Consider the following 56,518-nt stretch of genomic DNA (forward strand, 5'->3'; position numbering starts at 1 on the left):
CCGCACGTCCGGCATCCTGAGCCTCTTCGCGGTGATCGCACTGGTTACCGGCGGCATCTACAACACCCTGGACGACGGCCGGATGCGGTTCCAGCAAGTTGACTGGAACCCGGCCAGCATCGAGGAAGCGCGCGGCGGCATCGACATCACCGCCGGACGGGGAACCGTGGACCTCACGGGACTCTCCCCAACCGCCCCCCTGACGTCCGACGTCGTGGTTCCGCTCGACATCACCGCCAGCAACGTGACCGTGGTGATCCCGCAGAACCTGCCCGTTGACATCAAGGCGGACATGACCATGGGCAACCTGAACGAAGGAAGCGGCCAGCGCGGCGGCACCACCACCCGCGAAAGCAGCTACAACACGGACCGGCCAGGCAACCACCTGGTGGTGCAGATCGACGGCACCTTCAGCAACGTCACGATCCAGGAAGGCAACTGACATGGACAACAGCAACATTCCGACGACGGCGGGCCAGGACACTGCCGGACCGGCACCGGCCAGGGTGGGAACGGTGGTGTGGGGCCTGATCGTCCTGGCACTGGCCGCGCTGATCATCGTGGCGCAGCTTGGCATCGTGACGCTCAACGGCACCTACGTCCTGATCGGCCTGATGATCGGCGCGGGGGTGGCCCTGGTGGTGGGCGGCCTGCTCTCAGCCCGGAAACGTGACAACGAACCAACTACAGGGAAGTCTTGAACCATGGATAAGTTCTTCAGCATTGTCAGGGGCTTCGGCCTGAAGCGCGGCCCCGAGCGGTGGCTTGGCGGGGTTTGTGGCGGCATCGCTGCCAAACTCAATGTGGACGTGGCATTCGTCCGTATCGCTTTCCTGCTCTTCGCCCTGCTTCCGGGCCCGGCCTTCGTCTTCTACGTCCTGGCGTGGGTCATCCTTCCGGACCAGCGCAACGAGATTCCGCTCCAGACGTTCCTGGACCGCCGGTCGCTGAACCGGCCCTGACCTCCAGGACCACGGCCCCTGCCCCCGAGAATGATCACGGGGCAGGGGCCTTTTTCGTGTCCCCGCGTCCGGAGCGGAGCCGACCCCCATGTAACCGGTTTGTGTCGTACCCCACACCCCCCACTACACTTCTAGGTGAGCTCAGCGTGGCGCTCTGCCTGTAAACCTTCTCCCCAGGATTTGAGCCGAACATGAAAATTGGAATCCTCACCAGCGGTGGCGACTGCCCCGGATTGAACGCCGTGATCCGAGGCGCAGTGCTCAAAGGCATTGCGGTCCACGGCCAGGAGTTCGTCGGATTCCGTGATGGCTGGCGGGGCGTGGTGGAAGGGGACATCATCGACATCCCCCGCACCATGGTCCGCGGCATCGCCAAACAGGGTGGCACCATTTTGGGCACCTCCCGCACCAACCCGTTCGAAAACGGCGGCGGTCCCGAGGCCATCAAGGCCCACATGGACCGGCTGGGCATCGACGCCATCATTGCCATCGGCGGGGAGGGAACCCTGGCCGCGGCCAAGCGCCTGACCGACGCCGGACTCAAGATCGTGGGCGTCCCCAAGACCGTGGACAACGACCTCGACGCCACCGACTACACCTTCGGTTTCGATACCGCCGTCCAGATCGCCACCGAGGCCATCGACCGGCTCCGCACTACGGGTGAATCCCACCACCGCTGCATGATCGCGGAAGTGATGGGCCGGCACGTGGGCTGGATTGCACTGCACGCCGGGATGGCTGCCGGGGCGCACGCCATCCTGATCCCGGAGCAGAAGGTCAGCATCGAGCAGATCACCGAATGGGTCAATGAAGCCCACGCCCGCGGCCGCGCGCCCTTGGTGGTGGTGGCTGAAGGGTTCGTTCCGGAGCACATGGAAAGCCCGCACTCCGAGCGCGGCCTGGACACGTTCGGCCGTCCCCGCCTGGGCGGCATCGCAGACCAGCTGGCGCCCGAACTCGAAGCCCGGACCGGCATCGAAACCCGTGCCACCATCCTGGGGCACATCCAGCGCGGCGGCGTCCCCTCGGCCTTTGACCGGGTCCTGGCCACCCGGCTGGGCATGGCCGCCATCGACTCCGTGGTCGAAGGCTACTGGGGCACCATGGTGGCCCTGAAGGGCACGGACATCCAGCATGTCGCCTTCGAGGAAGCCCTGGGCCAGCTCAAGACCGTCCCGCAAAACCGCTACGACGAAGCCGCGGTCCTGTTCGGCTAAGCCTGCAGGCCGCCCTAGGCTGGGACCATGACACTCGATCCCGGCTCAGCGGCCATCATCCAGTTGGCGTGGGCACGCCGGCTGGGCCTTGACGACGACGCGTTCGGTGACGCCCTGGCATCGGGTGAACGGATTGTCCGGGCCGATGAATCGGCCCGGACTGTCGAGTTTGTGCGGCTGTTCGGAAGTTCCGCCCTGGTGGGACCACGGAGCGTCATCGACGCCGCGGCGGAAATTCCCGACGAGGAAATGGCCCAGCACGTCACCCTCCTGAAACTGACCAGGCAGCAGGGCGGCCACGGACTCGGTGCCGCGGCCCTGTTCTTCGCCGACGACCTGCCCCTCCAGCAGCCCTCCGAGGAACTGACCGTCTCGCACGGTAATCCGGAGGCGATCGAGCTGGAGGGCAGGTGCCCGCCGGACGACGTCAACGAGGTGGGTCTTTCCGACCTCGAGAACCGCTACACGATCGTCCATGAAATCGATGGCAGGCGGGTCCCCCTTGCCTGCGGCGCTTATGGCGAGTGGGAAGGCCTGCTCGGCAACATGGGGGTCCTGGTGGATCCTGAGTGGCGACGGCAAGGTCTCGGAGCCCTGGCCGGATCCATCGCCGCCCACGAGGCACTGGCGGCCGGGCTGACGCTGCAATGGCGTGCAGACGTCAGCAACACCGGATGCCTTGCCCTCGCCCGGAAACTGGGGCTCTCAGTAAGCGGAATCCAGACCAGCGTCCACCTTCGGTGACTCCTGGCCCTGCCCTGGGCCTCCCCAGTTCTGGACCGGCTTCGGCTTGGCAAAGAACAGCGCAACGGCTGCCGCAACCAGCACCACTGCGGCCGGGAGGAGGATCGACTGGGCCATCGCCGTCGAAAACCCTGCGTGCAGGAACTCGGGAAGCGTACCGCCGCCCATGCCCATGCCCTCACCGGATGGGCCGCCCGGGCCTCGGGACGGGAGTTCGGCCGCCAGCCGCGACTGGATGAGGACGGCGATCGCAGCACTGCCCAGCACGGCACCGAACTGGCGGGTGGTGTTGTAAACGCCGGAGCCGGCACCGGCCTGGCGCGGCGGAAGGTTCCGGGTGGCAGTGGTGCTCAGCGGAGCCCAGATACCGGCGTTGGCAAAGCCCAGGACTGCGCTGGGAAGCAGGAACAGCAGGATGGGTGTGTCCGGCTGCATCAGCAGGCCGTTCCACACCAGTGCCACCGCCATGAGCGTCAACCCGGCGGCGGCAAGGTACTTGGGGTTGACCCGGTCGACGATCTTGCCCACCACGGGTGCCATGCCGCCTGAGATCAGCGCCATAGGAACCATCAGCAGTGCCGACTGGGTGGGCGTCAGACCACGGACCAACTGGTAGTAGAAGATCAGGGGCAGGCCGAAGGACGTCACGGTGAAGCCCACCATGGTAATGCCCAGATTGGCGAGGGAGAAGTTGCGGTCGCGGAACAGTCCAAGGGGAAGCAGCGGCTCGCCCTTGTTGAACCGCTGCCACGCCACGAAGGCCGCCAGGATGACAAGACCGGCGATGATGAGGCCCCACACACTGATCGGCCCGGTAATGGTGCCCCAGTTGTACGTCTCGCCCTCCTGGATGCCAAAGACCAGCAGGAAGAGCCCGACGGCGCTCAGCAGGACACCGGGGATATCGAACCGGTGCGGGTGCGTGCTCAGCGCAGGGACGTTGCGCATCGCCAGGATGAAACCGACGACGCCGATGGGCACGTTGATGAAGAAGATCCACTCCCAGCCCAGGCCGTCCACCAGGACACCGCCCAGGATGGGCCCCACCAGGGTGGCCATGCCGGCCGTGGCACCCCAAATGGCCATGGCGGACCCACGGCGGTCAGGCGGAAAGATGCGGGTGATGACGGCCATGGTCTGGGGCGTCATGACCGCGGCGCCGAGGCCCTGCAGCACGCGCGCCACGATGAGGGTCTCCACGTTTTGGGCCAGGCCGCACCAGAGCGAGGCCAGGGTGAACACCACCAGGCCGAGCAGGTACAGCCGCTTCGGCCCGAACCTGTCACCGAGGCGGCCCGTGATGAGCAGTGGAACGGCGTAGGCCAGCAGGTAGGCGCTGGTCACCCAGATCACCGAGTTAATGTCGGCATGGAGGCCCTCCATGATCCGGGGATTGGCCACCGAGACGATGGTGCTGTCGATCAGGATCATGAAGAACCCGATCACCAGGGACCACAGTGCCGGCCACGGCTTTTCTACGTTTTCCACTCTGTCATCCTTCTGGAGTTTTGTTTGGTGCCGGGCGGAAACCCGGAAAAGTCAGCCCAGCAGGTCCAGGATCTCCGAGCGGGCAAACATCTGCGCCGCTGCCCGTGCCGACGGCGCACCGGCGTCCGGATCCGCTCCGGCGCCCAGGAGAACCCGGGCCACGTCCGTGTAACCCTTGAACGCCGCTCCTGCGAGCGGGGTCTGTCCCCTGTCGTTGGCGGTGTTGGCTTCAGCACCGTGCTGCAGAAGCAGCTGCACGGTCCCGGCATGGCCGTGGTACGCCGCCAGCATGAGCAGCGAGTCACCGGCGGCGTTGGTCATGGTGGCGGGCACCCCGGCGTCCAGGTAGGCACCCAGTAGCTCGTCGCTGCCGTCACGGGCAGCCTGGAAGAGCGTGTGCGCCAAAGCCAGGGCGTCGTCGTCGTGCCCCTCCGTTGCCTCTGCCCCGGCGTGGTCGGGCGTGGTGTTCTCGGTCATCAGCGTGGCCCCCTCAGGAATCCGGTCTGGCGGCCCACGACCTGGCCGGCGTCGGGGGCGACGATGAGTTCCTGGGCGGCCGGATACGGCTCGTCGCCGTCCAGGACCGTCAGTATTTCATCCGGGGCCACGGAACGCTTGATGACTGCCAGGGCGACGGGGCCCATTTCGTAGTGCTGCGCCACCGATGTCACGGTCCCCACTTTCCGCTCCCCGGCCAAGACGGGACTGCCGGCAGCGGGCAGGGTGTGCTGCGAACCGTCCAACTGCAGGAACACCAGCCGGCGCGGCGGGTGGCCAAGGTTGTGGACGCGGGCGATGGTTTCCTGCCCCTTGTAGCAGCCTTTGGCCAGATGCACGGCGGTGCGCAGCAGGTCCAGCTCGTGCGGGATGGTCTTGTCGTCCGTCTCGGCCCCGATCCTGGGCCGCCACGCAGCGACCCGGAGGGCCTCGGCGGCGAGCACGCCGGCCAACGCGCGCCCGGCGACGGCGTCCTCAAGCCCGGCGGCGGGGATGAGGTACTCGAACCAAGGGCGCTCAAGCCCGGGATGGTTCTCCTCGGAGACGGTGGCGTAGGAGTATCCGCCGGCGGAGACGTGCGGCCACGGGTCCTGCCAGGCGAGGTGGCCGGACCATTCGGGGACGGCACGTGTGCTGCCCACAACGGCCCAGTCCCCCGAGACGTCGGCGATCTCCACCCGCAGCATGAACTTCATGCGGTTGAGGTACTCGGCAAGCGGGGCGGCTTCGGCTGCCTCCACGATCAGCCAGGTGCTTTCGCCGTCGTCGACCACCCGGGCGTCGAAATCGATGCGGCCCTGGACGCTGAGGAGCAGCAGTTCGCTGGACTCGGCCGGTTTCAGGGCTGCCACCTGCTGTGAGGACAGGGTATTGAGCCAGCTGAGCCGGTCCGGCCCGGTGACGGTGACCACGCCGCGGTGGGAAAGGTCGACGACGGCTGTTCCGGCGGCGAGTGCGCGCTGCTCGCGCAGCGGCTCGCCGTAGTGGGCGGCGACCCCGGCGTCAGGGCCGGCGGCCTCGACGGCCCCGGGGCGCGACAACAAAGGGCTGGGCGTAGTCATATGTAGTAGAAGTCCTTGGAGGTCAGCGGTATTCCGGGTTTTCGAAATCGAATCGTGTGCCGGCAGCCCATTCGCCCGGCAGGTTTCCGTACGCGGGATAACCCCCGGCGTCCTTCAGGGTCCGGGCCAGGTGCAGGAGGTTCCACGTCATGAACGTGGTGTTCCGGTTGGTGAAGTCTGTCTCCGGGCCGCCCGAGCCTTCATCCAGGTAACTGGGTCCGGGCCCCACCGGCCCGATCCATCCGGCGTCGGCCTGCGGGGGGATGCTGAAGCCGATGTGCTGCAGGCTGTACAGGACGTTCATGGCGCAGTGCTTAATGCCGTCTTCGTTTCCGGTGATCAGGCAGCCGCCGACTTTCGGGTAGAACGCCCATTGGCCCTTGCCGTTGAGCTCCCCGGAGTGGGCGTAGAGGCGTTCGATCAGCTTCTTGGTCTGGGAGGAGTTGTCCCCCAGCCAGATGGGTCCGGCCACCACAACAATGTCGGCTTCCTGGACCGCGGGGTAAAGCTCCGGCCACTCGTCGGTAGCCCAGCCGTACTGGGTCATGTCCGGGTAGACGCCGCTGGCGATGTCGTGGTCCACCGTGCGGATCACCGTGGTGCTGACGCCCTGCTTTTCCATGATCCGGCGGCTGATGCGGATCAGCCCATCGGTGTTGGAGGTCTGGGGCGACTTCTTCAGCGTGCCGTTGAAGAAGACAGCCTTGAGGTCGCTGTAACCGGCCGGCGTTCCTGCTGCTTCCCGGGTGCTTTCTTCCACGGTGCCGCTCCCCTTTTCGTGGGTCAGGAGACCCTCTTTATGGTCAGGAAACTCGTTGGTCAGGAAACCCTGTGCAGGAAGGCGGAAGCATGTGCCTCCAGACCCTTTCCTGCCTCACCGCCCGCGGCCACGTCCCACCGCCACAACAGGTTGCCGTCCACCAGACCGAAAATGCGGGTGGCCGCGCTGTAGTCCTTCGAGTGGCTGCCGCGCATCACCATGTCGGTGGTCAGCTGGATCTGGGGACCCTTGATCTGGCCGTAGTACAACTCCGAGATTCCGCCGGGGTGCGAGATGGACACGGAGATGTCGAAGCCGCCGTCCTTGTTGCGCAGTGCCTCTACCTCGTCGGCACTCTTCAGCACCGGCACGATGTCGGCCGGCACCAGGCCGGGACCGCCGTCGGCATCAAGCTGCTTGCGCTCCAGGGCCCAGAAACCTGTCTCGACGGTGAGCGGCCGCAGGCGCGTGCCTTCGTCGTCGGTCAACCAGCTTTCGGCACGGTACTGCAGATACGGCAGGCCGTTGTGGGTGAAGGAGACGTGCTGCAGGAAGTGTTCGGAATCCTCGTCGCCGCTGCCCAGCCGGCCCCGGCCCTCCCACTCACCGATGAGCCAGGAAAGGGGGACGAGTTCGGGGGTCAGGTCTGTAGGAATCTCAATGGGCATTGGTATTACCTCCAGATACGGCCGGTCCTGGAAAAGGGGTGGCTACTTCTGGCCCTTGAAGAGGCGGTAGACCACGAATCCGGCGAACCAGGCCATGGACAGGCTCGCAATGCCGAGCAGGACAAGGAAGAAGATTTCAAAAGCAAGTACGGACATGGTGCCATCCTAACCCGTTAGTAGATGAGTAGTTTGTCTATGAAGTACGCGAGGGATCCGACGGCCGAAACCGGGGCAAGGCCCATGCCCAGCGCGGCCGGGATGTTCAGCGGAGCGCCGCGGAGCGTTGCCAGCCGCCGGAAGCTGGCAAGGACCGCACCCACAACCACGCCGAAGACGGCGGTAAGCAGGACGGCGATGTCCGACAGGACCAGCCCGGCGAGCGGTCCGGCCAGTCCGGCAAGCACCACTCCCAGCGGGGCGACGATGCTGTCCGGCCAGCGGATAAGCCCTGCCAGCAGGGCCACTGCCGCGCTGATCGCCGCCACCAGCAGCATTTCCCGGACACCGTTGAACCGGGAGCCGGCAATCCAGCCCGCGCCGAGGCAGGACAACAGGACACCCGCGCAGCATCCAAGGGTGGACTCCAGCCGCTGCGCCTGCCCGGTGCCGCGGATCAGCTGCACCACGAAGACCGCCATCATTCCCAGGGCAACGAAGGCCGGTGTCCAGTCCAGGTATCCGGGGGCGGGCGCCAGGCCCGCCGCCACTGCGGCGCCTGCGCCCGGCAGGGCGATGACGGCGGCGAGGGTCTTCTTGGCGGGAATGCGCAGGAAGTGCGGCCAGCCGATGCCCACGGCCGCGGCGATCAGGATTCCCACCGCCACGAGTGCTTCCGGCGAGGCGTAGACCCCGGCGATGATCGCAATGAGGCCGGCTATCCCGACGACGCCAACGGTCCAGGAGCCAAGAGAACGGACGGGCGCCTGCAGTTCCGCCGTCATGCGGAGCCCGGCCTGTGCTTCGTCTGTGCACTCACTGCGCTGTTTTCCCATCCTGGCGATCGGCCGGAAGGCTGGTCAGCCCCCTCATGGCAGGGCAGGTCCGCCCTGGTCCAATCCTGCCTTATGTGAACTGGATATGTCGCAAAACGTGCTTGCCCACGTCGCGAATCTGTGGTCTGAAAGGGGCTGACGGGTATACTCAAGGTTCAGCTACGCTCCCTGCTGAGGTGGCTGGTAAGCGGCATGCTGACGGACCAAAACCTCCTGCAGGAAGCCAGTACCGGCCGGTGAGAATCCGGTTCAGTCGCCCAACGATGCGCGGACGGCCCTTGGAGGAACAATGTCGCACATCCTGTTACTGACCAACAGCACCGGTTCTTCGGTGGACATCCTGCCTGCCCTTGAGCTGCTGAACCACAGGGTCCATATCCTCCCCGCCGAGCCGACGGCCCTCCTCGAAACAGACCCCTGCGACATTGTCCTGCTGGACGCCCGCAAGGACCTGGTGGGCGCCCGCTCCCTCACCCAGCTCCTGAAAGCCACTGGCCTCAGCGCCCCGCTCGTGCTGATCCTCACTGAGGGCGGCATGGCAGCGGTGTCCTCCGCCTGGGCCGTTGACGACATCGTCCTCGATTCCGCCGGCCCCGCTGAGGTGGAGGCCCGCATCCGGCTGTCCGTCGCCCGGGCCGTGCCCGAGCAGGAAGACACCCCGAGCGAAATCCGCGCCGCCGGCGTCGTCATCGATGAGGCAAGCTACACGGCCCGGGTCAACGGGGCGCCCCTGAACCTGACATTCAAGGAGTTCGAACTCCTGAAGTACCTGGCGCAGCACCCGGGCCGCGTCTTCACCCGGCAGCAGCTGCTTACCGAGGTTTGGGGTTACGACTACTACGGCGGCACGCGCACCGTGGATGTCCACGTCCGGCGGCTGCGGGCCAAGCTCGGCGCAGACCACGAGAACCTGATCAGCACCGTCAGGAACGTGGGGTACCGCCTCACCCTGGTCCGGCAGCAGGAAGATGAACTCACCGAGGCCTGAGCCTGGACCGCCGCCGGCGTATAGCCTTGGCTCATGACTCCAGCGCATCCGCAGAAGTGGCCCGTCCATGTCGTCCGGGGCGGAGTTGACCAGCAACTGCTGAAAGACTGCCGCGACCTTTTGGCCGCGGCTGAGGAATCGGACGGCAATCCTTCCATTTCGGAGCAAACCCTGGTGACCATGCGCGCCGGAGATTCGGCGGAGCACACCCTGCTGACACTGGCCCTCTACGCGCCGGACGAGGACTCCGACCCGGTGACCGGCCAGGATCTGGCGGGCTTCGCCGTCGTGGTTGAAGAGCAGGACGGAACCGGCATCCTGGAAATCGCCGTCCATCCCTCCTACCGGAACCAGGGTGTGGCGGACCGGCTGGTGGGCGCGCTCAAGGAGGTCCGTGGCTTTGACGGGCTGAAGGCGTGGTCCCACGGCAACCACGAGGCCGCGGCCGACCTTGCCGCCCGCTACGGGTACGCGCCGGTGCGCGAGTTATGGAAGATGCGGATGACGACGGCGGGCGCGGACCTGCCCGACGCCGGCCTTCCGGACGGCGTGGCCATCCGTGCCTTCGTGCCCGGCAAGGATGAGGAGGCGTGGCTGGCCGCCAACCGGGCGGCGTTCGCCCACCACCCCGAGCAGGGCGGCCTCACCAGGGCCGACCTCGACGCGCGCATGACGGAGGACTGGTTCGACCCGTCCGGCTTCCTCCTGGCGGAGGGCCGGGACGGCCGCCTCCTGGGGTACCACTGGACCAAGGTCCACCCCCGCCACGGTGAGCACCCTGCGATCGGCGAGGTTTACGTGGTGGGCGTGACGCCGGAGGCACAGGGCATGGGCCTGGGCAAGGCTTTGACCATTGCCGGCATCAAACACCTTCGCGACGCGGGATTGAACGGCGTGATGCTTTACGTGGATGCGGACAACGCCCCGGCCGTTGCCCTGTACCGCCGGCTCGGCTTCACCCGCTGGGACATGGACGTCATGTACGGCCCCGCCGGCGGGTAGGCAGACCGCGAACCAATCCCCGGCGCCGCGTAAAACAAAGGCCGTGGGGCCGGTGAATGCTTGTAAGGTTGAAATGGAGCCGCGCGGGGCGGAAGCGCCGGCACTGGAGCGCCAGCTAAAGGAGAAGCCATGAACCCGGAACCGTCCGGAACAGCCACGTCCCAGGATGTTGCGGTGCCTGTCCGGGCCCGCTTCGGCTCCTCCGAAGTACCGGCATCACGGGCCACCCAGGACCGGATCGACATCCCTGAGTTCGCACCGAACCTGCAGCCGGAAGGCGACATCCGCCCTGACCGGTTCCTGGACCGCGAACTGAGCTGGCTTGCCTTCAATTCCCGGGTGCTGGAACTGGCGGAAGACCCCACCCTCCACCTGCTGGAACGGGTCAGCTTCCTGTCCATCTTCGCCTCCAACCTGGACGAGTTCTTCATGGTCCGCGTGGCAGGCCTCAAGCGCCGCATCGCTACCGGACTCGCCGTCCCCTCCCCTGCCGGCCTGAGCCCGGTTGAGGTGCTGGAGCGGATCAGCGAGGAAGCCCACCGGCTCCAGCAGCGGCATGCACAGGTCTTCGCCGAGCAGATCCGCCCCGCCCTGGCCTACGAGCACATCCACGTCATGCAGTGGGGGGAACTGGACGACGCCGCCCAGCAGCAGCTCAGCGTCATGTTCGCGGAAAAGGTCTTCCCCATCCTGACGCCCCTTGCCGTGGATCCGGCGCACCCGTTCCCCTACATCTCGGGCCTGTCACTGAACCTTGCCGTGGTGGTCCGGAACCCGGTCAGCGACAAGGAGCTCTTCGCCCGCGTCAAGGTCCCGGACCAGCTGCCGCGGCTGATCTCCATCGACGGCCCCCGCGCCGGTGCCGTGCCGGGCCGGGTGGCGCGGTTCATCGCGCTTGAAGAAGTCATCGCCGTGCACCTGGACAAGCTGTTCCCCGGCATGGAGGTCCTGGAGCACCACACCTTCCGCGTGACGCGCAACGAGGACGTGGAGGTGGAGGAGGACGATGCCGAAAACCTCCTGCAGGCACTGGAGAAGGAACTCCTCCGCCGCCGGTTCGGCCCGCCGGTCAGGCTGGAAGTCACCAACGACATCAACCCCAACATCCGGGCCCTGCTGATCCGTGAACTGGGGGTCGAAGAGTCCGAGGTGTACTCGGTGCCCGCGCCGCTGGACATGCGGGGCCTGTCCGTCATCGCCGGCATTGACCGCGCGGACCTGCACTACCCCAAGCATGTCCCGCACACGTCGCGGTACCTGAACGAGTCCGAGACATCCAAGGCTGCCAACGTGTTCGCCGCCATGCGGCGCCGGGACATCCTGCTGCACCACCCGTACGATTCGTTCTCCACGTCAGTCCAGGCTTTCCTGGAACAGGCCGCGGCGGACCCGAAGGTCCAGGCCATCAAGCAGACCCTGTACCGCACCTCCGGTGACTCGCCCATTGTGGATGCCTTGATCGACGCTGCCGAGGCCGGCAAGCAGGTCCTGGCCCTGGTGGAAATCAAGGCGAGGTTCGATGAGCAGGCCAACATCTCCTGGGCCCGCAAACTGGAACAGGCCGGCGTCCACGTGGTGTACGGCATCGTGGGCCTGAAAACGCACTGCAAGCTTTCGCTGGTGGTTCGACAGGAAGTGGACGGGCTGCGACGCTACTGCCACATCGGAACCGGCAACTACCATCCGCGCACTGCACGGTACTACGAGGACCTGGGCCTGCTGACTGCCAACGACCAGGTGGGCGAGGACCTTTCCAAGCTGTTCAACCAGCTTTCCGGCTACGCGCCCAAGTCAACCTTCAAGCGCCTGCTGGTGGCACCCCGCTCCGTGCGCTCCGGGCTCATCGACCGGATTGAGACGGAGATCCGCAATGCCCGGGCAGGCGTGCCGGGCCATGTGCAGATCAAGGTGAACTCGATGGTGGACGAGGCCATCATCGACTCCCTTTACCGTGCCTCCCAGGCTGGCGTGAAGGTGGACGTCGTGGTCCGCGGCATCTGCTCGCTGCGCCCCGGCGTTCCCGGCCTGAGCGACAACATCACGGTGCGTTCCATCCTGGGCCGGTTCCTTGAACACTCGCGGGTGTTCGCCTTTGCCAACGGCGGGGACCCCGTGGTGTACATCGGCTCCGCGGACATGATGCACCGGAACCTGGACCGACGGGTGGAGGCGCTGGTGCAGCTCAGCAGCCCGGACGACATCACCTACGTCCTTGACCTCCTGCGGCGCTACATGGACCCGGAAACCTCCAGCTGGCATCTCGACAACGAGGGCCGCTGGATTCGGCACCACCTCTCCGAGGACGGGAAGCCGCTTGAAGACGTCCAGTCCTGGCTGCTGGCGTCCCGGCCGCGGCAACGCACCCTGAGCCGTCGATAAGGGCCGCCGCGTTGTCGAGCGATGCACTCATAGCTGACCAGACTGACCACCCGGGGGAACCCATAGCTGTAACTGCTGCGGGCGCCATTCCCTGGCGCGCCGGCAGGGACGGCCTGGAGGTCCTGCTGATCCACCGGCCCCGCTATGACGACTGGTCATGGCCCAAGGGAAAGATCGACGCCGGCGAGACAATCCCCGAATGCGCCGTCCGTGAGGTGTGGGAGGAGATCGGCCTTAAGGCGCCCCTGGGCATACCCCTGCCTCCCATCCACTACCACGTTGCGTCAGGCCTCAAGGTCGTCCACTACTGGGCCGTCAAGGTCAACGGCGAGACCGTGGTTCCTGACGGCAAGGAGGTGGACAGCGTCATGTGGTGCGCCCCCGAAAAGGCCGCCCGCCTGCTGTCCAACCCGTCCGACGTCGGCCCACTTGAATACCTGCGCGACGCGCACGAACGCGGGGAACTGGACACGTGGCCCCTGCTGGTGCTCCGCCATGCCAAGGCCAAGCCGCGCTCATCCTGGAGCAAGGCCGAGGGAGAACGCCCGCTGGCGGCCACCGGATCCCGGCAGGCCCAGGCCGTGGGCCGGCTCCTGCAGGCATGGAAGCCGATGCGGGTGGTCACCAGCCCTTGGTTGCGCTGCGTTGCAACCGTCGCGCCGTACGCGCGGGCCACGGGCGCGAAAGTGAAGCTCGCGGAGGGCTTGACCGAGCACAAGCATCAGCGCAGTCCGAAGAAGACGGCGGCCGTCATCGAATCGCTTGTCGACAAGCAACGGGCTGTGGTGGTCTGTACCCACCGGCCCGCCCTGCCCACGGTGCTCAAGCAGCTTGCCACCCACATGCCATCACACCTGGCGAAGCTGCTGCCCGCCCACGAGCCGTTCCTGTCCCCGGGCGAGGTGGTGGTCTGCCATGTGGCCAACAGCGGTAAGAAACGGGTTGTAGCGGTGGAGCAGTTCAAGCCCTTCGATGACTAAGGCAACCCGCTCCGCTTGACCCCAGGCCGGTATCCCCCTTGACTTGGGTGAACGATGCACAGTTCTGGGGGGATAACGTGCCGTCTGCCACGACCACAGTTGTTTTAGATGCTCCACCCATGGCCTTCCTCTGGCCGTTCCTGCTCGCCGGCGGCGCGTACCTCCTGCTTCGTTTCCTGATCCGCGGCGCCCATGGCCGGGACACTACGGCCGCAGCGTCCCGGCATGCGCTGTGCATCGGCGTCATCGGATGGATGGCAAGCTCCCTGCTTCCTGCTGCGAATGCGGGCATTCTGCCACTATCCGGGGCATCAACCGAGCCCGTGGACATCGCCCCGGCCCTCGCTTGGCCGGTCCTCGGCTGCCTGACCGCACACGCGCTGGGGCAGGCAAGCTACCCCAAAGCACGCCCCCGGCCGGTCCTGCAGAGCGGAAAGCCTCCCCGGCTCCGAGGGTTGGTTTCCCGTCCCCTCGCCTGGACGGTGACGGTGATCTTCCTACTGTCCGCCGCCCAGATCGCGTGGACGTCCACCCTGCCCGGTTTCGACCCCCGCCCGTATGGCTCACGTCCGGATGGTGAGGGCGGCTACGCCACCTTCGGCGGAGAAGGCCGGATCCCTGGCGTGGAGCTGGCGATGTACCTGGGCGGGGCGTTGTTCGTCCTGGCTGGCGGAACCCTCGCCGTGCTGTTGCTGATCAGCCGCAGGGCGCCGGTGGACGGACTTGCTCCCGGACCGGACAGAGTCCTGCGGACCATCACCACGAACCGCCTGCTCCGTACGGTGGCGACAATCGCGTCCGGGTTGGCGGCCATTGCGGGGAACCACGCAGCCCGGCCCGATCCGGCCGTTGGCCCCGTGAACTGGTTCAACCCGGCCGGTGCGTTGAATCTGGCGGTGCTGCTACTGATGTTGCTGTGGGCACCGCCCAGGTTTCCCGGGGCTCCAATATCCCGCCGGGATGCCAGCGCGCGGGCCCAGCCGGCGACGCGGCTGTCGGTATCAGTCGGCGCCGCGATGGGGCTGGCAGCGTTCGTGCCAATACCCGCTGCATTCTTCGCCCCGGGAGCCCTGACGGGGCATCCCGCGCTTTTCGTGGCGGTATCCGCAGCTGCAGTCCTGGCCGTTGTTTCACTCGGCGAACTGCTGGTCCACCGGAATTACGGGACCGCGGACGAGCCCCGGCACTGGCCCCGCCAACCGGTTTCACCCGTCCTGGCCTGCACCCTGGTTGCGGCTGCTACCGTTCTCGTGGCTGTCGTTTTCCTTGTTGCCTGGCGGCAGGTTGAGCTGGGAGTGGAGCAGTCATGGCCGGTCACTGTTTGGACCACTGCCGGGGTTGTGCTCGTTTCGGGCTTTCCCCTGCTGCTTGCCCGCCGGCGCAGCAGCGTTCCAGGGGCTGTCCCGGGACTCGACGCCGCACTCCGCGCCATCGCCGTGCACCGGGTGGTCCGGACGCTGGCGGCGTTCCTGGTAAGCCAGGCCGGGGTGCTTCTGATGAGCGCCGGACCAAAGCTGTACCGGGCATCGCCACTCAGTCCGGAACCGTGGGACATCTTCTGGCAGGCTGCCCCAGCCGTGGGTGCCCTCCTCGCAGCCGCGGGCGTGGTGATCGCCGTGATCCCCGTCGGTGGAACAGCCCAGCGCAGCGGCGTAGCACCGCCAGCCGGACATCTTCAGCCAGTAGACTTGGGGCGTGAGCATCCCAACGCCTTATGAAGACCTCCTGCGCGATGTCCTGGCCACCGGCACCCATAAATCGGACCGCACGGGCACCGGAACCACCAGCGTTTTCGGGCGCCAGATCCGCTTTGACCTTTCGAAGAGCTTCCCGCTGATCACCACCAAGCGGGTCCATTTCAAGTCCGTGGCGGTTGAGCTCCTGTGGTTCCTGCGCGGCGAGACCAACATCAAGTGGATGACGGACCAGGGCGTCACCATCTGGAACGAGTGGGCGGACGCGGACGGCGACCTTGGCCCTGTCTACGGCGTGCAGTGGCGCAGTTGGCCCACCCCGGACGGCGGCCACATCGACCAGATCGCCGAACTCATCGAGAACCTGAAGTCGAATCCAGACTCGCGCAGGCACATCGTGTCCGCGTGGAACGTCTCCGAACTCAACGACATGGCACTCCCGCCCTGCCACGCGTTCTTCCAGTTCTACGTGGCCAACGGCAAGCTCTCCTGCCAGCTCTACCAGCGCTCCGCTGACATGTTCCTGGGCGTCCCCTTCAACATCGCCTCCTATGCGCTGCTCACCTGCATGGTCGCCCAGCAGGTGGGCCTTGAGCCCGGCGAATTCGTGTGGACAGGCGGTGACGTGCACATCTACGAGAACCACATGGACCAGGTCCTCAAGCAGCTGGAACGCGAGCCCTACGAGTACCCGCAGCTGAAGATCACCCGCAAGCCGGCCTCGATCTTCGACTACACGCTGGAGGACTTCGACGTGGTGGGCTACCAGCACCACCCCACGATCAAGGCGCCGATCGCCGTATGAGCACCGAAAACTTCACTGATCCCCAGTCCTTTACGGAGGAGCTGGCTGCCTCGATCACCGGCGTCGGCCTGGTCTGGGCGCAGACCTCCGACGGTGTGATCGGCAAGGACGGTGACATGCCCTGGCACCTCCCCGAGGACCTCAAACACTTCACCCGCCTCACCAGCGGCCATCCGGTCATCATGGGCCGGAAGACCTGGCTGTCGTTCCCGGACAAGTACCGCCCGCTGCCCGGGCGCACGAACATTGTCATCACCCGGCAGAAAAGCTGGGCCAACACGCCCGAGGCGGAGGGCGCCGTTGTGGTCCCCTCCCTTGATGACGCGCTCCTTGAGTCGCAGTTCGTCGACGGCGGCGAGACCGTCTGGATCCTGGGCGGCGGTGAGGTCTTCCGCCAGTCCACCGAGCTCGCCAACGTCGCGGTGGTCACCACCATCGATGTGAAGGCCGACGGCGACACGTTCGCCCCGGAGCTCGGGGCCAGCTGGGAGGCCACCGCCTCCGTCCCGCCGGACGGCTGGCTCACGGCCGCCAACGGCACACGCTACCGATTCACCAAATGGTCACGGACCGAGGGCTAGGAACATGCTGAAGAAACCGGAAACCCTGTTCGTCCTGGGCTACATGCTGCTGCCCCTGCTGGCGCTGCTGTCCGCGATCGTGGGACTGACCATGATCCTGGGAGGCAACAAGATCGCCGGAGCCATCGTGCTGGTGGTGGTCACGCAGGTGTTCACCTTCGGGGCGTTCTTCGCGCTGCGCGCGCGGAAGGCGGCCGTCCTGGAGCAGTCAGACCAGAGCTAGCGCTTTCGGCAGCGACATGCGGAGACCGCCCCATCGCGGGTGGTTCTGTCCTGGCCTAGGCTGGGCACGCAGCACTCTGGGGGCTGTTGAATGAATATTGGGGGGAATCCTGGTGGCAGGAACTTTATGGGGTGCCGACGTGGAGCAACTGCGGGCCCTCGCGCAGCAGTTCAACAAGACGGCGGATCTGCTGCAGCAGCAGTCGACGCAGCTGAGCAGCCAGATCAACAACAACCCGGCCTGGAAGGGCGCGGACGCCCAGCGGTTCCGCTCGGACTGGAACACCAGCCACCGGACCCTTCTCCAGCAGACCGTCTCGCGGCTGCAGCAGGAATCGAAAGTACTGCTCAAGAACGCCGATGAGCAGGAGAAGGCGAGCACCAGCGGCTCGGGAGGAGCGGGCGAGCCTGGTGTGTCTGTCGACGCCAGCACCTCCCGTCCGCCGGTGCCTGGCCAGGGCAGCAACGATCCGTGGGGCCCGGACTGGCTCACTGATCCGGATTCCCCGTTCCGCGATGGCTGGGACATCTACGGCCTCACGAAGGCTTTCCCGAACATTCGAGCCGGGCTCTTCGACATCGGTGCCATGCTCCACAAGTCGCGAATCGGCGATTTTTTTGATCCGACAGCATGGCGGGCGTTCGAGGAATCCAACGAATTCAGCAGGTTTTTCAACCTGTCCAACAATTTGCTTGAAGGCAAATTCCACGAAGTCCTGAACCTCGCCGACACCACCAAGGCGTTCAAGTACCTGGACGGCTTCGGCAAGGGACTGGGCGTTGTGGGTGTGGGCCTGGACGCCATGGACGCCTTCAACAACATCAAAGAGGGCGACTACGAGGCAGGCGCCTATTCCGGCGCGAAAGTTGTCTTAGGTGCCCTGTCCTTTGCTCCACCGCCGGTAGGGACGGCCTGCATGGTGGCCAGTGGCGCACTCGCGCTGTACGACAACGTCCCCGTTATCCACGAGGCGGTCGATAACGCTAAAGATAAGATCGTTGAGGGGGCAGAAGCCGTTGGCGGTGCCATCAGCGACGGGGTCGACGCAGTCGGCGACTTTTTCGGCTTCTAAGGACTGGGGAGAACAATCAGTGACTGAAACAAGCACGGCCAGGGGCACAGTTGCCGGACGAGCGTTCCCGGACGCCATCGGATTTGGTTTCGCCGAACTGACACTTCTGCTGAGTCTGCGCCGTGGCCCTGAAGCAGAGGCATCTGCCAGGGCATTGAGGCTTACGAACGAGCTCGACGACCCTTCACTGCTCGCTGCCGGTGCCTCCTCCCTAGTGGCTCGTGGCGCGGCGACAGCAGAACCCCATGGTGAACTGTCTGTCGCCGGGCCGGTAGCAGCAGTAACGAGCGCTCTGACGGAGGCAGTCAAGCACGTCCAGATCAACCTCCTGACCGCTGATTCCGTAGACAACGTGCTGTCCGTCGAGTCGCCCGAGTACAAGATACTTCTGCAGCCCCGCGCGTACCTCAGCTGGTTTGCAATGGCACAACGTCCCGACCAAACACCCGCAGAAGCGGGTTTCTACATGGTCCGTAAGCACCTAGAGGACAACCCTTCCGGGGGCGCCACCATCCGACTCCTGCAGGACGATTCGAAAAAACAACTTCTCGTCAAGCGCAGCGGGCAGGGCTGGACGGTAGGGTATGGTGCCATCGATGCACCCTCCGAACCCATTCAGGAAATGACCGGGCTCACAGACGGCCAGGTCTTGGATCACATCCGATCAATCCGACAGGACTAAAGTGCAGAACGGCATTCCAGGCAATAGCTTTATTCCCGACGACCAAGTCCGCGCCGAACACGAGCAGGCGCTGGCACGCGGGGAAAAGAGAGTCCTGTTTCGCACCGTGAGCGGTGACCTGTACAGCTATGCGAAGGACGAGCTAGGAGTGGTGACCGCCAGCTCACATCCTCAGGTACGGTCTGCGGTAAGCTTCCTGGTCATGGCGGCTGTCTTAGCTGCTGTCGCGGTGTTCTCCGTCCTGCTGGTGGCGGGACCCACAAGCAGGGGTCAAGGTCCGATGTGGAGCGCGCTGTTCTTGACAGCGGCTGGAGTTGGAGGCACCGCATACGCCATCCACATGGCGAAAGTGGCTTCAAGGGCCAAGCGCCTGCGGGCGGAACGCGGAATCCCCGAACCCACGGCCCGCCAGTTCGACCGATAACTGCCAACCTTTCCTTAGTGAAGCGTGAGGCACTACTGGCAATCGATCCTGCCGCACAGAAACTACTACTGAATCGGCCTTACTTCTATGCCACGGGAATGGACCGCACAGTCCATGCCTATACAAAGGACGAATGGGGTATTGGCGGCTCCCAGCCAACCGGAAACTACTCGGTTCATACGACTACAGGGCTCGTTGTCGTGACAGCCCTCATGACCATTCCAGCCCTCGGCGCACCCCTGATGCTGATCATTGCGCTTGCCAGCCTCAATGTAATTGTTGTCATTTTCGGACTGCTGGGTGCTGTCCTCTTCACAGGAGGATGGCTCCTGGGAGTCCGCAGCCTTCGCCGCGAACTGCGGGCGTCCAAGAAGCGCAAGCTGAAAGGGTTGCCGAAACCGCGTTTTGCACTTTCGGATGACCAGGCGCGCGCCTGGTTCGAATCGAATCCGTCCCACATCGCCATCACCCGCGAAAACTTCCCTGATAGCACTCGTCCGTTTCCTGGGGACGGGCCCGCGACCTAGAAGTCCGGGCTCCCTGGCGCCCAACCAGGGACCGCTCGGCTGCTCACCCAAACGACTAAGAACGGAAGTGGAAATTAATGGACGACGCCGTTCCTGGACCAACAGAACCGGGCCGCCGGAAGGTTTACTACCGGCAGCAGGTGGAGCTGGAGGCCGCTAAGCAGGGACTGACCACCGAAGAGTACGGCGTTTACAAGGGCTCAACCGGCAGTGCCGTCAAGCCCGTCAACTCTGCCGGCGGCTTGCTTTTCCTCACCATCCTGATCACAGTGATCATCGGAGTAGTGGCTGCGCTCCTCGTTAAACTGTTTTTGGACGGCACAGAGGAACCCAATTGGGGCCAAATCGTGTTCGCCATCGCCTTCGGGCTTTGGATTGTGCCGACGTCATGGGCTTACTACTTCAAGGAGCGCAAGGCTGCACGCCTCCGGAAGGCGGCCGGGAAAACCCTTGAGCCTCCTACCCGCCGCTCAAGCAGGCCGGACTGGTAGCGGCAGCTGGCAGCGAAAACTTGCCTGACGCCGTCGTACTTAGTAACGGGACCCGCCGGCCGGACTGGTGACGTAACCGACTGCGCCCTGCCGGTTGCGAAGTCTAAACTGTACGAATGACTACAGCAGCTACCCCTTCCGTCGGCCTGGTCGGATGGCGCGGCATGGTCGGTTCCGTCCTGATGCAGCGCATGCAGGACGAGGGCGACTTCGCCAACATCAACCCGGTGTTCTTCTCCACCTCCAACGCGGGAGGTGCCGCGCCGTCGTTCGCCGACGGTGCCGGCAAGCTCGAGAACGCGTTCGACCTCGACACTTTGGCGAAGCTGCCCATTATCGTCACCGCCCAGGGCGGGGACTACACCAAGCAGGTCCACGGCGAGCTGCGCAGCCGCGGCTGGGACGGCCTCTGGATCGACGCCGCCTCAACCCTCCGCATGAACGACGACTCGATCATCGTGCTGGACCCCATCAACCGCGACGTCATCGACAAGGGCCTGGTCAACGGCACCAAGGACTTCATCGGCGGCAACTGCACCGTGTCCTGCATGCTCATGGGCCTCGGCGGCCTGTTCAAGAACGGCCTGGTGGAGTGGGGTACCTCCATGACCTACCAGGCAGCCTCCGGCGGCGGCGCCCGGCACATGCGTGAGCTGCTCAGCCAGTTCGGCACGCTCAACGCCGAGGTCAGCACGGAACTGGACGACCCGGCGTCGGCCATCCTGGACATTGACCGCAAGGTCCTGGCCCACCAGCGCACCGACATCGACGCCACCCAGTTCGGCGTCCCCCTGGCCGGCTCCCTGATCCCCTGGATCGATGCGGACCTGGGCAACGGACAGTCCAAGGAAGAGTGGAAGGCCGGGGTTGAGACCAACAAGATCCTGGGCACCTCCGACGAAAACCACGTGATCATGGACGGCCTCTGCGTCCGCATCGGCGCCATGCGCTCCCACTCACAGGCCCTGACGCTGAAGCTCCGTGAGGACCTTTCCGTGGCCGAAATCGAGAAGCTACTGGACGAGGACAACCAGTGGGCCAAGGTGGTTCCCAACACCAAGGAAGCCTCCATGGCGGAATTGACCCCGGTGGCCGCTTCCGGCACCCTGGACATCCCGGTGGGCCGAATCCGCAAGATGGAGATGGGCCCGCAGTACATCAGCGCCTTCACCGTGGGCGACCAGCTCCTCTGGGGCGCCGCCGAGCCGCTGCGCCGCATGCTCAACATCGCCACCGGCAACCTGTAGCTTCCAGCTGCCTCACGAGCGGCCCTTGCCCGCATAACCGTTGCTGCCCGGCAGCGGTTATGCGGGCAAGGGCCGCTTTTGCGTTCCGGAATGGCGCGCCAGGAATGCGTACAGCCGTTGCCGCAGCTCTCCTGGCCGGTTCAGCTGCTGCCAATTGATCCGGAAGACTGCCCAACCCAGCTCCTGCAATGCGTTCTCCCGGCGCCGCTCCGCGAGCAGCACATCCGCCGCCGGCTTGTAGTCCGTGTACTTGGCGACGCCGTCGAACTCGATAATCGCCCGGGCGTCGGGGTCCGCGAAATCCGCCCGGAAAATGCCCTCGCGGGTGGTGATCCCAACCTGCGGTTCGAACATGCGCAGGCCAAGAGAATGCAGCATCAGCCTGGTCCGGGTCTCCCCCGGGGACTCGGACCGGGCATCCAGAACAGCCAGCAGGTCCCAGGCGCGCCTGCCGCCGCGGACCACTGGACTGTCGTTCAGCAGCTGCCGCATGGCCTCGATGGACGCACCCTTGCGCAGCGCGTGGTCACCGATCACAGCGGCCTTTTCCAAGGGCAGGATACGTGCGCAGTCCAGCACGGTCCGCTCGGCACTGGTGGTAAGGACTTCCCGCCCGTCGGGCGTCCACAGTGAAGCCTTCTCAGCTTCCGCGAGCGGCAGCCTGTGAGTCCGGACGTCCCTTCCTGCGCTGGCCTTCGAGTTGGCATACTGGGTTGTCACGTGCACGGCGGCACCGCCTTCCCAGACAAAAAGCCCCCGCAACAATGCCGCGCTCACGTGGCTGTACCGGGACCGGCCGTGGGTGGACTCGAAATGGGCCATCAGCCGGGCCTGGTCCCGGTCCCATTCTTTGAGCGCATGCCAGTTCCCGCTCCGGACGTAGGCTCCCCGCCGCAACCGAAGTACGGCACCGCTCTTCACGGCCGCAGTCAGCACACGGTCGTCCAGCCCGGCAGCCGACAATTGGTGGGTTGACGCAACCACCTGCCCGGGCCAGCGATGGTCGACGAGGGCCTGCAAATCATGGAACTTCATTGCTTAAGGGTCGACGGCGGACACCGGTATCGGAAGCACGCGACGCCGCTATGTGGAGGGACACCGGAGCGAGCGGCCCGTGCCCGCACAACCGTTGCTGCGCGCCACCGGTTATGCGGGGCAGGGCCGGTTATGTGGTGCTGGAAGCCGCTCAGGTGGCCAGGAACGTCGCGTAGCGGCGGCCGTCCTTGGCCAGGGCTGCCTGCGCCGTCGGGCCAAGCGGCCGGGCTTCGTCGAAGAGTTCGGGTACGACGGCGGCACCCGGCCCGGTGCCCTTCAGCGCCCAGGTGCCAACCACCTTCCCCGCGGCAACCACCGTCTTCTTGAAGACACCGTTCCCGCCGGGCACGATCAGGTCGGAATGCTCCGGCGACAGGACGAGGCTGCGGTCCGTGTAGCCCAGGACAAACTCATCAAAACCCGGCAGCAGGTGGACAGACCGGCCGCCGGGCACGCCGGAGTCCAGGAGCTCCGCCACCTCCGGGGACAGCCAGTAGCTGGTCCCCTCGAACTCAAGCTCCACCAGCTCGCACCGGACGTGCTCAAACGCCGTGCGGACCTCGGTCAGCGGCAGCTGCGTCCACCAAGCGAAGTCCCGGAGGGTGGCCGGGCCGTGGCTCCGGAAGTACCGCAGCAGGAACTCGACCAGAGCCTCCTCCCGCTCCAGGCTCCGGGAGGAGGGGATCCACTCATCAAACGCCGCGATCAGCTGCTGGTTGTACCAGTGGCCCCAGCACCAGCCAGCCGTGCACAACGAAGCCAGGAGATGGATCCCCCGCTGGCCCTGGGTCGGCTGGCCTCCGTCGTCGAACACCTTGAACAGTGCGGCGCGGCTGACGGGACCCTCGGCCGAGATGTGTTCCAGCGCCAGGTCGCGGGCCTTCTCCACGTCCGCCCACGTAATCTCCAGCTGCCGGTGGCGGCCCGCGATGCTCCTGGTGAGCCGTTCGGCCGTGAGGTCCAGCATCCAGCGCAGGTCCCCGGCAGCCACGAGGTGCAGCGTCCCGCGCATCGGCCAGGACCGCACCACTGTGCCGGCGTCGATGGCCGCCCGGACATCGGTGATTCCCGCCCCGGGCACCCGGACCCCGACCGCCCACAGTGCCGCCGGCAGGTCCTGCGCCTGCATGGCGGTCATCCACCGGACCAGCTCCGGCACAGAGGTGGCCTCCATCCCGGCGAGCCGCTGGGACACCAGCCGGAGCCTGCCGACCATCCTGCTGTCGCGCAGGGCACCAGATGCAGCCATGCGCCCATCCTAGGCCTGGTGCGGCCCTGGCGGGACGCCTACAGGTCCAGGCCGATGAGCAGCGGTTCAGGATGCAGCTGGATGCCAAAACGGCGTTCGACGCCGGCCCGCACCTCCCGTGCCACCGCCACCATGTCAGCGGCGCTGGCGGAACCACGGTTGGTGATGGCCAGCGTGTGCTTGGTGGACAGGGATGCGCGGCCGCCGGCCACACCGTCCGGTTCCAGACCAAAGCCCTTGCCGAACCCTGCCTGGTCGATCAGCCACGCCGCGGAAAGTTTCACCCGTCCGTCCTGGCCTGCCGGATAGCGCGGTGCCGATTCCGGCAGCGTGTCCGCCACGTCCGCCGAGACGATGGGGTTGGTGAAGAAGGAACCGGTGGAATAGGTATCGCGGTCGGCGCCGTCCCACACCATGCCCTTGGAGGCGCGCAGCCGTAGCACTTCCCGGCGGACGTCATTGGCGTAGGCACGCTTGCCCACCTCCACGCCCAGGGAGCGGGCCAGTTCGGCGTAGCGGATGGGAGCGCTCATCCGTCCGAGCGGCAGCTGAAACTCGACGGTAAGGACCACGTACCGGGGCGAGCCGTTGACGGTGGTGCGCTTGAGGATGGAGTCCCGGTAGCCGAACTTCAACTCGGAATTGGTGAAGGTCTGGACGGCATTGCGTTCGCGGTCCCACGTGCGGACGGCCGCGATGGTCTGGGACACTTCGGCGCCGTAAGCCCCCACATTCTGGACCGGGGTGGCACCCGTTGAACCCGGGATGCCGGACAAGGCCTCGATCCCGGACCACGCGTGGCGGACCGCATGCTCCACGAGCTTGTCCCAGTTATGGTAAGCCTGCACCACTACTGCCACTCCCCCGCACGAGTCCTCCGCGTTGACCGTGAACCCCTCCGAGGCGATTTTGACGACGGTCCCGGGGTACCCGTCGTCGGACACCAGGAGGTTTGACCCGCCGCTGATGATCAGAACCTGCTCGCCGGCCGCATCTGCGGTCCGGACGGCATCGATGATCTCTGCCTCGGTCCGGGCCTCGATGAACTTGCCGGCGGGGCCGCCGACGGCGGAGGTGGTCAGGGAGGAAAGCAGGGTGGGAGTCACCCGTCAACAATACTAGGGAAACCTAGTGGAGCTTCCGGGCCACCGGGGACAGCACGAAGCTCACAGCGAGCATCACCATCACGGCGAGGAGTGAGTGCAGGATGCCCACGTGTTCGGCCAGCAGGCCGAGCAGCGGCGGCCCGCACAGGAACGCGCCGTAGCCGATCGTGGACACCACCGAGACCCGGGCCGCGGCCTTGGCGGGATCGTCGGCAGCGGCGGACATGCCCACCGGGAAGCCGAGAGATGCTCCCAGGCCCCACAGTGCGAGCCCGACGTAGGCAAGCCACGGCACCGGCGCAAAGACGAAGACGCCCAGTCCCAGCACAGCCAGTGCAGCGCACCAGCGCATCACGGGAACCCTGCCGAATCTGTCCAGCAGCACCGTCCCGGCAAAACGCCCGATGGTCATAAACGTGACGAACAGCCCGTAGCCGTCGGCACCGGCAGCATCGCTCTGCCCGTGGCCGTCGGCCAGGGCAAGGGCCACCCAGTCCCCTGCCGCGCCTTCGGCCAGGGCGAGGCCCAGCACCAGGACACCCAGGAGCAGGGTCCGCCGGTCCCGCCATGCCCGGGCGATCTTGCGCTTGTTGTCCAGCGGGGCGTCGCCGGAGGCGGTTCCTGGAGTGATCACGGGAATCGGCCCGGTACTGGGGTCCTCGAAGGTATCCGGGGAGTAACTGCGCTCCCCCGCCACCGGGGTGACGTCGGCACGGAACCAGGACGCGGCCGTTGCTACCGAAACCGCCACCACCGCCCCTGCCGCCGCAAGGTGCCAGAACACCGGCAGGGACACCGCGGCGGCAACGGCCCCCAGCCCCGCGCCTGCCACCGTTCCCAGGCTGAAGGCCCCGTGGAGCCGCGGCATGATGTGCCGGCCCACCGCGCGTTCCACCGCGGCACCTTCAACGTTGGACGCCGTGTTCCAGCTTCCGGTGCCCAGGCCAATGATGGCCAGGCCGATCGCGGTTGCCACCGGGCTTGCCAGCACGGTTGTGCCAAAACCCGCCGTCAGCAGGCCTGCACCCACCATGATGCTGCCTGTCCGGATGGTCCGCTTGGAGCCCAGCCGCAGCACGATCAGCCCTGAAGCAGACACGGAGGCAAAGGATCCCAGCGTCATGCACAGCAGGATGACGCCGATGTTGCCCGGGGTGAGGTCCAGCGTGTCCCGGATAGCGGGCAGCCGGGACACCCAGGAGGCAAAGGCAAGGCCGCTGGCGCCGTAGGCCACCACGACGGCGTTTCGCCAGGCAGTGACCTGCCCGGCCGTTGCGGTGGTTCCTGCAGAAGTGGTCAAAAGGTGCAGCTCAAGACAGCTTGACGAGGGCCTGGGCCTTCATCAGGACCTTCTGCCCGGCGGAGACAACGGTGAGGTCGACGCGCGCGGTGCCCGCATCCGCGTCGAGCTTTCCAATGGTGCCGCTGACCTCGATGGTGGCCCCGGGCTGGCCGGTTCCGGTGGTGTCGGTCACCAGGACCGGCTTGGTGAAGCGGGTCTGGAAATCGACGACGGCGGCCGGGTCGCCTGCCCAGTCAGTCACCAACTGGACGGCCGAGCCCATGGTGAACATGCCGTGCGCGATGACACCGGGCAGTTCCACGCCGGTGGCGAAGGCCTCGTTCCAGTGGATGGGGTTGAAGTCCCCGGAGGCGCCGGCGTACTTGACCAGGTCGGTGCGCGTGACCTCGATGGTGCGGCTGCCGATTTCCTGGCCGGCGCTGAGTTCATTGAAGCTGGGGCTCATGGTTACTGTCCCTCTCCGCGGACCAGGATGGATGACGTGGTGGTGGTGACGGGTTCCCGCGAATCACCGGAACCGAGGGCGAAGATCTCCGAACGCGTGGTGATCATGGCGCCGCCGCCCATGGCACGGACGCCGTCAACATGCAGTTCCGCGACGAGGCGGTCCCCGGCGACGATGGGCCGGTGGTGGGTGAAGCGCTGGTCTGCGTGGACCACGCGGGAGAAGTCGATGCCTGCGTCCGGGTCCTCGATGAGCTGGGCGTCGGCGCGCTGGGCGATGATGATGGCGAAGGTGGGCGGTGCCACCAGATCGGGGTGGCCCAGGGCCTTGGCTGCGTCCACGTCAAAGTGCGCGGGGTGGGTCGCCTTCACGGCGCGGGCGAACTCACGGATTTTCTCGCGGCCGACGTCATACACCTCTGCGGCAGGGTAGCTACGGCCCTGCAGGTCCGGATTGATAGTCATGGATTCCAGCCTATCGCTGCCCCGCCCTCCATAAGACGCCCTCTGGGGTGATATGATGATTTCATCAATTCATCAAGTCGCTGCGTCCGGTGTGCCGGGCAGCCATCACGCACAGGAGCGCCACTTTTGATGCTGTCTTCCGCCCAAGCCCCGCTCTACGAGATCAAAGCGAACCTCTTCAAAGGCCTGGCCCACCCCGCCAGGATACGCATCCTTGAGCTGCTGGCCGCGGCGCCGCAGGAGTCTGCCCCGGTGAGTTACCTTTTGGCAGAAACCGGACTGGAGGCCTCGCACCTCTCCCAGCACCTTGCCACCTTGCGGAAGCACAGGGTGGTGACCTCCGTACGCAGCGCCAATGCGGTGACGTACCAGCTTGCCCACCCAGGGGTCTCGCAGCTGCTTGCCATTGCCCGGACCTTCCTTGTGGACAGCCTGGCCGACTCCAATGAGCAGCTGCGGCTGGCACGGCAGCTGCCGCGGAACACCTGGTAGCGGGTCAGCCAAGTGACTGCGAACCCGGTCACGGCCCGTGGCACGGCCACGGAGAGCATCACCCGGTTCCTGCCCTCGCGGAAGGATTACGCCGGCCTTGCCGGCACCTGGCGCACCGACCTGCTGGCAGGGATCACCGTGGGCATTGTGGCGTTGCCGCTGGCCCTCGCGTTCGGCGTCAGCTCCGGGGTGGGCGCCGAAGCGGGCCTCATCACGGCGATCGTGGCCGGGCTGGTGGCGGCTGTCATGGGCGGCTCCCCGGTACAGGTATCCGGACCCACTGGCGCCATGGTGGTGGTACTGGCCCCCGTGGTGGCGGTCCACGGCATCGGCAGCGTCGCCCTCTTGTCCCTGATGGCTGGTCTGCTGGTCTGCGCTTTGGGATTCAGTGGCCTGGGCCGGGCCGTGGCCTTCATCCCCTGGCCCGTCGTGGAAGGCTTCACGCTGGGCATTGCCGCCATCATCTTCCTCCAGCAGGTTCCGCTGGCCACCGGCACGTCCGGCACCCCGGGGCACAACACCCTCCTTGCCGCAGTGGAGGCGGCAGCAGGGGCCGCCGCCCCGACGGTGGTGCTGACGCTCGCGCTCGTGGCGGGAGTCGCCGTCGTGATGGTCCTGGTGCAGAAGTTGTTCCGCGCCCTGCTTACCAGCCTGCTGGCGGTACTCCTGGCGACCGCCGCTGCCGAAATGCTGCAGCTCGACGTCCCGCGGATTGGTACACTCCCGCATTCCCTTCCGGCTCCGTCCTTCCCCGCCCTCGACCCTGCTTCCCTGGGCAACCTGGCGATGCCCGCCGTGGCTGTCGCCTTCCTGGCTGCCATCGAGTCACTGCTCTCGGCGCGCGTGGCCGCGGGGATGGCCGGGCCGAACGGCAGGCCCACCGGCCCCTACAGCCCCGACCGTGAGCTGATGGGACAGGGCCTGGCTTCCATCGCGGCCGGCCTGTTCGGCGGAATGCCGGCCACAGGAGCCATTGCACGGACCGCGGTCAACGTGCGGTCCGGCGCCAGGACCCGCCTGGCCGCAGCGGTGCACGCCATCGTGCTGCTGGGCATCACTTACCTGGCGTCAGGAATGGTCAGCCGCATCCCGCTGGCGGCACTGGGCGGAGTCCTGATGGTCACGGCAGTACGGATGGTCTCGCGGCGCACCATCACCGCCATCCTGCGTTCCACCCGGGCAGACGCCGCGGTCTTCGTACTGACGGCCGTCATCACGGTGGCCTTCGACCTCATCATTGCCATCCAGATAGGGCTGGCCGCGGCGGCCCTCTTCGCGCTGCGGAAATTCGCTTCGCTGAGCGGGGTCCAGCGCGAGGAGATTCCCGGTCCGCCGGTGGAAGGAGACGAACACATCGCGGTCTTCCGGCTGGATGGAGCGATGTTCTTTGGTGCCGCCGAACGCATCCTCCAGGAGATCAGCCAGGTCAAGGACGTGCAGGTGGCCATCATCAGGTTGTCCCAGCTGCGGATGCTGGACGCGACCGGCGCCCACGCCCTGGTGGAGGTCATTTCCGCCCTGGAGCTGCGCGGCATCACCGTTTTGCTCAAGGGTGTGCGGCCGGACCACCTTGACCTGGTGACCAACGTGGGCGTGATCCGTTCCCTGCGGCACCACAAGCACCTGTTCGACCAGCTCCCGGATGCCGTGGAACATGCCCGCAGCCACGTGCTGCGGAACGCGGCAGCTAGCGCCTGAGGTTTTTGCGGATCGCCTGGCCCCGGACCACGATGCCCACGACGTGGAGGACCAGCCCCAGCCCGATGAGGGGCAGGGAAGCCATGGCCAGCGCCTGGTTGCCGCTGGTGTTGCCCACCAGGTTCAGGATGATGCCGACGGCGATCAGTCCCATTGCGCTGAAGACCAGGACTTTGTAGCGGGTAGGCGCGGTGGCCCAGAATTCGTTCAGCACCGTCCAAGTCTACCGAGTCCCCGGCCACCCCGGCGGGCGGTCCGGGGCCCCGGGCTCAGAACAACGCTTCCTGCACTGCCGGCACCTCTGAGGCGTACTCCCCCAGCACGACGGTCCGGGCGGCCAGCTGGGACAGGTTCACCACGAACTCGGCGTCCGTGCCGTCCAGCCGGGCCAGCGCGTTGGCCCCGCCCAGGGCTGCGATGCTGAAACCGTGCTGCCCCTGGTCCAGGGCGTGCGGATAGGCGTGGCGGGACGCGCTTCCGTGCAGGGCATCAGCATGCGCGGGACGCAGCCACTGCTCCTCCACGGCCTGAAAGCCGTCGACGGCGGTGCGCGCCAGCAGGTCCCGTACGTCACCGGCGGCGCGGGAATTGACTTCGTCCACCGCGCTGGTAAGCAGCGGCCGCAGCAGCGCCTCCGCCTTCGCGGCCGAGCGCACCTGCTGGGTCAGGCCGGCGCCGGCTGTCACCAGGTCCTCGAGGACCCGTACCACGCGGCCATCCTCCGCCCTGGCAACATACCTCGCCACTGCGGCCCCCTGCTCCGCCAAACGGTTCCACTTCCGCGGGCCGGAGGCCGTTCCCACCTTGGTGGTGCCTCCCGCGAACGTGGCCACGTAGAGCCAGTGTTCCTGCATCAGGTAGTCCCGCAGGCCGGGGGTCACCCTGCCGCCGCGGTGGAAGTCGTGCATCAGGCGGGGTTCGTCCAGTACGAAGCACCGCTCGCATTGCTTGCCCCGAAGGGCCGGGGCGGCGGAGCCGCACAGGATGTGGCGGCGCGAGCCGTCTGACTGGACCTGGACGTGGCCCAGGCAGAACCTGCCGGGTTCCACCACCTTGAAGCCGAGCCGGCTGCCCGCCCTGAGGCTGAGCTCCAGGTAGTCCCCCACGGGTGACTGCAGGCGCAGGACCGGGCCGCCGGCGTCGTCCGCTGGGGTTGCGGCAGGCGGACCATCCCAAAAGACCCCGTGGACCAGATAGCGGGTATCGGTCACGGGGTCTCCTGAAGTGGTGGGTGGCGCTACAGCGCGGGCTGCACCCCAAAGGCTACCGCGAGCTTCATGATCTTCTCGGCGCGGCCCAGGCGGGGCAGGTCGGAGCCGTCGCGGATGACGCGGCCGTTGGCTTCGAAGTCGTTCATGAAGTCGGTGGCCCAGGCGACGTCCGACGGCGTGGGGCTGATGACCTCGTTGATCACCGGGGTCTGGTCGATGGCCAGGCAGAGCTTGCCGGTCATGCCCATCATCACGGTGATGCCGGTCTGCTCGCGCAGGATGGGGTGGTTGGTGCCGACGGTGGGGCCGTCGATGGGGCCGGGCAGGTTGCCGACGCGGCTAGCGACGACGAGCTTGGCGCGCGGGTAGGCCATGGCCTCGGGGGTGGCGGCCATGCCCGTGTCGCGGCGGAAGTCACCGGAGCCGAAGGCCAGGCGGAACGCGCCCTGGGCCTTGGCGATGTGGTTGGCTTCCTCGATGCCGAGCGCGGATTCCACCAGCGGGATCACGGGCGTCTTGCCGTCCATGCGGTGGTAGCTCTCGGTCACCTGGTCCGCGGATTCGGTCTTGGCGAGCATGACTCCCAGCAGGCCGGGCGTGCCGCGGAGACCGGCGAGGTCATCGGCCCAGAACGGGCTGGTGGCGTCGTTGATCCGGACCCAGGCCTTGCCACCGGCGGTCAGCCAGTCGATGACGTTGTTCCGGGCCTGGTCCTTCTGCGACGGGTCCACCGCGTCTTCAATATCCAGGATGATCGAATCGGCCCGGGACACGGCCGACTGGTCGAAGAGCTCCGGCTTCATGGCATTGACCAACAGCCAGGAACGGGCGATCTCTGCAGGGATATTCCGTTCCGGCCTAACGGTTTCGGCGGCGATGGTAGACGTCATGCTTTCTACAGTATCCGGCCTGCAAGCGGCACGGCGAAGAAAACGGTAAGCTTGTGAGGATCAATACGAACTAAACGCGTTGTGACTGCGCTTCAGCCAAAAATGAAGCAGCAGGTGCCGTTCCGGCGCTTCCGGAACGGCACCTGCTGCAGCAGGGCTGGGAGGGCTAGGGGATGTTGCTGCCCCGCGCGGTCACCCACAGCTTGTACCAGTCGGCACGGGTCAGCGCCCCGGCCACGCGGGCGGCGTCCCCGCAGGCCCGGATCCGGTCCGGATTGACCGTGCCGATGACCGGTGCGATCCCGGCCGGATGCTTCATCAGCCATCCCAGGAGGATGGCTTCGCCGGACGAGCCGTAGTGGTCGGCAAGCTGCGCCACGAGTTCCGCGGTGGCTGCCTCCGCAGAGGTGGGGTTCTCCTGCTCGGCGCCGGTGTAGACCCCCTTGGCCAGGGAGCCGTACGCCTGCAGGGTGACGTTGTTGCGCGTGCAGTACTCCAGCGTGCCGTGCGGAAAACTGTAGTCCAGGTGCTCCGGGTGGTTGACCAGGACCTGGCTTTCCAGCCACGCCCGCTTGAGCAGGCTCATCTCCAGCTGGTTGGCCACCACAGGGGTCTCCAGCCGGTCCTGCAGCACTTCGATCTGCGCCGCGGACATGTTGGACACGCCCAGCTGGCGGACCTTTCCTTCGGCCATGAGCTGCCCGACGGCGGCTGCCACCTCCGCCGGGTCCGCCAGGGGGTCCGGGCGGTGCAGCAGGAGGATGTCCACGTAGTCCGTCTGCAGCCGTTTGAGGCTGCCGTTGACCCGCTCCAGGATGGCCTCCCGGCTCAGGTCGTAGTGGGTCTGCAGGCCACGCTCGTTCAGCCGGATGCCGCATTTGGTCTGCAGCCGGATGCGCTCCCGCAGGCCCGGGGCGGCAACCAGCACCTCACCGAAAACAGCCTCGGACTTGCCGCTGCGGTAAATGTCGGCGTGGTCGAACAGGGTGATGCCCGCGTCCAGGGCGGCCTGGACGGCAGCCTCGGCCTGGTCCACATGGTCAGCGCCATGCGGCTCATCAGACCAGCTGCCGCCCAGTCCCATGCATCCGTAGATGACTTCCTGCATCAGGAAGCCCCGACCGGGCACGGCACGTGCATCAGCGCAGCCATGCGGTGGTGTTGGCTGGCAGCTTGCCGTCCTCCAGCGGGGCGCTGCTGACCAGGACCGCACCGGCGGGAAGGTCGACGGCGGTGTTCCCGAAGTTGGTGACGGACTGCCAACCGTTGGGGCGCTTGAAGTGCAGGACGTCCGGGTTGCCGTTCTCCACCCATTCAAGGTCCTCGTCGGTCAGCAGTTCGCGGCGCAGTTTCAGTGCTTTGCGGTAAAGCTCCAGCGTGGAGCCCTCGGTCCCGTCCTGGGCCTCGACGGCATACTTGCTGAACCAGTCCGGCTGCGGCAGGTGGGACCCGCCATCGCCGAAGCCGAAGGACGTGCCTTCCACCTTCCACGGCAGCGGCACGCGGCAGCCGTCACGGCCGATTTCGACGCCCTTGTTGCGGAAGAAGGAGGGGTCCTGGCGTTCCGATTCGGGAATCTCGGCCACTTCCTGCAGGCCCAGTTCCTCACCCTGGTACAGGTACGCGGATCCGGGGACAGCCAGCATCAGCAAGGTGGCGGCGCGGGCGCGGCGCTCACCCAGTTCAACGTCCAGCTGGTCCTTGGGGCCGCCGGCGAGCAGCCAGTCCTTGCCGTCCTGGCCCTTGGCACCGGCCTTCGCCTTGGCCACCTGCGGCAGGCCGTAGCGGGTGGCGTGGCGCACCACGTCGTGGTTGGAGAACACCCAGGTGGAGGAGGCGCCGGTGGCCGCCGCCTCGGCAAGGTTCCGGGTGATGATTTCCTTGTACTCGGCGGCGTCGAAGTCAGCCTGAAGGAGGTCGAAGTTGAACGCCTGGCCCAGGCCCTGGGGGCTGGCGTAGCGGGCCCGGCGGGTGGCGTGGACCCATGCTTCAGCGACGGCGGTGCGCGGGGGGTTGTACTCGTTGAACACCTCGCGCCATTCGGCGTAAATCTCGTGGACTTCGTCGCGGTCCCAGAACGGGTGCGTGCCGTCGTCGAATCCGTCCACACCGGTGTTGGCGGCGCTCAGTTCAAGCTTGGACAGCAGCGGCTCGGTGAGGTCCTTGGTGAGGGCGTGCGCCACGTCAACGCGGAAGCCGTCCACGCCCCGGTCCGACCAGAAGCGCAGCGTCTTGAGGAAGTCATCCCGGATTTCCCGGTTGGACCAGTTCAGGTCCGGCTGCTCCTTGGCGAAGATGTGCATGTACCACTGGCCGGGCGTGCCGTCGGGTTCGGTGATGCGCTCCCAGGCGGGTCCGCCGAACACGGAGTCCCAGTCCGACGGCGGGAACTCGCCGTTGGGGCCCTTGCCGTCCCGGAAGATGTAGCGGTCGCGGGCCGGGGAGCCCTTGGGGGACGCCAGCGCTTCCTGGAACCACTTGTGGCGGTTGGAGGAATGGTTGGGGACGATGTCCGCGATCAGCTTGATCCCGGCGTCGTGCAGTGCCTTGGCCATCTCGTCGAAGTCAGCCAGCGTGCCCAGCTTGGGGTCGACATCGCGGTAGTCATCGACGTCGTAGCCGCCGTCGGCGAGCGCGGACGGGTAGAACGGGCTGAGCCACACGGCGTCGATACCCAGCTTCTTCAGGTAGGGGACCTTGGCGGTGATGCCCTTCAGGTCGCCGATGCCGTCGCCGTTGGAGTCGGCGAAGCTGCGGGGGTAGATCTGGTAGACGGAGGCCTGGCGCCACCAGTTGGGGTCGGCCAGACGGTCAGAGTCGGACAGGGTTGCCAGAGTGGCGGTGGTGGACAAGGACTGACCCTTTTCTTCAGTGCGGCTATATTTATATTGAGTCTAAATTTACTTACCCAAGTATTATCTGGTGCTTTGGACAGGAAGGTCAACAGCATGCCTGAACCGGTTCCGGCTACTCCCCAACTGCTGCGGCGGGTCAGCGCCGGCGCGGTACTGGAGTTCATGCGCGCCTCGGGGGCTGTCACCGTCACCGATGTCATGGCGGCGACAGGCCTGACCCGCGCCACCACCATCGCCGTCTGCGAGGACCTGGTCCGGCGGGGCTGGCTCCTGGAACTGGAAAACCAGCGGGAGTTCGGCGGGTACCGGAAGGGCCGCCCGGCCCGGCGCTTCGAGCTCAATGAGCGGGCCGGCGTGGTGCTGGGCATGGATATTGGATATTCGAAGGTCACCGTGGTGGTCTCCGATCTCCGGGGCAGGACAATGGCCCGGTCCAGCCGCCCCTTCCAGGCCGGTGAGGTCGGTTCCCGGGAGCGGATCGCCTTCATCGACGGCGTCGCCATGGCCGCACTGCGCTCCGCCGCGGCGGACCCGGGACAGGTGCTGGCCGTGTGCGCCGGTGTGGCAGCACCGGTGGACCGGCGCGGGGAGGTGGTGGCCACGCAAAAGTTCTGGGGGCTGTTCGACCTGGGACTGCCGGCGGCACTCAAAGCAGCCCGCGGATGGACCGTCCTGCTGGAAAACGACGCAAACCTTGCTGCCCTGGGTGACCGGTGGCAGGGGGCCGCCGCCGGCATCGACGACGTCGTGGTGATTCTGGCCAGTGAACGGCTGGGCTCCGGCATCGTGGAGGGCGGCCGGCTGGTGCATGGAACCCGGGGCAGCGCCGGGGAGCTCGCCTACCTGAACCTGGTGGAAGGCGTCGGCGATACGTACGGCATCGCCCATCTGGCCCGCAGGTGGGCCGCGGAAGCACTGGCCACCACCGCGCCGACTGCCCTCCGGGCCTTCCAGCCAGGGCGGGTGGAGGCCGAACAGGTCTTCGCCGCCGCAGCCCAAGGGGATGCCGTGGCGTTGGAGATCCTGGACCGGCTGGCGGACAGGATGGCGCGGGTGGTGGGCACCGTGGCCACCATGCTCAACCCGGAACTGGTGGTGATCGGCGGCGGTGTGGCGGACTCCGCCCACGTGCTCCTGGCCCCGATCAGCGAGCGCCTGGCCGGGTACACAGCCACCCCCGCCCGCGTGGCAGTATCCCCGCTGGGCGATTCCATCGTGACCGTAGGCGCGGTGCGCCGCGCCCTGGACTACGTGGAGGGGAACTCCCTGGACCTGGTGCTGGCTGCGGCCGCTACTCCGGCATGACCATGGTGCGCAGGTCCAGCTGACGGAGCACCCGGTCCGCCACCTCGGGGTCCATGTCCGGCTCGTTCCGCGCCGCCACCACTTCCTGCCGCGCCGCATCCAGCGCGATGGTCTGGACCGCGATGGCCAGTTCGCGTCCCCGCTGGCGCTTTTCCGCCAGCGGTTCGTTCCGCAGGCTGCCGTCCGTCAGTTCAGCGTGCAGGCGGCGCATCCGGTCCTTGACCAGCGTTACCTTTTCCGGCGGCAGGTCCGTCATCAGGTCGTGCTGCTTCAAGGCCGCGACGGCCGCGGCCTGGGCACGTGCGGCGAGCAGCCGGACAGCGTCGCGTTCCGCCGTTCCGTCCTCGGAGGCGTTGAGGACACGCATCAGCCACGGCAGCGTCAGGCCGGGAAGGACCAGCGTGGCCAGCAGCACCGCGCAGGCAATGACCAGCAGGTAGTCCCGCCCCGGGAACGGCGTACCGTCCGCCAAGGTCAGCGGCAGCGCCAGGGCCAATGCCAGGGTTGCCAGACCGCGCATGCCGCACCAGGTCAGGATGAGGACTTCCTTCAGGGACGTGGGCTGCAGGACGTTCTTCCGTTTCCGGGCACCCAGTGCCAGGACGGCCAGCCACAGGAACCGGACCGCGAACACCAGGACGCAGACCACCGCGGCCACCCCGATCATGCCGAAGATCTCCGCCCCCTCATCGCGGATGACATGCCTGATTTCCAGCCCCACCAGGCCGAACGCCAGCCCCGTGACCAGCAACTCCACCACATCCCAGAAGGCGTTCCGGGTGACACGCTCCGCCGCGTCCTGCGGGCGGGCGTGGCGCTGCATTTCAAGGGCCGTGACCACCACGGCGATAACGCCGGAGGCGTGCACCTCCTCGGCGAGGATGTAGGCGGCGAAAGGCACCACCAGGGTCACCGCGCTCCGGGCCACCATGGACGTGACCAGCCGGGTGACCAGCGCGATCAGCCAGCCCATGGCAATGCCCACCAGGACGGCAAGTGCCGCGCCCATCAGGAACTGCAGGACGACGTCGGGCCCCACCTTGGTGCCGCCCACGGCGGCTGCAACGGCTGCCTGAAAGATGACGATGGCCGCGGCGTCGTTGAACAACCCCTCGCTCTGGAGGACGGTGATGAGGCGGCGCGGCATGTGCACCCGGCCTGCAACGGATTCCACCGCCACAGGGTCCGGTGGCGCCACCATGGCACCGAGGGCGATGGCTGCGGGGACCCCGATGCCGGGAATCATCAGCCATGCCGCACCGGCCACCACTGCCGTGCTGATGACCACCAGCGCCACGGCCAGCATGATCAGCGTCCGCCACCGGACACGGAACACCGCCCAGGAGCTCCGCTGGGCGGTGGCGAACAGGAGCGGCGGAAGGAAGATGGGCAGGATCAGGGCCGGTTCAATCTCCAGGTCGGGGAAGCCGGGAATGAACGTCAGCGCCGCCGCCAGGAGGAGCATCAGGACCGGGTATGGCAGCCGGAGCCTGTCCCCCAGGCCCACGGCCACCACCGTGGCCAGCAGCAGTCCAATGATGAGTGCGAGCTGGTCCATAAGCCTCTTCGCCGCCGGCTACGCGCGGGGTTCCAGTGCCGCCGCCACGGGAAGGGTGCCGTCGCGGAACTCAATGGTCCGGCCGGCAGTCTGGGGAAGATCCAGTACTGCCGCTGCCACGATGGCCGTATTGGCACGGGAGGTGTCCCGGTCCCCTTCCGGTGAGGGGTCGACGTCGATCAGCCCGGTTCCGGGCTTGTCCGTCAGCGCGCCGGGCCCAAGGATGGTCCACGCCAGGCCGGTGCCGCGCAGGTACTCGTCCGCTGCTGCCTTGGCTTCCGCGTAGGCAAAGAAACTGTTGTCCTCCGGCACCCCGTGGTCCTTGCCGGCACCGAAGTAGGAGACCATGATGTACCGGTCCACGCCGGCCTGGGCCGCGGCATCCATGGAGCGGATGGCGGCGTCCCGGTCCACCGCGTAGGTGCGTTCGGGGTCGCCGCCGCCGGCCCCGGCCGACCAGACCAGGGCGTCATGCCCGGCAAGGGCACCGGCGATGGCGGCCGTCGTCGAATTTTCCACATCCAGGACCAACGGCGTGGCCCCGGTGCCGGCGACGTCGTCTGCGTGGTCCGGATTCCGGATGAACGAGGTGACGGAGTGGCCCTCGCCGGTGAGAAGGGCGGACAGGAGGAGGGCCACTTTGCCGTGGCCGCCGATGATGGCGATGCGTGTCATGCACCCATTCTGCCTGCACGCCGCCTTCATGCAGAGCCATTTGGCCTTGAACAGGGCCTTTATGCCCTGTTGGGGGTTTCCGGCACCCACCTAGCTTGGGGGCATGGCTGCCGGACCCCATGCGGGGTTGGATGGACCCGCATCAGAAGCAATGTTAAAGCTGGGCCGTTTCTTCACGAGGTGGGACCAGACAGAGGACGGCCGGGCGGTGTTCCGGGAAGGCGGCCGCAAGGGCGACATCTTTTACCGTGACCGCTGGAGCCACGACAAGGTGGTCCGCTCCACGCACGGGGTGAACTGCACCGGCTCCTGTTCATGGAAGGTGTACGTCAAGGACGGCATCATCACCTGGGAATCGCAGCAGACGGACTACCCGTCCGTGGGGGCCGACCGGCCGGAATATGAACCCAGAGGCTGTCCCCGCGGGGCGGCCTTTTCCTGGTACACCTACTCCCCCACCCGGGTGCGCTTTCCGTATGCGCGGGGCGTCCTGGTGGAGATGTACCGGGAGGCCAAAGCCCGGCTGGGCGATCCCGTACTGGCCTTTGCCGAGATCGCTGCGGACCCGGCAAAGCGGCGCCGCTACCAACAGGCCCGCGGCAAGGGCGGCCTGGTGCGCGTGTCCTGGCAGGAAGCCATCGAGATTGCCGCCGCAGCCCACGTGAACACCATCAAAACGTACGGCCCGGACCGCTGCGCGGGCTTTTCACCCATCCCGGCCATGTCCATGGTGTCCCATGCGGTGGGGACGCGCTTCATCCAGCTGATCGGCGGGGTGATGACGTCCTTCTACGACTGGTACGCCGATCTTCCCGTCGCCAGCCCGCAGGTCTTCGGGGACCAGACCGATGTTCCCGAATCCGGAGACTGGTGGGACGCCCGCTACCTCATGATGTGGGGCTCCAACGTTCCGGTGACGCGCACGCCGGATGCGCACTGGATGACCGAGGTCCGGTACCGCGGCACCAAGGTGGTCACGGTAAGCCCGGACTATGCGGACAACACAAAATTCGCCGACGAATGGCTTCCGGCCCAGGCCGGAACGGACGCCGCCCTGGCCATGGCCATGGGCCACGTCATGCTCAAGGAATTCTTCGTGGACCGGCAGGTGCCGTTCTTCACCGACTACGTGAAGCAGTACACGGATCTTCCCTTCCTGGTCAGGCTGGAGAAAACCGACGACGGCGCCCTCACGCCGTCGAAGTTCCTCACCGCCCTTGACGTCCCCGGGGAGTCCACGGCCGAGGACGCTGCGTTCCGCACCGTCCTGTTCGACAGGGCCGCGGGGCGGGCGGCGGTGCCCAACGGATCCATGGGTTTCCGGTACTCGGGCAGCGGGGAAGGCAAGTGGAACCTGGACCTTGAGGGGATCGAACCGGCGTTGTCCCTCCGCGAGGTGTCCGGGGAGAGCGCCGAAATCCTGCTCCCCTGCTTCGAGGACGCCGGCGGCGAAGGCAGCATCCTCCGCAGGGGTGTCCCGGTTATGGAGGTGGGCGGCCACCTGGTGACCACCGTGTTCGACCTCATGCTGGCCCAGTACGGCGTGGGCAGGGAAGGCCTGCCCGGAGAGTGGGCGGCCGGCTACGACGACGCCGCCACCCCGTACACCCCGGCGTGGCAGGAGGAGATCACCAGCGTCCCGGCCCAGGCCTGCATCCGGGTGGCACGCGAGTTCGCCCGCAATGCCGAGGAGTCACAAGGCCGCTCCATGATCATCATGGGGGCAGGCATCTGCCAGTGGTTCCACGGCGACACCACGTACCGGGCGGTGCTGGCCCTGGTGATGCTCACCGGCTGTATGGGCCGCAATGGCGGGGGCTGGGCCCATTACGTGGGCCAGGAAAAGACCCGGCCCATCACCGGCTGGGTGTCCCTGGCCAACGCCCTGGACTGGTCACGGCCGCCGCGGACCATGACCGGCACCAGCTACTGGTACATGCACACGGACCAGTGGCGGCAGGATGGGTACTCCGCCGACGCCCTCAAGTCTCCCCTGTCCACCGGCAAGCTGGACGGCATGCACACGGCGGACGCGATCGCCCAGTCCGCACGGCTCGGCTGGATGCCGTTCTACCCCCAGTTCGACCGCAACCCCCTGGACATAGCTGACGAGGCGGAGGCCGCCGTGGCCGCCGGGAACGCCGCGGACACACCCTCCTACATTGCCGAATCGCTGAAGAACCGCTCCCTCAACCCGGCAATCGAGGATGTGGATGCCCCGGCCAACTGGCCGCGGACCCTGGTGCTGTGGCGGTCCAACCTGTTCGGCTCCTCGGCCAAGGGCAACGAGTATTTCCTCCGCAACCTGCTGGGAACCCACAACAACGTCCTGGGCGGGGACAGTGCAGAGGAACTCAAGCCCCGCGACGTGGCCTGGCACCAGGAGGCGCCGGAGGGAAAGCTGGACCTCCTGGTCTCCGCCGACTTCCGGATGACGTCCACCACGCTGCTGTCCGACGTCGTGTTTCCCGCCGCCACCTGGTACGAAAAACATGACCTTTCCTCCACGGACATGCACCCGTTCGTGCACGCGTTCAGCCCCGCCATCGACCCGCCCTGGGAAACCAAGACGGACTTTGACACCTTCCACCTGCTGGCCCGGGAATTCTCCCGGCTTGCCAGGAGCCACCTCGGCGTCCGCCGCGACCTCGTCAGCGTCCCGCTGCAGCACGACACCCCGGGCCAGCTCGCCCAGCCCGGCGGCCGGGTCCGCGACTGGCGGGACCCGGACATCCCTGCGGTGCCGGGGCAGAACATGCCCGTCTTTTCGGTCGTGGAACGGGACTACACGGCCATCGCGGACAAGCTCGCCGCCGTCGGACCCCTGGCCGACAAACTCGGCTTCACCGTCAAGAACGTCACCTACAAAATGGCCGAACCGCTAGCCCGGCTCAGCCACGCCAACGGCGTGATGCTGGGCGGGGCGGCGGACGGCCGGCCGGCCATGGACACCGACGCGAAGATGGCCGAAGCAATCCTGGCCTTCTCCGGCACCACCAACGGCCTGCTGTCCGTCCAGGGCTTCAAGGAGCTGGAGGTCCGCACCGGCAGGAAGCTGGCCGACCTGGCGGAGGGCTCGGAGGAAAAGTTCATCACCTTCGCCCAGACCCAGGCAGGTCCGGTCCCGGTGATCACATCCCCGGAGTGGTCCGGCTCGGAGACCGGCGGCCGGCGGTACGCCCCGTTCACCATCAACATCGAACGGCTCAAACCTTTCCATACCCTCACCGGCAGGATGCATTTCTTCCTGGACCACGACTGGATGACCGACATCGGCGAGGCCCTGCCCATCTACCGGCCGCCGCTGGACATGCACCGGCTGTTCGGCGAACCACGGCTCGGCTCCGACGGCGCCATGGAGGTGACGGTCAGGTACCTGACCCCCCACTCCAAGTGGTCCATCCACTCCGAATACCAGGACAACCTGCTGATGCTGTCCTTGTCCCGCGGCGGGCCGACGGTCTGGATGAGCCCGGCCGACGCGGATGCCATCAAGGTCCGGGACAACGACTGGGTGGAGTGCACCAACGTCAACGGGGTACTGGTGGCACGGGCGATTGTCAGCCACCGCATGCCGGCCGGGGTGGTCTACGTCCACCACGCCCAGGAGCGCACCATCGACGTACCGAAATCGGAAGCGACCGGCCGTCGCGGCGGCATCCACAATTCCGTGACCCGGCTGCTGGTGAAACCCTCGCACCTGGCCGGCGGCTACGCGCAGCTGGCCTACGCGTTCAACTACCTCGGCCCCACCGGAAACCAGCGCGACATGGTGGCCACCGTGCGCCGCCGCTCCCAGGAGGTGCAGTACTGATGCGTGTAATGGCCCAAATGGGCATGGTGATGAACCTGGACAAGTGCATCGGGTGCCACACGTGCTCCGTGACCTGCAAGCAGGCCTGGACCAACCGTGCCGGCACCGAATACGTGTGGTTCAACAACGTGGAAACCCGGCCCGGGCAGGGCTATCCACGCCGCTACGAGGACCAGGAGCGCTGGTACGGCGGCTGGTCCCTGAACCGGCGCGGCAGGCTGGTCCTCAAAGCCGGTGGCAGGGTCAAAAAGCTGTTCGGTATCTTCGCCAGCCCTGTCCAGCCCGAGCTCAAGGACTACTACGAGCCGTGGACTTACGACTACAAGACCCTGGTTGACGCTCCCCTGGGCGACGACTTCCCCGTGGCCCGCCCCAAGTCCCTGATCACCGGCGAAGACACCAAAATCACCTGGTCCGCCAACTGGGACGACAACCTGGGCGGCTCCCAGGACCACGGGCACCTGGACCCGATCGTGGAAAAGGTCCGGCGGGAGTCCGAGGACAAGATCAAGTTCGCCTACGAGCAGACCTTCATGTTCTACCTGCCCCGGATCTGCGAGCACTGCCTGAATCCGTCCTGCATGGCGTCCTGCCCGTCCGGCGCGATCTACAAGCGGGTGGAGGACGGGATTGTCCTGGTGGACCAGGACCGGTGCCGCGGCTGGCGGCAGTGCGTCACCGGCTGCCCCTACAAGAAGATCTACTTCAACCACAAGACCGGCAAGGCCGAGAAATGCACGTTCTGCTATCCCCGGGTGGAGGTTGGACTGCCCACCGTCTGCTCCGAGACGTGCGTGGGCCGGTTGCGCTACCTGGGATTGTTTTTGTACGACGCCGATGCCGTCACCGCGGCAGCGTCCGTCACCGACCCGCAGGACCTCTACGACGCCCAGATGGACGTGCTGCTGGACCCCCACGATCCCCGCGTCCAAGCCGACGCCCGCGCGCAGGGCATCCCGGAGGACTGGCTTGACGCCGCACGCCGCTCCCCCGTCTACGCCCTGGCCAAGGTCTACAAAGTGGCGCTGCCGCTGCACCCGGAGTACCGCACCATGCCCATGGTCTGGTACGTGCCGCCGCTTTCCCCCGTGGTGGACCTGCTGCGCGACCAGGGCCACGACGGCGAGGACACGGGCAACCTGTTCGGCGCCATTGATGCCCTGCGGATCCCCGTGGAGTACCTCGCCGAGCTCTTCACGGCGGGGGACACGGAACGGGTCACCGCGGTCCTGCGGAAGCTCGCGGCCATGCGTTCCTTCATGCGCGGCATCAGCATGGGCGGGGATCCGGACGTGTCCATCCCGGAGTCCGTGGGCATGGACGGGCAAAGCATGTACGACATGTACCGGCTGATGGCCATCGCCAAATACAGCGAGCGCTATGTCATCCCCACGGCCCACCTGGAGCAGGCGCACGACCTGGAGGAGCTGGGCTGTTCGCTGGATTTCGACGGCGGACCGGGCATGCAGGATTCGGCACCTTTCGGCGAGGCGAGCGGCAGGCCCGTCCCGGTGGCCGTGGACACGTTCAACGCCCTGCGGGACCGGCAGAGCTCGGACACCATCGCGGCCGGAACAGGCCTGCGCGGGAGGGTGAACCTGCTGAACTGGGATGGCCGCGGCGCCCCGCCCGGACTGTTCCCGGACAAGCCCTACCCGGAAAGGGGCCCGGAGCCGGACACCTTGGCTGCCGGCGAGGACGGGTCATGAAGCGGCCAGCCATGGACCGGTCAAAACTGAACCGCCGCGACCAGGTGGTCTACCTTGCCGCGGCCTGGTGCCTGTCCTATCCGGATGGGGAACTGGTGGAGCGGGTCCCCCTGGTCCGGGCGGCGCTGTCCGAATTTCCCGGCGCCCTGCCGGAGTTCGCGCCGGTGCTGGACCTCCTGGAAGCCACCCCGCCCATGGAACTGCAGGCCCAGTACGTCCGCGAATTCGATCTCGGCAGGCGGCACGCGCTGCACCTGAGCTACTGGACGGACGGGGACACCCGTCGCCGCGGCGAAGTACTGGGCTACTTCAAGGAGGCCTACCGGCACAGCGGCGTCCTGGTGGACCTGGACGGGGAACTCCCGGACTACCTGCCCATGGTGCTCGAGTTCGCCGCCCGGGTGGATGGAGCCGCCGGCCGCGACCTGCTGCAGCGCTACCGGGCCAGCCTGGAAATGCTCCGGCTCGGGCTGCTGCGGGACAACCTGCCGCACGCCCGGATCCTGGCGGCCATCTGTGCCACGCTGCCGGGCAAGTCACCCCAGGACGAGCAGGAAGTGATGCGCATGGCCGGTTACGGTCCACCCACCGAAAGCGTGGGGCTCGATCCCTACGACCCGCGGCTGCTGCCCGTCAGGAGGGGCTGACCATGCGGGCACCCGGGGTGGCGCTGGAGACGGGGCCGGGGGCCGCCGTCGTGGTTAACACCTGGGACACCGTCCTGTGGGGCGTCCTGCCGTACGTCATGGCAGTGGTGCTGGTAGGCGGGCTGGTGTGGCGCTACCGGTACGACCAGTTCGGCTGGACCACCAGGTCCTCCCAACTGTACGAATCCCGGCTCCTGCGGATCGCGTCCCCGCTGTTCCACTTCGGGCTGCTGGCCGTCATCGCCGGGCACTTCTTCGGCCTGGTGATTCCCATGGCCTGGACCCAGGCGGTGGGCATGAGCCAGGAGTTCTACCACTTCAACGCCCTGCTGGTGGGGGGCATTGCCGGGGTGGGAACGCTGGGCGGGATCGCCCTCCTGATCTACCGCCGGCGTACCACCGGGCCCGTCTTCATGGCCACCACCAAAAATGACAAGACCATGTACGTGGTGCTGACCGCTGCCATCGTGTTCGGCCTGTGGACCACGATGGCCAGCGTTTTCGAGGGCGAACACGGGCACAACTACCGGGAAACCGTGGCGCCGTGGTTCCGGTCGCTGTTTATCTTCCAGCCGGACATCGCGGCGATGGCGGCCGCGCCGTTCTCCTTCCACCTGCACACCCTGGTGGGGATGGCGCTCTTCGTCATCTGGCCGTTCACGCGGCTGGTGCATGCCTTTACCGCGCCCCTGCACTACCTGTTCCGCCCCTACATCGTCTACCGGTCGCGGGACCGGGAGACCAAGGGCAGGGGCTGGTCCGCAGTGGGCACGCCGGACAGGGACACCCGCAACCGCTGACCGGCGGTGCGTTTGGATGATGTGGTGAGGAGCAAGCAGTGGCCGGAACAACCTCAACGCCAGTCACCGGCAGGGCACTGAACCTGGCGCTGGCCACGGCGGCGTCCGTGGCAGGGTTTTGGGCGTGGAACTCGGTGGCCACCCTCGGCGCCTTCTACACCCAGGACCTGTCCCTGACGCCCGCGACCACCGGGATCCTGGTGGCCATGCCGGTCTTCGTCGGATCGCTGGGACGGATCGTGGTGGGCACGCTCACGGACAAGTACGGCGGCAGGGCGATGTTCACCTTTGTCCTGCTGGCCGCCATCCCTCCCATCCTCCTGGTCTCCGTGGGAGGCCTCATCAGTTCCTTTGCCCTGGTGCTGGGGGCCGGGCTGCTGCTCGGCGTGGCCGGGACAGTGTTCGCCGTCGGGATCCCGTTCGTCAGCGCCTGGTACGAACCCGCACGAAGGGGCTTCGCCACCGGCGTCTTTGGCGCAGGCATGGGCGGGACGGCGCTGGCGGCTTTCCTGAATCCCCGGCTGGTGGCCGGGATCGGTTACTTCCCCACCCACCTGCTGATCTCCGGGGTCCTGGCCGTGATGGCGGGGCTGGTCTGGTTCCTCATGAAGGAATCACCGGGCTGGGCCCCCAACCATGCGCCGGTGCTGCCCAAGCTCCTGGACGCGGCCAGGACGGCCGTCACGTGGAAGATGTGCTTCCTGTACGCGGTGGTCTTCGGCGGCTTCGTCTCGTTCGCCACCTACCTGCCCACCTATCTGCGGGACGTATACAGCTTCGACCCCGCCGGCGCCGGGGCCCGTACCGCCGGGTTTGCCCTGGCCGCCGTCCTTGCACGGCCCGTGGGCGGGGTCCTGGCGGACAAGCTTGGTCCCAAGCCCGTGGTGCTCGTGGCCCTTGGCGCCGTCGCCGTCCTGGGCTGGGTGGTAAACCTGCGGCCCGACGGCGAGGTTCCCGCGGGTGCCACGTTCGTTGCCATGGCTGCGGCGCTGGGGCTGGGAACGGGCGGGGTGTTCGCGTGGGTGGGTGTGCTGTCCCCGGCAGGAAAGGTGGGCAGCATCAGCGGCATCGTCAGTGCCGCGGGCGGCCTGGGCGGCTACTTTCCCCCGCTGGTGATGGGCGCCACTTACGACGCCGTGACGCGCAGCTATTCGATCGGGCTGCTCCTGCTGGTGGGCACGGCTCTGGTAGCCATGGTGTTCACCGTCTTCGCGGTCCAGCCACGGGCCGGGACGGCAGCGGTTCAGCGGGCCCGGTAGCGCAGGTACACCACTCCGTTGCCGAACCGGCGCTCTTCGAGCAACTCCAGCCGTGCCTGCAGCCCGTCCGGCAGGAAGCGCAGGCCACCGCCAACGGCCACCGGGTTGACGAACAGCCGGCACTCGTCCACCAGCCCGGCGTTGAGGGCGTGCGCCGCGAGGGTGGGGCCGCCGATGCTGATGTTCCGGCCGCTGTCCTTTTTCAGGTCCCGCACGGTTTCCGGGAGGAACTGCCGCTTGAGGCGGGTCTTCGAGGTACTGGGGGTGTCCAGCGTAGTTGAGTAGACCACCTTGTCCGCCCCCTGCCAGATGCGGGCGTAGTCCTGGATGACCGGTGGCTCATCCTGGGTATCCATGGTTTCCCAGACCGACATCACCTCATACATCCGGCGGCCCAGGAGGTACGTGCCGACGTCCCGTTCCATGTCATTGATGAAGGCGTGGACTTCCTCATCCGGTGCGGACCAGTTGAAGTTGCCGTCCTTGTCTGCCGTGTAACCGTCAATGGACATGATTGCGGAGTAGATCAGCTGCGCCATGGGCCCATTCTGCCGGTCGAATCCTGCGCGGAACAGTCCCTGCCGGGGGTTTGCGGCCAGTAGGCGCCCGGGCCGGGTCAGAGCAGGTTCGCTGCCAAGGTCCTGGCGATGAACGTGCCGTAGCGTTCGGCGGACCATCCACGCTTGACCACCAGGGTCTCGTAGAGTTCGGCGGCCGTGGAGGTGAACATGACGTCGGCAGCTTCGGCCGTGGTGAGTCCGGGCTTGAGGAGTCCCCTGCCCACCAGCTGCCGCGCATTGTGCAGCATCCGGCGGTAGCGGGCATCGTCCACCTCACGCAGCAGGGCCGCCATGGAAGCGTCCCCGCTGGCCGCAGCGTCCCTGATGAGGAGGTAGACCGGGGCGCCGATGGGACTGATCTCCGTGGTGAACCGGCCGAACCGCTCCATCAGCCGTACCGGATCCGTTTCCGTCGTCTGGGCCAGATCAGACCTCTGCTCCGCCGGCGGACCGCCCGCACCGAGGAGGCTCTCCTCGTAGATGGCGCGGACCAGCCCGGCCTTGCTGCCGAAGTTCTTGTAGACCGACTCCGCCGAGACCCCGGCAGCGCGCGCAATCTCCGCAATGGTCGTCGCGCCAAATCCCTGTGCAAGGAACAGCTCCCTGGCGTGCACACGGACGGTGTGCAATGACTCCGCGGCGAGCTGCCGGCGCCGCCGTGCGTCATAACTGCGCTGTGCGGGGCGGTTGCCGGAGGCATTGACTGGGCTCTTCATGCGGTCTTAAACTCCAACCAATACAGTTCACTGTATTGAATGCAATCTAACAGGTCACAGCCTCGCCCCGCGAGGCACCAAGGAGCATTTCCATGGACACGCCAAACGGCGTGGACCGCCTCCCCGACGGCCCTGTTCGCCGAATGTTTTCCGCGACACAGCGGCGCGACCTCGATGCCATGGTGGCCGAGTTCGCCGACGACTACGTCAATATCACCCCCAACCACCCCGCACGCAGCTTCACCGGAAGCTCACAAGTGCGGAAGAACTGGTCCGCACTGTTCGCAGGGATCCCGGACATGACCGTGACAGTGCTGGATGCGGCAACCGGCACCGGCGGGAACGTATGGGTCGAATGGGGATCGCAGGGCACCCGCCTGGACGGCAGCGCCGTCGAGCAGGCCGGCGTCGCCATCTTCAGCCTCCGCAACGACCGGATCGCGGCCGTGAGGTTCTACCTGGAGCCCGTCGAAAGGGATGCGGCGGACGTGAATGCCGCCGTCCAGGCCGTCACCGGAGCAGGAATGGAAGGAGCACGGCCATGATCCTCCTGGTCGGGGCCACGGGTGACCTCGGCGGCCGGGTGGCCCGGCTGCTGCGTGAGTCAGGGCAGGATGTCCGCTGCCTGGTCCGGCGCACCACCGACGATTCACAGCTCCGTGCGATCGGCGCGGAAGTTGTGCGCGGAGACCTCACTGAACCTGCCACGCTGCCTCCCGCATGCGAGGGCGTCGAAACGGTGATTGCCACGGCGACGGCGATAAGCCGCCGGTTGCAAGGCAGCAGCCAGGCCAGCCTGCGCGACGTTGACGAGGTGGGCATGGGCCACCTCATCGACGCTGCGGAGGCCGCCGGCGTCCGCCGCTTCGTCTATCTGTCCTTCACGGGCATCGAAACCGCTGTCGAGACACCACTGCGGCACGCCAAGCGCGCAATGGAAAGGCGCCTGGCGGCTTCTGCCATGCAAACGGTCATCGTGCGGTCCGACGCCTTCCAGGAAATCCACTTCTCCCCCATCAGCCGCTTCGACATGGCGGCCGGCAAAGTGTCGGTTATAGGGCACGGCAACACCAAGGCGCGGTGGGTGGCGACGGATGACGTGGCGGCGCTCCTCTGCGCTCTGGCGGTGGAGCCGGATCCGCCCCGGCTGGTCGAGTTTGGCGGCCCGGAACCTGTGTCGAAGAACGAGGCCGCTGCCCTTGCCGGGAAACTGATGCACCACAAGATGAAAGTGCAGCATATGCCGCGCCCCGTCGCCCGACTCGCGGTGAAGGCGCTCTCGCGCCGCAGGGATGGCCTGGCCTCCGCGCTGGGAGCGGGCCTGACCTCCGACCTGAACGTGGCCATCTGGGATGACGCGCCCCTCCGCCAGCGTGGGATCAAGCCGAAGTCCGTCAGCGACTTCCTCAAGGAGCAGGCGCAGGCATTGTCCGGCCGCTGACCCCTCACTCACGGTAAGCGCGACACCAGGGATTGCTGGCCCAGCGTCCAAAGGTTGGAGACCGTCCAGTAAACCAGGACGCCGATGGGGAAAAAGATCCCGCCCACGCCAAAGATCAACGGCAGGATATACAGGAGGATCCGCTGCTGGCGCATCAGCGGGCTGTCAGGGTCCTGCCCGGCCATGGTCCGAGCCGCCACGAGTTTCTGGGTAAGGAACTGGCAGGCAATCATCACCAGGATCATGGCGACGGCGGGCACCGCCACCGCAGTGGGGTCACCACCACCGTGCAGCAGCGAGGCGGACAGCGGAGCTCTAAAAATGCTGGAGGAATCGAACTGGACCACCTGCTCGCTGCCCAGCGCGCCAATGCCCTGGTCCTGCCGCGCGGCGCTGGAGATTCCGGACAGCACCTGGAAGAGGGCCAGGAAGAACGGCGCCTGGATCAGCAGCGGCAGGCATGCCGAGAACGGGTTGGTGCCATGCTTCCTGTACAGGGCCATCTGTTCCTGGGCCATGGCCTGGCGCGACGCCTGGTCCGTCCTGCCCTTGTACCTGTCCTGGAGCTCCTTCAGGTCCGGCTGCAGGAGCCGCATCCGGCGCTGGGCCCGGACCTGGGCCAGGAATACCGGAACCAGAGCGGCGCGGATCACCAGCACCAGCCCGATGATGGACAGCGTCCAGGTCCAGCCGTCCCCCGGCTGCATTCCCGCCGCGCTGAGGCCGTCGTGGAAAGCCACCATGATGACGGACACCAGCCATCGGAACGGCTCCATCACCGCCGCCAGAAAGTCCACCGAATCCCCCATCCGCAGTTGCTGCCAAGCTACTGCGGATCCTGGAAACAGGAAAGCCCCCGGGATCTTTCGATCCAGGGGGCTTAGCCTGTAGCGGTGGGGAGGCTCGATCTCCCGACCTCACGATTATGAGTCGTGCGCTCTAACCAACTGAGCTACACCGCCACGAATGAGAAAAACCTGCGTCAAGCCGGTCAAACCGCCTTGACGCAGGCCCTCATTCAGAGCCCCCCACCGGAATCGATCCGGTGACCTCGTTCTTACCAAGAACGCGCTCTACCACTGAGCTAGGGGGGCAACGAGTAAATACTCTACCGGAAGATTTACGCACCAACAAATCGGCGTCCACCCCTTCCCCGAACCGGGAATTGCACCCGCCGCCGGCACCGCGCACGCCGCGTTTTCCGCGGAATTCCGCGGCTGAACGGGCATGGACAGCGGAGCGGCCGACGCCGGGAAGCGCCTTTCTAAGGCACGTTACCTACATGCCGGGGCTGGAATGTGTCCAGCCCCACATTCGACTTCCGCTTAAATGCCGATGGGCCGGCTCGAAAGCCGGCCCATCGCCGTCGTCAATCCCTCAACGCGCGGGAGTGTTTACCACTTGCCCTTGCGGTTGAAGTCGCGGTGGCCGCTGTCGCCGCCGCTGCGGGGCTTGCGGGAGCCGTCGCCGTGGCCGGCGAAGCGGGAGTCACCGCGGTCGCTGAAGGAACGCTCTGAACGGTCGCTGTACGAACGGCCGCCGCGGTCAGCGGAGGTCCGCTCGCCGTCGTTTTTGCGGAATTCCTTCTTGAACCCACCGTTGCCCTTGAAGTTGCCGCCGCGGTCACCGCCGCGGTTTCCCTGGTAGGCGCCGCGCTCGCCGGAGGGCTTGCGGCCGTTGTCCAGCTCGAGGTGGATCAGCTCGCCGCCGATCCGGGTGCGGGACAGGGCGCGCAGCTGGTCCTGGCTCAGGTCCGCGGGCAGTTCCACCAGGGAGTGGTCCGAGCGGATGTCGATGCCGCCGATCTGCGAAGAGGAGATGCCGCCCTCATTGGCGATGGCGCCCACGATCGAACCGGGCATGACCCGCTGGCGGCGTCCCACGGCAATCCGGTAGGTGGCGTTGCCTTCGGTCAGCGTCCGGGTCGGGCCACGGGAGCCGAAGCCGTCCTTGGACCGCTCACGCTTCTGGAACTCGGGAGCGGCAGGCAGTTCCTTCACCAGGAGCGGCTGGCCGCCCTGCGCCATGACAGCCAGTGCTGCGGCAATCTCGGCAGCGGGAACGTTGTGCTCTTCTTCGTAGGAAGCGATGAGGTCACGGAACGCGGAAACATCCTCGGACGCAAGGGTCTCGGTGATGCGCTCGGCGAACTTGCCCAGGCGCAGCGTGTTGACGGTCTCGGCGGTGGGCAGGTGCATCTGCTCCACCGGCTGGCGCGTGGCCTTCTCGATGGAACGCAGCAGGTACTTCTCCCGCGGCGTCATGAAGAGGATGGCTTCACCGGAACGGCCGGCACGGCCCGTACGGCCGATGCGGTGCACGTACGACTCCGTGTCGTGCGGGATGTCGTAGTTGATGACGTGGCTGATGCGCTCCACGTCGAGCCCGCGGGCTGCGACGTCGGTGGCCACCAGGATGTCGATCCGGCCTTCCTTCAGCGCATCGACGGTGCGCTCGCGCTGCTGCTGCGGGATGTCGCCGTTGATGGCGGCAGCCTGGAAACCGCGGGCGCGCAGCTTGTCAGCCAGGTCCTCGGTGGCCATCTTGGTGCGGACGAAGGCGATGACGCCGTCGAACTCTTCCACCTCGAGGATGCGGGTCATGGCGTCCAGCTTGTGCGGGCCCATGACCTGCAGGTAGCGCTGGCGGGTGTTGGCGCCGGTGGTGGTCTTGGACTTGACCTGCACCTCGGCCGGGTTGTTCAGGTACTGCTTGGACATGCGGCGGATCTGGCCCGGCATGGTGGCGGAGAACAACGCAACCTGGCGGCCCTCGGGGGTCTGCTGGAAGATCTGTTCCACGTCATCGGCGAAGCCCATGCGCAGCATCTCGTCAGCCTCGTCCAGCACCAGGTACTGGAGTTCGGACAGGTCCAGGGAACCCTTGGCGATGTGGTCGATCACGCGGCCGGGGGTACCGACGACCACCTGGGCGCCGCGGCGCAGGCCGGCGAGCTGGGGGCCGTAGGCGGAGCCGCCGTAGACGGGCAGGACGGTGAAGTCGTCGATGTGCTTGGCGTAGGAGGTGAAGGCCTCGGCAACCTGGAGGGCCAGCTCGCGGGTGGGGGCCAGGACCAGCGCCTGGGTCTTGCGGGAGGGGCCGTTGAGGTCGTGGAGTTCGGCCAGGCGGGACAGTGCCGGCACTGCGAATGCTGCAGTCTTGCCGGTACCGGTCTGCGCCAGGCCCACCACGTCGCGGCCTTCGAGCAGCAGCGGGATGGTGGCCGCCTGGATGGGGGACGGCTTTTCGTACCCGACATCCTGCAGGGCGGCAAGGACGCGGGCGTCGATGCCGAGGTCAACGAACTTGACGGTGTTTTCGTCGTCATCCGCGGCCTTGGCAGCGGGAGCAACGTCGGCCGTTGCGGCAGCTTCGGTGGCAGCGGGCTCGGCTGCGGGTGCAGCGGCTTCAGTGAATTCGACGGTAGCGGTTTCAGCGGTTGCCGCTGCGGTGGTTTCGTTCTGATTTTCGGGCATAGAGAGATATTCCTCATCCATAGGGGGCCAGGCGGCACTACCCGAGGTGAGCGGAGCCGCAGTACACGTGCCGATGATGCCGGGCAAACGTTGACCGGCCGGTCACAGAAGTCCGGCGCTTTCGCAATCCCGTGGCAGGACTTCGCGCTGCATCTCTTGGCTGCTATCCCAGCAGTCTGTACAGCGTTTTCTTTAGCCGGCTCTCCCTATGAAAATGCCCGCATCGCTTGCGCGGGCCCCAACACTTGCCAGTCCTGCCTCAAGAATTGGGCAGGAAAAAGGGATTTCCGGAGTGGGGGATATTTCAAGTGTAGGGCACGGATGCCGGAGACCGGAAATTGAACGGCCGACGACGGCGGTGAGCTTGCGCACACCGCCGCGCGCCCCGCAGCCGTGCCGCGGGGCGGTGCTACCGTCCCAGCCGCCGCAGCAGTACCTCGAACTTGGTGTGGTACTCATCCTGGAGCCGGATCTCGCCGTCGGCCTCTGCTCCGCGGAGGGCCGCAATGATGCCCGCATCCGGCTCACTGAACCACTGGCCTATGGTGACGCCGTGGCTCGGGACGAACGTCCGTTCAATGGTGTCCCCGGCCTGGATGCTGCCGGTGCGGACCACCCGCAGGTAAGTCCCCACCCGCCCCTCGTCGGTGAACCGCTTCACCCACTGCGGTTCCTTCATCCGCCGCTGGAACGTGGCGCAGGGGGTGCGCGGCGACGTGACTTCGAGTTCGACGCCGGAGCCCACCGTCCAGCGCTCCCCGATCACCGCGTGGGTGGCCTCGATGCCGGAGACCCGCAGGTTCTCACCGAAGATGCCCGGCGGCAGCTCCCGCCCCAAAGCGCCGGACCAGAAGTCTGCGTCGGCCTGGGAATAGGCGTAGACGGCCTGGTCCTCCCCGCCGTGGTGTGCCCTGTTGGCCTGGATGTCCCCGCGCAGGCCCAGCTTGTGCACTTTGACCGGACCATCGGCCGGGCGCTTGTCGATGGCCGTGACACCCACGCTGCCCTGGTCTCCCAGGAGCTGGTGGACGCGGCAGACGGCAAGCACTGAACCTGGTTCCATGGCATCAGTCTAGGGTTTCCGCGGGACGCGCCTGCAGGTCCCCGCAATGGGCACTTCTCCCCCGTTGCCGCAGTGGGTTCCTGCTCGCAGGCGGCACCGGCAGGGACTACGCTGATTCGAGACTTGCATTGGGGGTGCAGTGCTGTGCCCACATCTCGCGTGACGAATTTGAGGGGGACGCCGTGGACTCGAACCAGAAAGACCCAAAAGAGGATCCGGAGACCGGGCCGGCACCCGACGGCAGCACTGGCGCCGGCAGCACCGCCAAGCCACCGCCCTGGCAGGTCCCCAAGCCGGACCTGCGTCCCGAGCTCCTCAATGAACCCGTCACCCCCGTCGATCCGTTTGCACGCGAGCGGGAGAAGCAGCTCAACCAGGCCGCGGCCCGCAAGAAGCGCTCCCAGCGGCGAACCGTGGTGGTGGGCCTCGGCGTGACCGCGCTCCTGGTAAGCACCATCACGGCGGTGGTGGCCAGCAATGAGGATGACCCCGAGTACGCACAGGTCTGTTTCAACGACGAAACCGGCGAGCGCGTGGCGGACAGCAGCTGTGACAGTTCCGCCGGGCGCAGCGGCGGCATCTACGCCTGGTACTTCTATTCCCGCGGGGCGAGCGTTCCGCCCATCGGCCAGAACAGGTCCACCGCGCCAAACTACACGCGCAGCGTCCCCACTGGCGCCAAGGCGTCCACGGGTTACAGCAGCAAGGGCGGCACGGTCAGCCGCGGCGGGTTCGGTTCAAGCGCCAAGAGCGGTTCAAGCGGCGGCGGCGGCAAGGTCTCGGGAGGCTGACGGATGAAACGGTTGTTGTCTGAGCCCCGGCCGGGCTGGAAGCAGAAGATCGAAGAGCAGGGCCTGGTCTTCTCCACCACCACCATGGATGACGGGCGCAGGATCGAGTACTGGAACGAATCGGCGTACTACGAGTTCACCATGGACGAGGTGGAAACGCTCGAGCTCGCCGCCGAGGACATGCACCGGATGTGCCTGGAAGCGGCGAAGTTCCTGGCCACCGGCGCCATGGGCAGCATCGGCATCGGACCCCAGGCCCTGGAGCTCGCCGCGGAATCCCTGCAGGCCGCCGACGTGGACGTGTACGGCCGGTTCGACTTTATCTATGACGGCCAGGGCGGCCCCGCCAAGATGCTCGAATACAACGCGGACACCCCCACCGGGCTCATCGAGGCCGCTGTGGCCCAATGGTTCTGGCTGCAGGACGTCCACCCGGAAAAGGACCAGTGGAACGGCATTCACGAGGCCCTGATCCGGCAGTGGAAGAAGTTCCAGTACCGCACGGGCATGAGCACGTTGCACGTTGCCCATTCGGAAGTTGAGGAATCCGGGGAGGACTGGATGACCGCCGCCTACATGCGTGACGTCGCCAGCCAGGCCGGATGGACCACCATCGGCATCAACATGTCCGATATCGGGTGGGACCCCAACCTGAACCGCTTCGTGGACCTGGACAATTTCATGATCAGCACCATCTTCAAGCTCTACCCCTGGGAGCTGATGATGAAGGAGGAGTTCGGCCCCCGCCTCCTGGAGCGGGCCCACAACCCGCGCTGGGTGGAACCGGCCTGGAAAATGCTGCTCTCCAACAAGGCCCTGCTCGCCGCGCTGTGGCACCTGTACCCCGACCACCCCAACCTGCTGCCGGCGTACCTCACGGACCCGGGTCCGTTGAAGGAATGGGTGGCCAAGCCCCTGCATGGCCGCGAGGGCGACAACATCCGCATTCACGCGGACGGCCTCAAGCTGGAGCAGCCCGGCGGGTACGGCCGGGAGGGCTGGTGCTACCAGCAGTACCATCCGCTCCCGGACTTCGACGGCAACCGTCCGGTCCTGGGCCTGTGGGTGGTGGACGGCGAGTCCGTGGGCTGCGGCATCCGTGAATCGGACGGCCCGGTCACGGACTACTTCTGCCGCTTTGTGCCCAACACCATTGACGCGCCGGCCCCGCTTTCGGCGGTGGCCGACTCCACCAAGGCAGGTATCACCTTATGAGCACGGATATTTCGACGGCGGGAAGCCAGGGCGGCGGGGCCGGCACCCCGGTGCCGGCCAAGGGTCTGCGGGCCGGGATCCTGGACCTGGGCGACTCCGTGATGCTGGGGCTCGCATCCACCGCCCCGGTGTACTCGCTGGCTGCCACCCTGGGCCTGATTGTTGCCGTCAACGGCAACTACACTCCCCTGATCCTGCTGCTGGGCTTCATCCCGGTCCTCTTCATCGCCTACGCCTTCCGCGAGCTCAACAGCGCCATTCCTGACTGCGGCACCACGTTCACCTGGTCCCGGCAGGCCTTCGGCCCGTGGGCCGGGTGGCTGGGCGGCTGGGGTGTGGCGCTGGCCGGGATCGTGGTCCTGGCCAACCTGGCGCAGGTGGCGGGCCAGTACCTCTGGCTGCTGGTGGGTGACGGGTCACTGGCACAGAACAAGCTGCTGGTCACCGGAACGGGCCTGCTGTTCATCGTGCTGATGACCCTGGTGAACTACCGCGGGATCCGGCTGGGCGAGCACGTCCAGCGCGTCCTCACGTATGTCCAGTACATTGCGCTGGGCATCTTTGCGCTGGCCATCGTCATGCGGATCGTGGGCGGGGCGCCCGAGGGCCAGGCTTTCGACTTCGACTGGTTCAACCCGGTGGGCGCTTTTGCCGACCCCGGCGCCGTGGTGCACGGCGCCCTCCTTGCCTTGTTCATCTACTGGGGCTGGGACACCTGCCTGGCGGTCAACGAGGAAACCGAGGACCCGTCCACGACTCCGGGCCGGGGCGCGGTCATCTCCGCTTTCGTGCTGGTGGCCATCTATGTTTCGGTGGCGCTGCTGGTGATGATGTACGCCACCGTGGGGTCCGAGGGCATCGGCCTGGGCAATGAGGCCAATCAGGACGACGTGTTCCTGGCCATGAAGGATGTGGTGCTGGGGCCGTGGGGCTGGCTGATCGTCGTCGCGGTCCTCGCCTCCGTCCTGTCCTCCACGCAGACCACCATCCTCCCGACCGCCCGCGGCACCCTGTCCATGGGCGTCCACGGCGCCCTGCCGGCGAAGTTCGGCGAGGTGCACCCGCGCAACCAGACCCCGGGTTTTTCCACCAAGGTGATGGGTACCGCCGCGGCCGCCTACTACGTGGCCATGAGCTTCCTCAGTGAAAACCTGCTGGCGGACTCCATCAGCGCCATCAGCCTGTTCATCGCGTTCTACTACGCCCTGACCGGCTTCGCCTGCTTCTGGTACTTCCGCGGAACGCTCCGGGACTCG

56 protein-coding genes and 2 tRNA genes (2 of these 58 only partly in view) are annotated in these 56,518 nt (G+C 66.7%); 32 read left to right on the plus strand and 26 right to left on the minus strand.

Features of this window, described 5'->3' with window-relative positions; genetic code table 11:
• The 5 genes from NMQ03_RS15235 to NMQ03_RS15255 form a co-directional block, all read left to right on the plus strand.
• Positions 1-442 carry the final stretch of a PspC domain-containing protein gene (locus NMQ03_RS15235; RefSeq protein ID WP_255172859.1) on the plus strand. Its footprint begins 1,148 nt before the window's first position, so the window shows 442 of its 1,590 coding nt (coding positions 1,149-1,590); its start codon lies beyond the left edge, outside the window; it ends in the stop codon at positions 440-442.
• A 1-nt stretch (position 443) separates the two neighbouring features.
• Entirely contained in the window at positions 444-701 is a 258-nt protein-coding gene (locus NMQ03_RS15240; protein WP_159631347.1) for a hypothetical protein, read from the plus strand.
• Positions 702-704: 3 nt separating this feature from the next.
• Positions 705-962, plus strand: a complete 258-nt coding sequence (locus tag NMQ03_RS15245; RefSeq protein ID WP_255172860.1) for a PspC domain-containing protein — start codon at positions 705-707, stop codon at positions 960-962.
• A gap of 191 nt (positions 963-1,153) precedes the next feature.
• Complete coding sequence (locus NMQ03_RS15250) at positions 1,154-2,179, plus strand: ATP-dependent 6-phosphofructokinase (protein ID WP_159631345.1); 1,026 nt, start codon at positions 1,154-1,156, stop codon at positions 2,177-2,179.
• 27 nt (positions 2,180-2,206) lie between these two features.
• Entirely contained in the window at positions 2,207-2,923 is a 717-nt protein-coding gene (locus NMQ03_RS15255; protein ID WP_255172861.1) for a GNAT family N-acetyltransferase, read from the plus strand.
• Here the strand turns inward: NMQ03_RS15255 and NMQ03_RS15260 are convergent.
• From NMQ03_RS15260 to NMQ03_RS15285, 6 genes are all read right to left on the minus strand, one after another.
• Complete coding sequence (locus NMQ03_RS15260) at positions 2,885-4,411, minus strand: DHA2 family efflux MFS transporter permease subunit (protein WP_255172862.1); 1,527 nt, start codon at positions 4,409-4,411, stop codon at positions 2,885-2,887. The two genes, NMQ03_RS15255 and NMQ03_RS15260, sit on opposite strands and share 39 nt — an antisense overlap.
• A gap of 51 nt (positions 4,412-4,462) precedes the next feature.
• Positions 4,463-4,888 (minus strand): ankyrin repeat domain-containing protein, encoded by a 426-nt coding sequence (locus NMQ03_RS15265; protein WP_255172863.1) that lies wholly within the window; start codon positions 4,886-4,888, stop codon positions 4,463-4,465.
• Positions 4,888-5,970: a folate-binding protein YgfZ gene (locus NMQ03_RS15270; RefSeq protein WP_255172864.1), complete on the minus strand. Its 1,083-nt coding sequence runs from the start codon at positions 5,968-5,970 to the stop codon at positions 4,888-4,890. The genes NMQ03_RS15265 and NMQ03_RS15270 overlap by 1 nt, the downstream gene beginning before the upstream one ends.
• A 22-nt stretch (positions 5,971-5,992) precedes the next feature.
• On the minus strand, positions 5,993-6,730 hold the full coding sequence (locus NMQ03_RS15275; protein ID WP_255172865.1) for a flavodoxin family protein: 738 nt from the start codon (positions 6,728-6,730) through the stop codon (positions 5,993-5,995).
• A gap of 59 nt (positions 6,731-6,789) precedes the next feature.
• Positions 6,790-7,398 (minus strand): FABP family protein, encoded by a 609-nt coding sequence (locus NMQ03_RS15280; protein WP_255172866.1) that lies wholly within the window; start codon positions 7,396-7,398, stop codon positions 6,790-6,792.
• A 173-nt stretch (positions 7,399-7,571) separates the two neighbouring features.
• Positions 7,572-8,339 carry a permease gene (locus NMQ03_RS15285; RefSeq protein WP_255172867.1) on the minus strand — a complete coding sequence of 256 codons (768 nt, stop codon included), beginning with the start codon at positions 8,337-8,339 and terminating at the stop codon, positions 7,572-7,574.
• A gap of 340 nt (positions 8,340-8,679) precedes the next feature.
• Between NMQ03_RS15285 and NMQ03_RS15290 the strand changes: the two genes are divergently transcribed.
• The 14 genes from NMQ03_RS15290 (at position 8,680) to asd (ending at position 21,485) form a co-directional block, all read left to right on the plus strand.
• The gene (locus tag NMQ03_RS15290; protein ID WP_159631339.1) at positions 8,680-9,378 is read left to right on the plus strand and encodes a response regulator transcription factor; all 699 of its coding nucleotides are present in this window, start codon (positions 8,680-8,682) and stop codon (positions 9,376-9,378) included.
• A gap of 33 nt (positions 9,379-9,411) precedes the next feature.
• Complete coding sequence (gene mshD, locus NMQ03_RS15295) at positions 9,412-10,380, plus strand: mycothiol synthase (protein WP_255172868.1); 969 nt, start codon at positions 9,412-9,414, stop codon at positions 10,378-10,380.
• A 129-nt stretch (positions 10,381-10,509) separates the two neighbouring features.
• Positions 10,510-12,759, plus strand: a complete 2,250-nt coding sequence (locus NMQ03_RS15300; RefSeq protein WP_255172869.1) for an RNA degradosome polyphosphate kinase — start codon at positions 10,510-10,512, stop codon at positions 12,757-12,759.
• Positions 12,760-12,770: 11 nt separating this feature from the next.
• Complete coding sequence (locus tag NMQ03_RS15305; protein WP_255172870.1) at positions 12,771-13,739, plus strand: NUDIX domain-containing protein; 969 nt, start codon at positions 12,771-12,773, stop codon at positions 13,737-13,739.
• 119 nt (positions 13,740-13,858) lie between these two features.
• Positions 13,859-15,457 carry a hypothetical protein gene (locus NMQ03_RS15310; RefSeq protein WP_255172871.1) on the plus strand — a complete coding sequence of 533 codons (1,599 nt, stop codon included), beginning with the start codon at positions 13,859-13,861 and terminating at the stop codon, positions 15,455-15,457.
• Complete coding sequence (locus NMQ03_RS15315) at positions 15,435-16,238, plus strand: thymidylate synthase (RefSeq protein ID WP_255172872.1); 804 nt, start codon at positions 15,435-15,437, stop codon at positions 16,236-16,238. Before NMQ03_RS15310 ends, NMQ03_RS15315 begins: the two co-directional genes overlap by 23 nt.
• Positions 16,235-16,819 carry a dihydrofolate reductase gene (locus NMQ03_RS15320; protein WP_255172873.1) on the plus strand — a complete coding sequence of 195 codons (585 nt, stop codon included), beginning with the start codon at positions 16,235-16,237 and terminating at the stop codon, positions 16,817-16,819. Before NMQ03_RS15315 ends, NMQ03_RS15320 begins: the two co-directional genes overlap by 4 nt.
• Positions 16,820-16,823: 4 nt before the next feature.
• Positions 16,824-17,042 (plus strand): NF038396 family protein, encoded by a 219-nt coding sequence (locus NMQ03_RS15325; RefSeq protein ID WP_018760496.1) that lies wholly within the window; start codon positions 16,824-16,826, stop codon positions 17,040-17,042.
• Between the two features lie 112 nt (positions 17,043-17,154).
• Positions 17,155-18,114: a hypothetical protein gene (locus NMQ03_RS15330; protein ID WP_255172874.1), complete on the plus strand. Its 960-nt coding sequence runs from the start codon at positions 17,155-17,157 to the stop codon at positions 18,112-18,114.
• Between the two features lie 19 nt (positions 18,115-18,133).
• Positions 18,134-18,796 (plus strand): hypothetical protein, encoded by a 663-nt coding sequence (locus NMQ03_RS15335; protein ID WP_255172875.1) that lies wholly within the window; start codon positions 18,134-18,136, stop codon positions 18,794-18,796.
• Position 18,797: 1 nt separating this feature from the next.
• On the plus strand, positions 18,798-19,220 hold the full coding sequence (locus NMQ03_RS15340) for a hypothetical protein (RefSeq protein WP_255172876.1): 423 nt from the start codon (positions 18,798-18,800) through the stop codon (positions 19,218-19,220).
• 17 nt (positions 19,221-19,237) lie between these two features.
• A complete protein-coding gene (locus NMQ03_RS15345; RefSeq protein WP_255172877.1) occupies positions 19,238-19,747 on the plus strand; it encodes a hypothetical protein in 510 nt (169 codons plus the stop codon).
• A gap of 77 nt (positions 19,748-19,824) precedes the next feature.
• On the plus strand, positions 19,825-20,238 hold the full coding sequence (locus NMQ03_RS15350) for a hypothetical protein (protein ID WP_255172878.1): 414 nt from the start codon (positions 19,825-19,827) through the stop codon (positions 20,236-20,238).
• Between the two features lie 116 nt (positions 20,239-20,354).
• Entirely contained in the window at positions 20,355-21,485 is a 1,131-nt protein-coding gene (gene asd, locus NMQ03_RS15355; protein ID WP_255172879.1) for an aspartate-semialdehyde dehydrogenase, read from the plus strand.
• Between the two features lie 57 nt (positions 21,486-21,542).
• Here the strand turns inward: asd and NMQ03_RS15360 are convergent, their stop codons facing one another.
• The 6 genes from NMQ03_RS15360 to NMQ03_RS15385 form a co-directional block, all read right to left on the minus strand.
• Positions 21,543-22,520 (minus strand): hypothetical protein, encoded by a 978-nt coding sequence (locus NMQ03_RS15360; RefSeq protein ID WP_255172880.1) that lies wholly within the window; start codon positions 22,518-22,520, stop codon positions 21,543-21,545.
• A gap of 151 nt (positions 22,521-22,671) precedes the next feature.
• On the minus strand, positions 22,672-23,769 hold the full coding sequence (locus tag NMQ03_RS15365) for a winged helix DNA-binding domain-containing protein (protein WP_255172881.1): 1,098 nt from the start codon (positions 23,767-23,769) through the stop codon (positions 22,672-22,674).
• Between the two features lie 38 nt (positions 23,770-23,807).
• Positions 23,808-24,875 carry a UDP-N-acetylmuramate dehydrogenase gene (locus NMQ03_RS15370; RefSeq protein WP_255172882.1) on the minus strand — a complete coding sequence of 356 codons (1,068 nt, stop codon included), beginning with the start codon at positions 24,873-24,875 and terminating at the stop codon, positions 23,808-23,810.
• Positions 24,876-24,897: 22 nt separating this feature from the next.
• A complete protein-coding gene (locus tag NMQ03_RS15375) occupies positions 24,898-26,175 on the minus strand; it encodes a sugar MFS transporter (protein ID WP_255172883.1) in 1,278 nt (425 codons plus the stop codon).
• 10 nt (positions 26,176-26,185) lie between these two features.
• Complete coding sequence (locus NMQ03_RS15380; RefSeq protein ID WP_255172884.1) at positions 26,186-26,623, minus strand: MaoC family dehydratase; 438 nt, start codon at positions 26,621-26,623, stop codon at positions 26,186-26,188.
• Between the two features lie 2 nt (positions 26,624-26,625).
• Positions 26,626-27,087: a MaoC family dehydratase N-terminal domain-containing protein gene (locus NMQ03_RS15385; protein WP_255172885.1), complete on the minus strand. Its 462-nt coding sequence runs from the start codon at positions 27,085-27,087 to the stop codon at positions 26,626-26,628.
• A gap of 129 nt (positions 27,088-27,216) precedes the next feature.
• Between NMQ03_RS15385 and NMQ03_RS15390 the strand changes: the two genes are divergently transcribed.
• Positions 27,217-27,579, plus strand: coding sequence for a metalloregulator ArsR/SmtB family transcription factor (locus NMQ03_RS15390; protein ID WP_255172886.1), 363 nt, complete (start codon positions 27,217-27,219; stop codon positions 27,577-27,579).
• A gap of 12 nt (positions 27,580-27,591) precedes the next feature.
• The gene (locus tag NMQ03_RS15395; RefSeq protein ID WP_255172887.1) at positions 27,592-29,277 is read left to right on the plus strand and encodes a SulP family inorganic anion transporter; all 1,686 of its coding nucleotides are present in this window, start codon (positions 27,592-27,594) and stop codon (positions 29,275-29,277) included.
• On the opposite strand, the gene NMQ03_RS15400 is transcribed toward NMQ03_RS15395, so the two are convergent.
• From NMQ03_RS15400 to NMQ03_RS15420, 5 genes are all read right to left on the minus strand, one after another.
• Complete coding sequence (locus NMQ03_RS15400) at positions 29,267-29,491, minus strand: DUF3188 domain-containing protein (protein ID WP_224026693.1); 225 nt, start codon at positions 29,489-29,491, stop codon at positions 29,267-29,269. The two genes, NMQ03_RS15395 and NMQ03_RS15400, sit on opposite strands and share 11 nt — an antisense overlap.
• A gap of 55 nt (positions 29,492-29,546) precedes the next feature.
• The gene (locus NMQ03_RS15405; RefSeq protein WP_255172888.1) at positions 29,547-30,488 is read right to left on the minus strand and encodes a DUF2797 domain-containing protein; all 942 of its coding nucleotides are present in this window, start codon (positions 30,486-30,488) and stop codon (positions 29,547-29,549) included.
• A 26-nt stretch (positions 30,489-30,514) separates the two neighbouring features.
• Positions 30,515-31,378, minus strand: coding sequence for a CoA ester lyase (locus NMQ03_RS15410; protein ID WP_141942759.1), 864 nt, complete (start codon positions 31,376-31,378; stop codon positions 30,515-30,517).
• A 166-nt stretch (positions 31,379-31,544) separates the two neighbouring features.
• A complete protein-coding gene (locus NMQ03_RS15415) occupies positions 31,545-32,486 on the minus strand; it encodes an aldo/keto reductase family oxidoreductase (RefSeq protein WP_255172889.1) in 942 nt (313 codons plus the stop codon).
• A 31-nt stretch (positions 32,487-32,517) separates the two neighbouring features.
• Positions 32,518-34,230 carry a glycoside hydrolase family 13 protein gene (locus NMQ03_RS15420; protein WP_255172890.1) on the minus strand — a complete coding sequence of 571 codons (1,713 nt, stop codon included), beginning with the start codon at positions 34,228-34,230 and terminating at the stop codon, positions 32,518-32,520.
• A gap of 96 nt (positions 34,231-34,326) precedes the next feature.
• Here NMQ03_RS15420 and NMQ03_RS15425 point away from each other — a divergent pair, with 96 nt between their 5' ends.
• Positions 34,327-35,538 carry an ROK family transcriptional regulator gene (locus NMQ03_RS15425; protein ID WP_255172891.1) on the plus strand — a complete coding sequence of 404 codons (1,212 nt, stop codon included), beginning with the start codon at positions 34,327-34,329 and terminating at the stop codon, positions 35,536-35,538.
• Here NMQ03_RS15425 and NMQ03_RS15430 read toward each other — a convergent pair.
• Both NMQ03_RS15430 and NMQ03_RS15435 read right to left on the minus strand, forming a co-directional pair.
• Positions 35,525-37,096, minus strand: a complete 1,572-nt coding sequence (locus NMQ03_RS15430; protein ID WP_255172892.1) for a Na+/H+ antiporter — start codon at positions 37,094-37,096, stop codon at positions 35,525-35,527. The genes NMQ03_RS15425 and NMQ03_RS15430 overlap by 14 nt on opposite strands.
• An 18-nt stretch (positions 37,097-37,114) precedes the next feature.
• Positions 37,115-37,771 carry an SDR family oxidoreductase gene (locus NMQ03_RS15435; RefSeq protein WP_255172893.1) on the minus strand — a complete coding sequence of 219 codons (657 nt, stop codon included), beginning with the start codon at positions 37,769-37,771 and terminating at the stop codon, positions 37,115-37,117.
• A gap of 103 nt (positions 37,772-37,874) precedes the next feature.
• On the opposite strand from NMQ03_RS15435, the gene NMQ03_RS15440 reads away from it, so the two are divergent.
• The 5 genes from NMQ03_RS15440 to NMQ03_RS15460 are packed head-to-tail and all read left to right on the plus strand — an operon-like array spanning position 37,875 to position 46,000.
• Positions 37,875-41,585, plus strand: a complete 3,711-nt coding sequence (locus tag NMQ03_RS15440) for a nitrate reductase subunit alpha (RefSeq protein ID WP_255172894.1) — start codon at positions 37,875-37,877, stop codon at positions 41,583-41,585.
• Positions 41,585-43,294: a nitrate reductase subunit beta gene (gene narH / locus NMQ03_RS15445; protein WP_255172895.1), complete on the plus strand. Its 1,710-nt coding sequence runs from the start codon at positions 41,585-41,587 to the stop codon at positions 43,292-43,294. The genes NMQ03_RS15440 and narH overlap by 1 nt, the downstream gene beginning before the upstream one ends.
• 26 nt (positions 43,295-43,320) lie before the next feature.
• The gene (gene narJ, locus NMQ03_RS15450) at positions 43,321-43,941 is read left to right on the plus strand and encodes a nitrate reductase molybdenum cofactor assembly chaperone (protein ID WP_255175630.1); all 621 of its coding nucleotides are present in this window, start codon (positions 43,321-43,323) and stop codon (positions 43,939-43,941) included.
• Positions 43,942-43,943: 2 nt separating this feature from the next.
• The gene (gene narI / locus NMQ03_RS15455) at positions 43,944-44,741 is read left to right on the plus strand and encodes a respiratory nitrate reductase subunit gamma (RefSeq protein ID WP_255172896.1); all 798 of its coding nucleotides are present in this window, start codon (positions 43,944-43,946) and stop codon (positions 44,739-44,741) included.
• A gap of 38 nt (positions 44,742-44,779) precedes the next feature.
• A complete protein-coding gene (locus NMQ03_RS15460) occupies positions 44,780-46,000 on the plus strand; it encodes a nitrate/nitrite transporter (protein ID WP_255172897.1) in 1,221 nt (406 codons plus the stop codon).
• On the opposite strand, the gene NMQ03_RS15465 is transcribed toward NMQ03_RS15460, so the two are convergent.
• Positions 45,985-46,539, minus strand: coding sequence for a dihydrofolate reductase family protein (locus tag NMQ03_RS15465; RefSeq protein WP_255172898.1), 555 nt, complete (start codon positions 46,537-46,539; stop codon positions 45,985-45,987). The genes NMQ03_RS15460 and NMQ03_RS15465 overlap by 16 nt on opposite strands.
• Before the next feature lie 77 nt (positions 46,540-46,616).
• Entirely contained in the window at positions 46,617-47,276 is a 660-nt protein-coding gene (locus NMQ03_RS15470) for a TetR/AcrR family transcriptional regulator (protein WP_255172899.1), read from the minus strand.
• A gap of 92 nt (positions 47,277-47,368) precedes the next feature.
• On the opposite strand from NMQ03_RS15470, the gene NMQ03_RS15475 reads away from it, so the two are divergent.
• Entirely contained in the window at positions 47,369-47,821 is a 453-nt protein-coding gene (locus NMQ03_RS15475) for a nuclear transport factor 2 family protein (protein WP_255172900.1), read from the plus strand.
• Positions 47,818-48,717, plus strand: coding sequence for an SDR family oxidoreductase (locus NMQ03_RS15480; RefSeq protein WP_255172901.1), 900 nt, complete (start codon positions 47,818-47,820; stop codon positions 48,715-48,717). Before NMQ03_RS15475 ends, NMQ03_RS15480 begins: the two co-directional genes overlap by 4 nt.
• A gap of 8 nt (positions 48,718-48,725) precedes the next feature.
• On the opposite strand, the gene yidC is transcribed toward NMQ03_RS15480, so the two are convergent.
• The 5 genes from yidC to NMQ03_RS15505 all read right to left on the minus strand — a co-directional run bounded on the left by yidC (position 48,726) and on the right by NMQ03_RS15505 (position 53,256).
• The gene (gene yidC / locus NMQ03_RS15485) at positions 48,726-49,526 is read right to left on the minus strand and encodes a membrane protein insertase YidC (RefSeq protein WP_255172902.1); all 801 of its coding nucleotides are present in this window, start codon (positions 49,524-49,526) and stop codon (positions 48,726-48,728) included.
• A gap of 79 nt (positions 49,527-49,605) precedes the next feature.
• A tRNA-Met gene (locus NMQ03_RS15490) sits at positions 49,606-49,679 on the minus strand.
• A gap of 60 nt (positions 49,680-49,739) precedes the next feature.
• Positions 49,740-49,811: transfer RNA gene (locus NMQ03_RS15495), tRNA-Thr, on the minus strand.
• 300 nt (positions 49,812-50,111) lie between these two features.
• Entirely contained in the window at positions 50,112-52,193 is a 2,082-nt protein-coding gene (locus NMQ03_RS15500) for a DEAD/DEAH box helicase (RefSeq protein ID WP_255172903.1), read from the minus strand.
• 409 nt (positions 52,194-52,602) lie between these two features.
• Positions 52,603-53,256, minus strand: a complete 654-nt coding sequence (locus NMQ03_RS15505; protein WP_255172904.1) for an MOSC domain-containing protein — start codon at positions 53,254-53,256, stop codon at positions 52,603-52,605.
• Between the two features lie 182 nt (positions 53,257-53,438).
• Between NMQ03_RS15505 and NMQ03_RS15510 the strand changes: the two genes are divergently transcribed.
• The 3 genes in view from NMQ03_RS15510 to NMQ03_RS15520 are tightly spaced (at most 3 nt apart) and all read left to right on the plus strand, a layout consistent with a single transcriptional unit that may run on beyond the window.
• On the plus strand, positions 53,439-54,047 hold the full coding sequence (locus NMQ03_RS15510; RefSeq protein ID WP_255172905.1) for a Tat pathway signal protein: 609 nt from the start codon (positions 53,439-53,441) through the stop codon (positions 54,045-54,047).
• 3 nt (positions 54,048-54,050) lie between these two features.
• The gene (locus NMQ03_RS15515; protein WP_255172906.1) at positions 54,051-55,262 is read left to right on the plus strand and encodes a glutathionylspermidine synthase family protein; all 1,212 of its coding nucleotides are present in this window, start codon (positions 54,051-54,053) and stop codon (positions 55,260-55,262) included.
• Positions 55,259-56,518: the 5' portion of an APC family permease gene (locus NMQ03_RS15520; RefSeq protein WP_255172907.1), read on the plus strand. It continues 234 nt past the right edge of the window; the window shows 1,260 of its 1,494 coding nt (coding positions 1-1,260); the start codon lies at positions 55,259-55,261; the stop codon falls past the right edge of the window. The genes NMQ03_RS15515 and NMQ03_RS15520 overlap by 4 nt, the downstream gene beginning before the upstream one ends.

The sequence above is a fragment of the Arthrobacter sp. DNA4 genome, from assembly GCF_024362385.1.
GTDB lineage: Bacteria > Actinomycetota > Actinomycetes > Actinomycetales > Micrococcaceae > Arthrobacter.

Excerpts from the sequence above, each read along its gene's own strand:
- NMQ03_RS15240 (WP_159631347.1), top strand. The coding sequence starts at position 444 with ATGGACAACAGCAACATTCCGACGACGGCGGGCCAGGACACTGCCGGA.
- NMQ03_RS15245 (WP_255172860.1), top strand. The coding sequence starts at position 705 with ATGGATAAGTTCTTCAGCATTGTCAGGGGCTTCGGCCTGAAGCGCGGC.
- NMQ03_RS15250 (WP_159631345.1), top strand. The coding sequence starts at position 1,154 with ATGAAAATTGGAATCCTCACCAGCGGTGGCGACTGCCCCGGATTGAAC.
- NMQ03_RS15255 (WP_255172861.1), top strand. The coding sequence starts at position 2,207 with ATGACACTCGATCCCGGCTCAGCGGCCATCATCCAGTTGGCGTGGGCA.
- NMQ03_RS15265 (WP_255172863.1), bottom strand. The coding sequence starts at position 4,888 with ATGACCGAGAACACCACGCCCGACCACGCCGGGGCAGAGGCAACGGAG.
- NMQ03_RS15270 (WP_255172864.1), bottom strand. The coding sequence starts at position 5,970 with ATGACTACGCCCAGCCCTTTGTTGTCGCGCCCCGGGGCCGTCGAGGCC.
- NMQ03_RS15280 (WP_255172866.1), bottom strand. The coding sequence starts at position 7,398 with ATGCCCATTGAGATTCCTACAGACCTGACCCCCGAACTCGTCCCCCTT.
- NMQ03_RS15285 (WP_255172867.1), bottom strand. The coding sequence starts at position 8,339 with ATGACGGCGGAACTGCAGGCGCCCGTCCGTTCTCTTGGCTCCTGGACC.
- NMQ03_RS15290 (WP_159631339.1), top strand. The coding sequence starts at position 8,680 with ATGTCGCACATCCTGTTACTGACCAACAGCACCGGTTCTTCGGTGGAC.
- mshD (WP_255172868.1), top strand. The coding sequence starts at position 9,412 with ATGACTCCAGCGCATCCGCAGAAGTGGCCCGTCCATGTCGTCCGGGGC.
- NMQ03_RS15300 (WP_255172869.1), top strand. The coding sequence starts at position 10,510 with ATGAACCCGGAACCGTCCGGAACAGCCACGTCCCAGGATGTTGCGGTG.
- NMQ03_RS15310 (WP_255172871.1), top strand. The coding sequence starts at position 13,859 with ATGGCCTTCCTCTGGCCGTTCCTGCTCGCCGGCGGCGCGTACCTCCTG.
- NMQ03_RS15320 (WP_255172873.1), top strand. The coding sequence starts at position 16,235 with ATGAGCACCGAAAACTTCACTGATCCCCAGTCCTTTACGGAGGAGCTG.
- NMQ03_RS15325 (WP_018760496.1), top strand. The coding sequence starts at position 16,824 with ATGCTGAAGAAACCGGAAACCCTGTTCGTCCTGGGCTACATGCTGCTG.
- NMQ03_RS15350 (WP_255172878.1), top strand. The coding sequence starts at position 19,825 with ATGGACGACGCCGTTCCTGGACCAACAGAACCGGGCCGCCGGAAGGTT.
- asd (WP_255172879.1), top strand. The coding sequence starts at position 20,355 with ATGACTACAGCAGCTACCCCTTCCGTCGGCCTGGTCGGATGGCGCGGC.
- NMQ03_RS15360 (WP_255172880.1), bottom strand. The coding sequence starts at position 22,520 with ATGAAGTTCCATGATTTGCAGGCCCTCGTCGACCATCGCTGGCCCGGG.
- NMQ03_RS15365 (WP_255172881.1), bottom strand. The coding sequence starts at position 23,769 with ATGGCTGCATCTGGTGCCCTGCGCGACAGCAGGATGGTCGGCAGGCTC.
- NMQ03_RS15380 (WP_255172884.1), bottom strand. The coding sequence starts at position 26,623 with ATGAGCCCCAGCTTCAATGAACTCAGCGCCGGCCAGGAAATCGGCAGC.
- NMQ03_RS15385 (WP_255172885.1), bottom strand. The coding sequence starts at position 27,087 with ATGACTATCAATCCGGACCTGCAGGGCCGTAGCTACCCTGCCGCAGAG.
- NMQ03_RS15390 (WP_255172886.1), top strand. The coding sequence starts at position 27,217 with ATGCTGTCTTCCGCCCAAGCCCCGCTCTACGAGATCAAAGCGAACCTC.
- NMQ03_RS15410 (WP_141942759.1), bottom strand. The coding sequence starts at position 31,378 with ATGACGTCTACCATCGCCGCCGAAACCGTTAGGCCGGAACGGAATATC.
- NMQ03_RS15415 (WP_255172889.1), bottom strand. The coding sequence starts at position 32,486 with ATGCAGGAAGTCATCTACGGATGCATGGGACTGGGCGGCAGCTGGTCT.
- NMQ03_RS15425 (WP_255172891.1), top strand. The coding sequence starts at position 34,327 with ATGCCTGAACCGGTTCCGGCTACTCCCCAACTGCTGCGGCGGGTCAGC.
- NMQ03_RS15430 (WP_255172892.1), bottom strand. The coding sequence starts at position 37,096 with ATGGACCAGCTCGCACTCATCATTGGACTGCTGCTGGCCACGGTGGTG.
- NMQ03_RS15435 (WP_255172893.1), bottom strand. The coding sequence starts at position 37,771 with ATGACACGCATCGCCATCATCGGCGGCCACGGCAAAGTGGCCCTCCTC.
- NMQ03_RS15440 (WP_255172894.1), top strand. The coding sequence starts at position 37,875 with ATGGCTGCCGGACCCCATGCGGGGTTGGATGGACCCGCATCAGAAGCA.
- narH (WP_255172895.1), top strand. The coding sequence starts at position 41,585 with ATGCGTGTAATGGCCCAAATGGGCATGGTGATGAACCTGGACAAGTGC.
- narI (WP_255172896.1), top strand. The coding sequence starts at position 43,944 with ATGCGGGCACCCGGGGTGGCGCTGGAGACGGGGCCGGGGGCCGCCGTC.
- NMQ03_RS15465 (WP_255172898.1), bottom strand. The coding sequence starts at position 46,539 with ATGGCGCAGCTGATCTACTCCGCAATCATGTCCATTGACGGTTACACG.
- NMQ03_RS15470 (WP_255172899.1), bottom strand. The coding sequence starts at position 47,276 with ATGAAGAGCCCAGTCAATGCCTCCGGCAACCGCCCCGCACAGCGCAGT.
- NMQ03_RS15475 (WP_255172900.1), top strand. The coding sequence starts at position 47,369 with ATGGACACGCCAAACGGCGTGGACCGCCTCCCCGACGGCCCTGTTCGC.
- NMQ03_RS15480 (WP_255172901.1), top strand. The coding sequence starts at position 47,818 with ATGATCCTCCTGGTCGGGGCCACGGGTGACCTCGGCGGCCGGGTGGCC.
- yidC (WP_255172902.1), bottom strand. The coding sequence starts at position 49,526 with ATGGGGGATTCGGTGGACTTTCTGGCGGCGGTGATGGAGCCGTTCCGA.
- NMQ03_RS15500 (WP_255172903.1), bottom strand. The coding sequence starts at position 52,193 with ATGCCCGAAAATCAGAACGAAACCACCGCAGCGGCAACCGCTGAAACC.
- NMQ03_RS15505 (WP_255172904.1), bottom strand. The coding sequence starts at position 53,256 with ATGGAACCAGGTTCAGTGCTTGCCGTCTGCCGCGTCCACCAGCTCCTG.
- NMQ03_RS15515 (WP_255172906.1), top strand. The coding sequence starts at position 54,051 with ATGAAACGGTTGTTGTCTGAGCCCCGGCCGGGCTGGAAGCAGAAGATC.